This is a genomic window from Odoribacter sp. N15.MGS-14 (assembly GCF_000980245.1).
Taxonomy (GTDB): Bacteria; Bacteroidota; Bacteroidia; order Bacteroidales; family Marinifilaceae; genus Odoribacter; species Odoribacter splanchnicus.
This window is the reverse complement of sequence record NZ_LARE01000017.1, coordinates 1-55887: the sequence shown is the minus strand read 5'-3', so window position 1 is coordinate 55887 and position 55887 is coordinate 1. Positions and strand designations below refer to the sequence as shown.

General features: G+C 42.7%; 62 protein-coding genes. 7 read left to right on the top strand and 55 right to left on the bottom strand.

Annotated features, from left to right (window positions below; translation table 11 throughout):
• The 6 genes from WS34_RS05875 to WS34_RS05850 form a co-directional block, all read right to left on the bottom strand.
• Positions 1 to 253: PKD-like family lipoprotein (locus WS34_RS05875; protein WP_046403719.1), on the bottom strand; the 253-nt coding region annotated here is incomplete at its 3' end.
• 13 nt (positions 254 to 266) lie between these two features.
• Positions 267 to 1070 (bottom strand): DUF4843 domain-containing protein, encoded by an 804-nt coding sequence (locus tag WS34_RS05870; protein WP_046403718.1) that lies wholly within the window; start codon positions 1068 to 1070, stop codon positions 267 to 269.
• A 16-nt stretch (positions 1071 to 1086) separates the two neighbouring features.
• On the bottom strand, positions 1087 to 2445 hold the full coding sequence (locus WS34_RS05865) for a RagB/SusD family nutrient uptake outer membrane protein (protein ID WP_046403715.1): 1359 nt from the start codon (positions 2443 to 2445) through the stop codon (positions 1087 to 1089).
• 12 nt (positions 2446 to 2457) lie between these two features.
• Complete coding sequence (locus WS34_RS05860) at positions 2458 to 5817, bottom strand: SusC/RagA family TonB-linked outer membrane protein (protein ID WP_046403713.1); 3360 nt, start codon at positions 5815 to 5817, stop codon at positions 2458 to 2460.
• 94 nt (positions 5818 to 5911) lie between these two features.
• The gene (locus tag WS34_RS05855) at positions 5912 to 7072 is read right to left on the bottom strand and encodes a FecR family protein (RefSeq protein WP_046403710.1); all 1161 of its coding nucleotides are present in this window, start codon (positions 7070 to 7072) and stop codon (positions 5912 to 5914) included.
• A 298-nt stretch (positions 7073 to 7370) separates the two neighbouring features.
• Positions 7371 to 7931, bottom strand: coding sequence for an RNA polymerase sigma-70 factor (locus WS34_RS05850; RefSeq protein WP_046403708.1), 561 nt, complete (start codon positions 7929 to 7931; stop codon positions 7371 to 7373).
• A 167-nt stretch (positions 7932 to 8098) separates the two neighbouring features.
• On the opposite strand from WS34_RS05850, the gene hydE reads away from it, so the two are divergent.
• The gene (gene hydE, locus WS34_RS05845) at positions 8099 to 9181 is read left to right on the top strand and encodes a [FeFe] hydrogenase H-cluster radical SAM maturase HydE (protein ID WP_013612476.1); all 1083 of its coding nucleotides are present in this window, start codon (positions 8099 to 8101) and stop codon (positions 9179 to 9181) included.
• A 1-nt stretch (position 9182) separates the two neighbouring features.
• Here the strand turns inward: hydE and WS34_RS05840 are convergent, their stop codons facing one another.
• The 4 genes from WS34_RS05840 to recF all read right to left on the bottom strand — a co-directional run bounded on the left by WS34_RS05840 (position 9183) and on the right by recF (position 13172).
• Positions 9183 to 9839 (bottom strand): LysE family translocator, encoded by a 657-nt coding sequence (locus WS34_RS05840; protein ID WP_013612477.1) that lies wholly within the window; start codon positions 9837 to 9839, stop codon positions 9183 to 9185.
• A 45-nt stretch (positions 9840 to 9884) separates the two neighbouring features.
• Positions 9885 to 11693: a bifunctional lysophospholipid acyltransferase family protein/GNAT family N-acetyltransferase gene (locus WS34_RS05835; protein WP_046402713.1), complete on the bottom strand. Its 1809-nt coding sequence runs from the start codon at positions 11691 to 11693 to the stop codon at positions 9885 to 9887.
• A gap of 21 nt (positions 11694 to 11714) precedes the next feature.
• Positions 11715 to 12005: a DciA family protein gene (locus tag WS34_RS05830; RefSeq protein ID WP_013612479.1), complete on the bottom strand. Its 291-nt coding sequence runs from the start codon at positions 12003 to 12005 to the stop codon at positions 11715 to 11717.
• Positions 12006 to 12077: 72 nt separating this feature from the next.
• Positions 12078 to 13172, bottom strand: a complete 1095-nt coding sequence (recF, locus tag WS34_RS05825; RefSeq protein ID WP_013612480.1) for a DNA replication/repair protein RecF — start codon at positions 13170 to 13172, stop codon at positions 12078 to 12080.
• Positions 13173 to 13394: 222 nt separating this feature from the next.
• On the opposite strand from recF, the gene WS34_RS05820 reads away from it, so the two are divergent.
• From WS34_RS05820 to WS34_RS05810, 3 genes are all read left to right on the top strand, one after another.
• Positions 13395 to 14084, top strand: a complete 690-nt coding sequence (locus WS34_RS05820) for a tetratricopeptide repeat protein (RefSeq protein ID WP_013612481.1) — start codon at positions 13395 to 13397, stop codon at positions 14082 to 14084.
• A gap of 96 nt (positions 14085 to 14180) precedes the next feature.
• On the top strand, positions 14181 to 15863 hold the full coding sequence (locus WS34_RS05815) for a hypothetical protein (RefSeq protein ID WP_286693650.1): 1683 nt from the start codon (positions 14181 to 14183) through the stop codon (positions 15861 to 15863).
• On the top strand, positions 15860 to 16504 hold the full coding sequence (locus WS34_RS05810) for a putative outer membrane beta-barrel protein (RefSeq protein WP_013612483.1): 645 nt from the start codon (positions 15860 to 15862) through the stop codon (positions 16502 to 16504). Before WS34_RS05815 ends, WS34_RS05810 begins: the two co-directional genes overlap by 4 nt.
• A gap of 131 nt (positions 16505 to 16635) precedes the next feature.
• Here WS34_RS05810 and WS34_RS15455 read toward each other — a convergent pair whose 3' ends face one another.
• From WS34_RS15455 to WS34_RS05765, 9 genes are all read right to left on the bottom strand, one after another.
• Positions 16636 to 17511 carry a TlpA family protein disulfide reductase gene (locus WS34_RS15455; protein ID WP_286693649.1) on the bottom strand — a complete coding sequence of 292 codons (876 nt, stop codon included), beginning with the start codon at positions 17509 to 17511 and terminating at the stop codon, positions 16636 to 16638.
• A gap of 43 nt (positions 17512 to 17554) precedes the next feature.
• Entirely contained in the window at positions 17555 to 19042 is a 1488-nt protein-coding gene (locus tag WS34_RS05800) for a PKD-like family lipoprotein (RefSeq protein ID WP_046403703.1), read from the bottom strand.
• A gap of 27 nt (positions 19043 to 19069) precedes the next feature.
• Positions 19070 to 19786 carry a DUF4843 domain-containing protein gene (locus WS34_RS05795; RefSeq protein ID WP_046403700.1) on the bottom strand — a complete coding sequence of 239 codons (717 nt, stop codon included), beginning with the start codon at positions 19784 to 19786 and terminating at the stop codon, positions 19070 to 19072.
• A gap of 6 nt (positions 19787 to 19792) precedes the next feature.
• Positions 19793 to 21295: a RagB/SusD family nutrient uptake outer membrane protein gene (locus WS34_RS05790; RefSeq protein ID WP_046403698.1), complete on the bottom strand. Its 1503-nt coding sequence runs from the start codon at positions 21293 to 21295 to the stop codon at positions 19793 to 19795.
• A gap of 28 nt (positions 21296 to 21323) precedes the next feature.
• Positions 21324 to 24572, bottom strand: coding sequence for a SusC/RagA family TonB-linked outer membrane protein (locus tag WS34_RS05785; RefSeq protein ID WP_286693648.1), 3249 nt, complete (start codon positions 24570 to 24572; stop codon positions 21324 to 21326).
• Positions 24573 to 24708: 136 nt separating this feature from the next.
• Positions 24709 to 25878 (bottom strand): FecR family protein, encoded by a 1170-nt coding sequence (locus WS34_RS05780; RefSeq protein WP_087382298.1) that lies wholly within the window; start codon positions 25876 to 25878, stop codon positions 24709 to 24711.
• A gap of 207 nt (positions 25879 to 26085) precedes the next feature.
• Positions 26086 to 26733: an RNA polymerase sigma factor gene (locus tag WS34_RS05775; protein WP_272054952.1), complete on the bottom strand. Its 648-nt coding sequence runs from the start codon at positions 26731 to 26733 to the stop codon at positions 26086 to 26088.
• 29 nt (positions 26734 to 26762) lie between these two features.
• Entirely contained in the window at positions 26763 to 27779 is a 1017-nt protein-coding gene (locus WS34_RS05770; RefSeq protein WP_022161093.1) for a 2-oxoacid:ferredoxin oxidoreductase subunit beta, read from the bottom strand.
• Positions 27780 to 27842: 63 nt separating this feature from the next.
• Positions 27843 to 29681, bottom strand: a complete 1839-nt coding sequence (locus WS34_RS05765) for a 2-oxoacid:acceptor oxidoreductase subunit alpha (protein WP_046403693.1) — start codon at positions 29679 to 29681, stop codon at positions 27843 to 27845.
• A 450-nt stretch (positions 29682 to 30131) separates the two neighbouring features.
• Here WS34_RS05765 and WS34_RS15450 point away from each other — a divergent pair, with 450 nt between their 5' ends.
• Positions 30132 to 31628, top strand: coding sequence for a mechanosensitive ion channel family protein (locus WS34_RS15450; protein WP_022161091.1), 1497 nt, complete (start codon positions 30132 to 30134; stop codon positions 31626 to 31628).
• An 83-nt stretch (positions 31629 to 31711) separates the two neighbouring features.
• Positions 31712 to 32773 carry a magnesium/cobalt transporter CorA gene (gene corA, locus WS34_RS05755; RefSeq protein WP_022161090.1) on the top strand — a complete coding sequence of 354 codons (1062 nt, stop codon included), beginning with the start codon at positions 31712 to 31714 and terminating at the stop codon, positions 32771 to 32773.
• Between the two features lie 123 nt (positions 32774 to 32896).
• On the opposite strand, the gene eno is transcribed toward corA, so the two are convergent.
• A complete protein-coding gene (gene eno / locus WS34_RS05750; protein ID WP_013612491.1) occupies positions 32897 to 34189 on the bottom strand; it encodes a phosphopyruvate hydratase in 1293 nt (430 codons plus the stop codon).
• A gap of 233 nt (positions 34190 to 34422) precedes the next feature.
• Here eno and WS34_RS05745 point away from each other — a divergent pair, with 233 nt between their 5' ends.
• A complete protein-coding gene (locus tag WS34_RS05745; protein WP_013612492.1) occupies positions 34423 to 35031 on the top strand; it encodes a DUF4923 family protein in 609 nt (202 codons plus the stop codon).
• A 14-nt stretch (positions 35032 to 35045) separates the two neighbouring features.
• Here WS34_RS05745 and WS34_RS05740 read toward each other — a convergent pair whose 3' ends face one another.
• The 35 genes from WS34_RS05740 to WS34_RS05570 all read right to left on the bottom strand — a co-directional run.
• Positions 35046 to 36083, bottom strand: coding sequence for a TolB-like 6-bladed beta-propeller domain-containing protein (locus WS34_RS05740; protein ID WP_286693647.1), 1038 nt, complete (start codon positions 36081 to 36083; stop codon positions 35046 to 35048).
• A gap of 137 nt (positions 36084 to 36220) precedes the next feature.
• On the bottom strand, positions 36221 to 36733 hold the full coding sequence (rplQ, locus tag WS34_RS05735) for a 50S ribosomal protein L17 (RefSeq protein ID WP_013612495.1): 513 nt from the start codon (positions 36731 to 36733) through the stop codon (positions 36221 to 36223).
• Positions 36734 to 36737: 4 nt separating this feature from the next.
• Positions 36738 to 37730 carry a DNA-directed RNA polymerase subunit alpha gene (locus WS34_RS05730; RefSeq protein ID WP_013612496.1) on the bottom strand — a complete coding sequence of 331 codons (993 nt, stop codon included), beginning with the start codon at positions 37728 to 37730 and terminating at the stop codon, positions 36738 to 36740.
• Between the two features lie 18 nt (positions 37731 to 37748).
• Positions 37749 to 38357, bottom strand: a complete 609-nt coding sequence (gene rpsD / locus WS34_RS05725) for a 30S ribosomal protein S4 (protein WP_013612497.1) — start codon at positions 38355 to 38357, stop codon at positions 37749 to 37751.
• A gap of 115 nt (positions 38358 to 38472) precedes the next feature.
• Positions 38473 to 38865, bottom strand: a complete 393-nt coding sequence (rpsK, locus tag WS34_RS05720; protein WP_013612498.1) for a 30S ribosomal protein S11 — start codon at positions 38863 to 38865, stop codon at positions 38473 to 38475.
• Positions 38866 to 38877: 12 nt separating this feature from the next.
• On the bottom strand, positions 38878 to 39255 hold the full coding sequence (gene rpsM, locus WS34_RS05715) for a 30S ribosomal protein S13 (protein WP_013612499.1): 378 nt from the start codon (positions 39253 to 39255) through the stop codon (positions 38878 to 38880).
• Between the two features lie 30 nt (positions 39256 to 39285).
• Positions 39286 to 39402 carry a 50S ribosomal protein L36 gene (rpmJ, locus tag WS34_RS05710; RefSeq protein ID WP_013612500.1) on the bottom strand — a complete coding sequence of 39 codons (117 nt, stop codon included), beginning with the start codon at positions 39400 to 39402 and terminating at the stop codon, positions 39286 to 39288.
• Between the two features lie 108 nt (positions 39403 to 39510).
• Positions 39511 to 39732 carry a translation initiation factor IF-1 gene (infA, locus tag WS34_RS05705; RefSeq protein WP_013612501.1) on the bottom strand — a complete coding sequence of 74 codons (222 nt, stop codon included), beginning with the start codon at positions 39730 to 39732 and terminating at the stop codon, positions 39511 to 39513.
• A gap of 25 nt (positions 39733 to 39757) precedes the next feature.
• Positions 39758 to 40537, bottom strand: coding sequence for a type I methionyl aminopeptidase (gene map / locus WS34_RS05700; protein ID WP_022161088.1), 780 nt, complete (start codon positions 40535 to 40537; stop codon positions 39758 to 39760).
• Between the two features lie 97 nt (positions 40538 to 40634).
• Entirely contained in the window at positions 40635 to 41975 is a 1341-nt protein-coding gene (gene secY / locus WS34_RS05695; protein ID WP_013612503.1) for a preprotein translocase subunit SecY, read from the bottom strand.
• A gap of 108 nt (positions 41976 to 42083) precedes the next feature.
• Complete coding sequence (rplO, locus tag WS34_RS05690; RefSeq protein ID WP_013612504.1) at positions 42084 to 42530, bottom strand: 50S ribosomal protein L15; 447 nt, start codon at positions 42528 to 42530, stop codon at positions 42084 to 42086.
• 27 nt (positions 42531 to 42557) lie between these two features.
• Complete coding sequence (rpmD, locus tag WS34_RS05685; RefSeq protein ID WP_013612505.1) at positions 42558 to 42740, bottom strand: 50S ribosomal protein L30; 183 nt, start codon at positions 42738 to 42740, stop codon at positions 42558 to 42560.
• Positions 42741 to 42752: 12 nt separating this feature from the next.
• Positions 42753 to 43259: a 30S ribosomal protein S5 gene (rpsE, locus tag WS34_RS05680; RefSeq protein ID WP_013612506.1), complete on the bottom strand. Its 507-nt coding sequence runs from the start codon at positions 43257 to 43259 to the stop codon at positions 42753 to 42755.
• 12 nt (positions 43260 to 43271) lie between these two features.
• Entirely contained in the window at positions 43272 to 43628 is a 357-nt protein-coding gene (gene rplR / locus WS34_RS05675) for a 50S ribosomal protein L18 (RefSeq protein WP_013612507.1), read from the bottom strand.
• A 22-nt stretch (positions 43629 to 43650) separates the two neighbouring features.
• Positions 43651 to 44205, bottom strand: a complete 555-nt coding sequence (rplF, locus tag WS34_RS05670; protein ID WP_013612508.1) for a 50S ribosomal protein L6 — start codon at positions 44203 to 44205, stop codon at positions 43651 to 43653.
• A gap of 18 nt (positions 44206 to 44223) precedes the next feature.
• A complete protein-coding gene (gene rpsH / locus WS34_RS05665) occupies positions 44224 to 44619 on the bottom strand; it encodes a 30S ribosomal protein S8 (RefSeq protein WP_046403686.1) in 396 nt (131 codons plus the stop codon).
• Positions 44620 to 44640: 21 nt separating this feature from the next.
• The gene (rpsN, locus tag WS34_RS05660; RefSeq protein WP_013612510.1) at positions 44641 to 44910 is read right to left on the bottom strand and encodes a 30S ribosomal protein S14; all 270 of its coding nucleotides are present in this window, start codon (positions 44908 to 44910) and stop codon (positions 44641 to 44643) included.
• 11 nt (positions 44911 to 44921) lie between these two features.
• Positions 44922 to 45470 (bottom strand): 50S ribosomal protein L5, encoded by a 549-nt coding sequence (gene rplE / locus WS34_RS05655; RefSeq protein WP_013612511.1) that lies wholly within the window; start codon positions 45468 to 45470, stop codon positions 44922 to 44924.
• Positions 45471 to 45674: 204 nt separating this feature from the next.
• Positions 45675 to 45998, bottom strand: coding sequence for a 50S ribosomal protein L24 (gene rplX / locus WS34_RS05650; RefSeq protein ID WP_013612512.1), 324 nt, complete (start codon positions 45996 to 45998; stop codon positions 45675 to 45677).
• Positions 45999 to 46092: 94 nt separating this feature from the next.
• Positions 46093 to 46458 carry a 50S ribosomal protein L14 gene (rplN, locus tag WS34_RS05645; protein WP_013612513.1) on the bottom strand — a complete coding sequence of 122 codons (366 nt, stop codon included), beginning with the start codon at positions 46456 to 46458 and terminating at the stop codon, positions 46093 to 46095.
• A gap of 2 nt (positions 46459 to 46460) precedes the next feature.
• The gene (gene rpsQ / locus WS34_RS05640; protein WP_013612514.1) at positions 46461 to 46718 is read right to left on the bottom strand and encodes a 30S ribosomal protein S17; all 258 of its coding nucleotides are present in this window, start codon (positions 46716 to 46718) and stop codon (positions 46461 to 46463) included.
• Between the two features lie 4 nt (positions 46719 to 46722).
• Complete coding sequence (rpmC, locus tag WS34_RS05635) at positions 46723 to 46923, bottom strand: 50S ribosomal protein L29 (RefSeq protein WP_013612515.1); 201 nt, start codon at positions 46921 to 46923, stop codon at positions 46723 to 46725.
• A gap of 40 nt (positions 46924 to 46963) precedes the next feature.
• Entirely contained in the window at positions 46964 to 47386 is a 423-nt protein-coding gene (gene rplP, locus WS34_RS05630) for a 50S ribosomal protein L16 (protein WP_013612516.1), read from the bottom strand.
• Positions 47387 to 47416: 30 nt separating this feature from the next.
• Complete coding sequence (rpsC, locus tag WS34_RS05625; protein ID WP_013612517.1) at positions 47417 to 48151, bottom strand: 30S ribosomal protein S3; 735 nt, start codon at positions 48149 to 48151, stop codon at positions 47417 to 47419.
• 3 nt (positions 48152 to 48154) lie between these two features.
• Positions 48155 to 48577 (bottom strand): 50S ribosomal protein L22, encoded by a 423-nt coding sequence (gene rplV, locus WS34_RS05620; protein ID WP_013612518.1) that lies wholly within the window; start codon positions 48575 to 48577, stop codon positions 48155 to 48157.
• Positions 48578 to 48614: 37 nt separating this feature from the next.
• The gene (rpsS, locus tag WS34_RS05615) at positions 48615 to 48884 is read right to left on the bottom strand and encodes a 30S ribosomal protein S19 (protein WP_013612519.1); all 270 of its coding nucleotides are present in this window, start codon (positions 48882 to 48884) and stop codon (positions 48615 to 48617) included.
• Between the two features lie 19 nt (positions 48885 to 48903).
• Positions 48904 to 49728 carry a 50S ribosomal protein L2 gene (rplB, locus tag WS34_RS05610; RefSeq protein WP_013612520.1) on the bottom strand — a complete coding sequence of 275 codons (825 nt, stop codon included), beginning with the start codon at positions 49726 to 49728 and terminating at the stop codon, positions 48904 to 48906.
• A 5-nt stretch (positions 49729 to 49733) separates the two neighbouring features.
• Positions 49734 to 50024, bottom strand: coding sequence for a 50S ribosomal protein L23 (rplW, locus tag WS34_RS05605; RefSeq protein WP_013612521.1), 291 nt, complete (start codon positions 50022 to 50024; stop codon positions 49734 to 49736).
• 11 nt (positions 50025 to 50035) lie between these two features.
• Complete coding sequence (rplD, locus tag WS34_RS05600; protein WP_013612522.1) at positions 50036 to 50671, bottom strand: 50S ribosomal protein L4; 636 nt, start codon at positions 50669 to 50671, stop codon at positions 50036 to 50038.
• On the bottom strand, positions 50671 to 51294 hold the full coding sequence (gene rplC, locus WS34_RS05595) for a 50S ribosomal protein L3 (RefSeq protein ID WP_013612523.1): 624 nt from the start codon (positions 51292 to 51294) through the stop codon (positions 50671 to 50673). The genes rplD and rplC overlap by 1 nt, the downstream gene beginning before the upstream one ends.
• Positions 51295 to 51348: 54 nt before the next feature.
• Entirely contained in the window at positions 51349 to 51654 is a 306-nt protein-coding gene (gene rpsJ / locus WS34_RS05590; protein ID WP_013612524.1) for a 30S ribosomal protein S10, read from the bottom strand.
• Between the two features lie 60 nt (positions 51655 to 51714).
• The gene (gene fusA / locus WS34_RS05585) at positions 51715 to 53817 is read right to left on the bottom strand and encodes an elongation factor G (RefSeq protein ID WP_046403683.1); all 2103 of its coding nucleotides are present in this window, start codon (positions 53815 to 53817) and stop codon (positions 51715 to 51717) included.
• A gap of 18 nt (positions 53818 to 53835) precedes the next feature.
• Positions 53836 to 54315 (bottom strand): 30S ribosomal protein S7, encoded by a 480-nt coding sequence (gene rpsG / locus WS34_RS05580; RefSeq protein ID WP_013612526.1) that lies wholly within the window; start codon positions 54313 to 54315, stop codon positions 53836 to 53838.
• Between the two features lie 123 nt (positions 54316 to 54438).
• A complete protein-coding gene (gene rpsL, locus WS34_RS05575; protein WP_013612527.1) occupies positions 54439 to 54852 on the bottom strand; it encodes a 30S ribosomal protein S12 in 414 nt (137 codons plus the stop codon).
• 354 nt (positions 54853 to 55206) lie between these two features.
• Positions 55207 to 55887: S41 family peptidase (locus WS34_RS05570; RefSeq protein ID WP_046403680.1), on the bottom strand; the 681-nt coding region annotated here is incomplete at its 5' end.

Sequence of the window (55887 nt, the reverse complement as noted above, 5' to 3'; positions counted from 1 at the left end):
AAAGGGTATCGATTTTCCTATCCCCGGTTGTCTGATAAGCCATCCATACATAATCATAAGTCCTGCCCTTATCTTCCGACTGGATCACAGTAGGAATAAATAAACGGCTCAACAAATCACACCGGTAAACGGGTTCTATTCCGGTTACTTCGGTCCGATTCAGTTCGTGATAATCATAATTGCCTTTATCGTCATAGCATGACCAGCACAGTACAGGCAAGAATGCCAATAAAAATAAATATATCGTTCTCATAGTTCATTCATTATTAAGGGAAAACAACTTCTTTACCATTCTCGTCTTTTAAAGGTGGATTGTTTTTCGGATCTGCATTATATTCGGCTAATGCCTTTTTTATTTTAGCCAGGTAATAATTTCTCAAAGAGTAGGTGTCATAGTTATTTATGATATAAATCAAAAATTCATTATCCCACTTTTGTCCGGTGACATCGATCATAAAACGATGTTTTACCTCCGACCAATCCCCCAAATAAAGTTTATAGTAATAACTATTGTCTTTCCAACAGGTAGGACGTTCCAATTTATCCGAAATCGTGATACTTTTCACCAGTTTATTCACCTCCCCGGTCTGGAAGTCATCAGACGGTAATAACCGCAATACCAATTTCCGGGCATTTTTCCGCAAACCGGCATCTTCCCGTTTTACGATCACATTCAACTTCAATACATTCTGATTCGCCGGCAGTATCAACTCGTTTTTTTCGCCTAAAGATTCATAATGCACACCTGCTACTGCCGGAAATTCCATATCTACATAAGTGGAATCGACCACCTTTTCGGGTTCTTCCTCATCGTACGTATATTTCCATTCTTTGGTAACTTGTTCGAACCTGACGGTACGGGGATAATCCGTTACTTCCCCGACCGAGATCAGCTCGATTTGCACGGTATCTTTTTGTTTGCTTTCGGGATAATAAGCAAAAGTGTATACCTCTTCAGCCTTTGTCTTAAATTGTATCCGATCTGTTCCTTCGAAGGACATATATTCTTCCGAACAACTACAAATCATCGAGCAAGCCATCCCTATTCCCAATAAATATTTTAATTTCATACGTTCAAGCTTTTAATTATTCAAACTTAATTTCACTTTTCGGCAAAGGCAGTATATAAACCGCTTTGCTTCCTTCTGTATCGGTCCAAAGGATTGTTTTATCGCCCCTACGTTTGGCTTGGAAAAATTGCTGTCCTTCTCCGTAAAATTCTTTCTGGTACTCCTTGGCCACAAAAGCATTTTTCAGGTCGACAGTTGCGACATTTACAACGGAGATATTCCGGGCTGCGACCAACTCATCAACTAAAGGTTTATACTCTGTTTCCCGATCGGTACATTCGATCGCAATCAAATACATCTCGTACAAACGGATCAATGGCACTTCTTGTAAACCGGCATCAGGCATGCCATCCTGTTTATATTTCTCCAGAATATAACGGGTTCCCGACTTTTCAGTAATCTCATTCCATAAATAAGTCACCCGGTAATCGGTAACATCCGATTCGAAAATATCGGTTTTCACCTTGTCTTGATCCTGTTCTACTCCACCGGCGTTTAAAAAATAATCAGAAACAATATCGTTCAGATTATAGACATGTAAAGAAAAAAGATGCTCCGGGGAAGCAATATTGTCTTTTGCAGCAAAATCTGTCCCCTGATTCAATCTGAAATCTTTATTGGCGATAACCCGGCCTGCATACTCCGCTGCTTGGGATTTATCCTGAATCCACAAATAGAACCGGGCTTTCAATGCCAACACCGCCCAATAATTCAAGCGGTTTTGCCGATAACTGAAAAATTCATCGTTCATCCCTTTTTCTTCCACTTCTTTCAACAGAACTTCGGCGTCATTCAAATCTTTTTCCAGATAGCCCACATACTCTTCCCAGGTATTTACTTCATGATAATTTTTAGATACCGTACGTACATAAGACAATATCCTGTCTTTTGTCTGTTCACCCGGTATCGGGCCGAACAGCCGCAAAATATCCAGATGGCAGAAAGCCCTCATCGCCAATGCCTCTCCCTTGATCAGATCATGCATATCCGAAGTCAAAATCCCATTATCCACATAACCGAGCAGATTATTGATATTGACGATCGTATTGTAAAATTTCCCGTAGATATCTTCGATCAATCTTTCGACTTCGGCATTTTTATAATCATAAGCGGCGGTATACCCATCGGTCGCCTGCGGATCTGTCTTCCAATGCTGAGCCAGATTCTCACAAAACTCCATGGTCAACGTTTTCCCATACAGTTTACTGTCTTTCAACATAATATAATTACCGATCAAAGCATTCTTAAAGCCATTTTCATCCGAAAACATCTCTTTTTGCTCGACTTTATCTTTCGGATTGACGCTCAACCAATCGCTACATCCGGTCCCTAACAGGAGGCAGCCTATCATTATATAATAAATCGTCTTTTTCATGTTGCTGAAATTTTAAAAGGTTGCTGAAAGAGAGAAAGTAAATCTCCGGGAAAAAGGGTAGGCGATACCTCTTTCCTGCTTGATGCTCGATACGCGGAATAAATTATCCGTATTAAAAGAGAGAGATAAATATTGGGTTCCCAAGTGTTTTTTCACCCAAGGCTGTAAGAAATCGTATTTTACCTGTATGCTCTGACATTCGAGGGTATTCTCTTTTTGCACGAAACGGGATGACATCTGAGTTTCCTGCGTATTCTTGATATCTTTAAAGAAAGTATGATCCCCCGGATTTACCCAACGGTCTTTATACACCCTTCGGTCTACATTGTATCTGGTATCCGCATTCTCTACCCGATTCACCAAAGTTGAATTATATTGAGATCCCCCCAAGCGATAACCGAAAGACAGGTTCACACTCAAGTCGCGGAAAGTAAACATAGTATTGATATTTCCTCTGAATTTAGGATCGGTTACTCCACAGGCCACTTTATCACGGGCATCCCAATTGAATGTGACATTACCGAAGCGGTCGATAAACAATTCCTGTCCGGTACTGGGATCGATCCCCAGAGAAGGGACGACATAGATGGTCCGCAAAGCCTCTCCTTCCCGATACATGAAATTCGGGTTAGATCCTCCTTGTAATTCCAATTCCTCGTTGGCCACTTTCAATGCCTCGGAGATTTTGACAATCTCGTTCTTTTCATGAATGAAGCTGGCAGATACCGACCAAATGATATTCTTTTCCGTATTCCGGATGGGATATCCTGACAAAGCCACTTCAACTCCCTTATTCTTCACTTTACCGACATTATCTGTATAACTGGGGAAACCATTCGTCAAAGGAAGATACATTTCAGACAATAAATTATTAGTCTGGTTTGTATATATATCGGTTGTCACTTTCAAGCGGTTATGAAATGCTCCGATTTCCAATCCGAAGTTCCATTTGTCGGTTTTCTGCCATTCCAGGTCATCATTGGCCAGACCTTTCAGGTGGCTTCCGAACCAATACCGGTACCGATCGTCGGTATAATATTCATAAGTAGCAAGGGCCTGATAAGCATCGAAATTCACCGATCCGGTCACCGCATAAGAACCCCGCAATTTCAGACGATCCAGCCACAATACATTTTCCATAAACTTTTCTTTATGAATATTCCAACCGATCCCGAAAGAATAAAAGGGCGCGAAGCGTTTCGAACTACCGAACTGGGAGGCCCCGTCCATACGATAAGCAACGTCGGCGAAATAACGATTGTCGTAGATGTAATTCACATTCCCCGTTACACCGATGCGCCGGTTGAGCGATTCGGATCCGGTAGGTTTTCCATCTTTCTGGTATTGAAGAGCCATCGATAGAAATTTAATATTGGATTGGGGAAAACCTTCTACCTGAAATGTATAAGAATGCGATTTATCCTGGGCGAGATTATAATCCAAACCGACATAAAGCTCATGTTTTTCTTTGAAATTCCGGGAATAACTCAAAGTCAGACTCCAATCATAACTGAAGCTTTTCCCCGAAGAATAGATATATTCTCCTTTACGGAAAATCTGTTCATCCGAATAATCCTTAAATTTGGTATGGTCGGCAGGTTTAAAATTATCATAATCATTCACCTGTTTCGACAAACCGATGCGGGAACGCAAGGTCAGGCCTTCCCAGGGTTTCCATTCTACATCGAAATTATTGGTAATAGTCGTATAAGTCTTTTTATCGACCAAATCGAGCGTAGCATTGTAAAGCGGATTTTCAGGGGCTGTATTCCAAAAATCTCCTTTTTGTTCGAGTTCTTTCAACACTTTACCATCTTCTCCGCGTTCCCGCCAGTAAGGATTGAGTTTCACATACTGATCGAAGGATCCGTAAGGTGATTCATTCGATTCGCTCAGTCCGACTTCGAGGTTATTGCGGAACAATAATTTTTCTTGCTGATACATCAGGTTAATATTCCCGTTGAAAGTTTTCCGGTCGGACCCTTTCATCACCCCCAGGATATCGTTATATTGAACAGAAGCAGAATAACGGAAGCCGTCATTCCCTCCTCCTTCCAACCGCAGGTTGTGCTTGTGTCCTACACCCGTACGCAAAGGCTTCGACAACCAATAAGTATCGACTCCCCGTTCTACTTCTTGTTTGATCCTGGCCTGCCTTTTCCTCAACGCCATTTCCATATCGGCCCATTCGTTTTTATATAAACCGGCACTCTCTTCCAACTGAAGTTTTTCAGCAGCATTCAATACATCGTAATCGCTCAGATCAGGCACCTCGATATTCACACTTCCCCGATAAGACAACCTCAATTTTCCAGCCTCGGGTTGTTTAGTCTCGATGACAATCACTCCATTAGCTCCCCGGGATCCATAAATCGCGGTAGCCGAACCGTCTTTCAACAAAGTCACTGAACTAATATCCTCGTCGTTTAAATCCAGCATCCGGGTGAGACTGATCTCAAAACCATCCAGGATTATCAAGGGAGTATTCAAATCTACTTTCGTTTCATTTTTCAGGTCCTCTACCGTCGGTAAACTGGAAGTTCCCCGGATCTGTACTTCCGGTAAATGGTTCGGATCTGCCCCATAGACATTGTTTTCGATAATATTGAAGGTCGGATCGATATTTTTCAACGTAGATAATAAATTACGTCCCCGAAAAGATTTCAGTTCTTTCTCCGTAATTGTCGATACCGAACCGGTAAAACTCTCCTGAGATTTCTTAAAAATACCGGTTACCACAACTTCATCCATTTCGGCCACTTCCTCCTCTAATTTTATTTTCAATTCACTTTGGCCATTATACCGAACTTCCAAGGGTTTCATCCCGACAAAAGAAAAAGCCAACACAACCTCTTTGGTATCGGGTAATTCGAAACGGAATTTACCGTTCACATCGGTAGAGACTCCGAGCTGAGTTCCTTTGATCCGTACGGTTACCCCAGGCAAGGGTGTACCCCGGACATCCGTTACCTGTCCCTGAATAACCTGTACCTGTTTCGTCTGGGTAACCTCATCGAGTTTACGGATAATAATGGTCTTATCCGTAATATCGTACACCAGCTTCGTCCCTTGTAAACAGTTTTTCAATACCTCCTCGATCGTTGCATCCTTCATTTGTACATTCCGTTGAGTGATCCCTACCAAATCGGCATCACTATACACAAAACTAAAATCAGAATGAAGGCGGATTTCCTGAATCACTTCTTTGAGGGTTGCATTTTGTAAATTCAGGTCCAAACGCAACTGTTGTGCATAGACATTTGCTTTTATCTGCAAGGTCAATAGCAGTAAAAAAATAAAACTCGCTTTCATCACTAAAAAATGAATGATTTTTCTACACCCCGGACTAGGGTATAAAGACTTTTTTTTCATAATTTTGTATTTAAAGTTCAACAAACGCTCATTATCTGTTAGCAGCAGAAATGAACATGAATTTCAGGGCAGTGTTAGCAGCACTGCCTTTGTATTATCTGACAATCACTGTATTTTTATTTATTTCGAATTGTATTTTTCCTGTACTCTGCATTAGTTCCAACACCTGAGCAAATTTCTCATGCTTACGGATATTCAAAGAGAAAGGTATTTCTTTTGCTGCGGAAGTGGCATAAAACACCTCGAATGAATACCAACGCCCCAAGTCTTTCAAAATCCGCTCTAATGAACAATTATCGAACACCAATCGTCCGTCTTTCCAACCCACAAACAACTCAGTATCCACAGCAGCCACTTTCACGGCCTCTGTTTGTTTATCGAATACAGCTTGCTCCGAAGGTTTCAACTCATACACCTGTTTCCCGGCCGACACATTTACCCGGCCCGAGACCAGGGTCGTACGAATTTCTCTTTCATCGGCATAAGCCCTGATACCGAAAGTAGTGCCCAACACGTTGACCTGCATACCGCCGATATCGACGACAAACGGTTTCTCCGGATTTCGTTTTACCTCGAAATAAGCTTCTCCTTCCAATTTCACTTTGCGCAGATCGCCCGAAAACAGTACGGGATATTTCAAGCTGGATTCGGCATTCAAAAACACCTTCGAGCCATCGGCTAAAACCAAGGTATACTCTCCTCCCCGGGGCACTTTTAAAGTATGATATTCTTCCCCTCCCTTTACTCCCTCTTCGCAATACTTCAAAGAATCGGACCTCACCTCCCAATGTCCCCCCTGCATTTGTCCCCGGACAGCTGTTTCCCCCAAATCGATACTCGTTCCGTCGGCCAACTCGAGCACGGCATGGGATTTCCCAGGAATAAAAGGTACTGAAACAAGCGTTTTTTCTTGAGGAGTATGACTCAATTTTATAAAATAACCACTGGCAATCAATAAAGGGAGAAAGATGGCTGCGGCATAACGATACCAGCGGATCGTTCTCTTGCCCCTGTCCCGACCGACCGTTCTTTGCCGGATGATCTCCCATTCGGATTGGGTATCGGATTCATTTTTCACAAAACGACCTATACTCCGTTGCCAATGGGCAGAGGATAACAAACGCCGAAAAAGAAGTTCATGTGCTTCAGATGCAGCACGCCATCGCTCAAGCCCCCGGCTTTCTTCTTCATTCAATTGATCCCGGAGATAACGGAATATCAATCGGCTCAGGTGTCGTTGTGTTTTAATATTCATCACTTCAATCGCAGGTTGTTTCTATTATAACACGCAATCCCTGCTTTGGTGTAATATAAAAAGTCATTTTTTTTAATTTTAACTAAAAAATAGAAGTTGCAAGGGTTGCAGAAATTTAAGCCGACGAGTAGTTTTTGCGAAAAAACTTTCAGTTTGCCGAGACTCACTTCATTCTCGTCGAGAGCCCCAGGGCCTGTGTAGAATAATCTTTAATTCAATGATTCCCGACAGAAATCGAAGGATTGGTCATGCAATATCGACCCGGAAATATAGCCCAATGCCCCGTCCCTGTGGTTTATTAAGGAAATTGACAAAGAACCAGTAAGGAAAGAATATGTTTCAGGCGCTCACGCATATAATGGTTGGCATTATTCTTATGTTTTTTGACGGTATTTACCGTAATCTGAAGGATTTCAGCTATTTCTTCATGTTTTTTCCCTTCAAGGCTCAGGCGGTATACCTCCCGGCAAGCCGGAGGAAGTTCATTGAAAACTCCTAATAATAATTCGAATAATTCGGTTTCCAGGATATGATCCCAAAAAGATTCCAGTTCTTCTTCGTGGAGAGCCACTTCGGCATAACGATCTTTCACTCCCTGATGCCGGATCGTATTCAGACAACTATTTTTTACAGCCTTATACAAAAAAGCTTTGATCGTTTCTTCTGTTTTAAAATCAACTCTTTTCTCCCATAGACAAACAAACACATCCTGTACGACATCGTCGATCACCTCCCCCTCCTCGACATATTTCGCAGCAAAATAACGTAAGGCAGGAGCATATTTTTCATATAATATACGAAAAGCCTTTTCCTGTCCTACCGAAAAATCCCGGATAATATGTTCGTTTATATTTCCCAAGTCTGCCGTTTAAGAGAGTTATTCACCGATTCCATTTTTACAAAAGTGATTAAAAAATCTACCGACACCGAAATTTTCGAGTCAAAACAACGGCTAAAAATATAAATTAAATTCTAAATATACCGATTCTCTTTTGTTTTTGTATTTTTACCGTCAAAGAGACTACTATGGAGGTAAAAACGATATTGGGAAAACAGGAACTTAGCAAAACAGATTTAGTGGCGTTGTTGGATTGCCGGGATACAACGGAAGCAGAATTATTCCGGCATAGCCGACAGCTTCGGGATGCGACCATAGGGAACGGCGTTCACATGCGAGGCCTGATCGAGATTTCGAATGTATGCATCAAAGATTGCCTTTATTGTGGGATCCGGAAATCGAACAGCCAGGCCCAGCGCTACGAGCTGAACGATGAAGAAATCGTCGAAGCAGCTATCTTTGCTTACCGGAATCACTATGGTTCGGTGGTGTTACAAGGTGGCGAACGCCATGATCCGGCTTTTATCCTACGCATCGAACGGCTCGTCAGGGAGATCAAACACCTGAGTAACCAGCGTTTGGGGATCACTCTCTCGCTGGGAGAACAAACCGAAGACACCTACCGGAGATGGTTCGATGCAGGAGCTCACCGCTATCTGCTCCGGATCGAAACTTCGAACGAATCACTCTACCGAAAAATTCATCCTGCCGGCCAGCTTCATGATTTTCACACCCGGCTGGAATGTATCCGCAGCCTTCAGCGTTGCGGTTACCAGACCGGTACAGGTGTGATGATCGGACTTCCTTTTCAAACGACCGGAGATCTGGCCGACGATTTGCTCTTTTTGAAATCGATGGATATAGACATGGTGGGCATGGGACCTTATCTGGAACACCGGGATACTCCCCTATGGCGATACCGGGAAGCCCTTCCTTCCCAACAGGAACGTTTAAGGTTAGGACTGCATATGGTCAGTTGTCTCCGGCTGTTGATGCCTGATATCAATATCGCTGCGACGACAGCTTTACAGGCAATCGACCCGGAGGGACGGGAAAAAGCGCTGGAAATCGGTGCCAACGTAATCATGCCTAATATCACTCCTCTCGGCAACCGGGGCAACTACCGCCTCTATGAGAATAAGCCGGGCATGGATGAAGGAGCCGAGGAATCGACACGCCGGTTGATGGAAAGCGTCAAGCGAAGCGGATGCGAAATACAACTGGATACGTGGGGAGATTCCCTACACTTTCAGAACAGAGTGAAAAAATAGGTCAGGCTGCGGGCAACAAAGAACGGAAAGGCTCGAAAGCAGCTAAAATCACCAAGCCTCCCAACACGGTGATCAATACCCCGGACACCCGGTTGATGGTGATCAATACCCGAAGCCGGAATTTCTTCCGGAAAATGTTCACCAGCGTCGAAAGCGTATACCACCACAAACCACCGCCGATCACCACACCGGACAAAACGAACAATTCGATCCGATACGAAGGATCATCTCCGAAAACCGAAGCACCGGCAAAGACAGCCATAAAAACGACAATAGCCACCGGATTAGAAACAGTCAGAAAAAAAAGGGTCAGAAAATCACCCAGCAACCCTTTTTTAGTGACCCGCTTTTTCATCCGGATTTGCTTCAAGGGATTATCGAAATAGATTTTCAATCCTACGATAATCAGAAAAATTCCCCCGATGATCTGTAGGATCAACTCGTGAGTCTGTATGACATTGATCACGAATCCTAATCCGAAAGCCGCCACCGTAGCATAAAAAAGATCTGCACAGGCCGCTCCCATTCCGGCGACAAAACCGGCTAAAGCTCCTTTCTGTAATGTCTTTTGTATAATCAGTACACCCATCGGACCGAGTGGCACCGACACCATCAGTCCGATCAGTATTCCTCTGAAAATATAAACAACATCATACATGCTCTTCAAAGTTAAAATACACCTTATAAACGCTATAATCCGGACTTATACTTCCAGATTATCCGAAGAGAAACGATTCAAAATCGTATCATCATTGATCTCTTTCGACAAAGATTCAATAGTACTCATAGGTACATCGAACAAATCCAGAATCAACAAACCATCCAGGCACATATTAAATTTAGGGTCTATATTGAAACCGACAATACGCCCGTTCAATGAAATATATTTCTTCAATAAAATAGGAAGTTTATCGCTCGAAGGCTCTATATCACCGATCAACTTATCCAGCGTAGCGATATTATCCCCCGAAGCTTCCACCATTACATCCACATCGGGATCATGAGTCTCTACCCGATATTTACAGCGGGGAGAGATACACCGGGCCAACTCGGCATCCCAATGATTTCTGATGATAAACTTCATAATCAGTTCTTTCGAAACCTCCGAATATTTCCCGCTTATCGTCACCGGCCCGATCAGATAGCGGTATTCCGGATTCTTGATCAGGAAGTAAAGAATTCCTTTCCACAGCATAAATAAGGGCAACGGTTTACGCTGATAGTCTTCGATAATAAAAGAACGTCCTAATTCGATCGACTCATACAATACAGGCATGATCTGCTTGCGGATTTTGAACAGAGTATTGATATAAAATCCTTTTATCCCATAACGGTCGATGATATCCTTCCCTTTTCCCACCCGATAGGCCCCGACAATCCGGTCGGTATCGTTGTCCCAAATAAACAGATGATAATAGTATAAATCGAATTCATCCAGATCGATACTCCGGTTGGTGCCCTCGCCGACAGCCCGGAACGTCAGTTCACGCAAACGCCCGATCTCGTTCAGGATGTTCGGAATTTTCATGGTGGGAGCACAATAAACCGTATAATTTTTCATGGAAAACAACAGATAGTCTTCCATGATATCTTTAATTTCCTTTTGTAAAATTTCCACGGGAGTCTCCTTTGCTACCGGTTCGACCTGTTTTTCCGCCTTCTGGGATTTCAGGAAAAATTTTTTCACTTCGAGCGAAGATCCCAATAGATAAGTCTTTGCCCTCAAAAATTTACCGTATTGTATCAGATCGGCGAAAGAATTTTGAGTTTCTACAGAAATCGGATTTCCTACCCGTAATTTAATTACCCGGTTTTTCTTATTCAAGAGTTCCGAAGGTAATTTCACCGTTCGCAGCATCGGATGAATCATACCGAGTATCTGAAACAACATACTATTGGAACCTTTAAAATAAATCGGGATCACCGGCACATCGGCTTTCCGGATCAACTTCAACACAGAACGGCTCCACGCTTTATCTTCAATCGAATTCGAGTCGGCCTGGTAAGCAGATACCTCTCCTGCAGGAAACAGCCCCAACGCCCCTCCTTCCGATAAGTGCCTTAAAGCTTCTTTCAATCCCCCGGCACTCGAAATATCTTTCAGTCCCTCGAAAGGATTCACGCCTAAAAAATAATCTTTGATGGGTACGATCTTCTTCAGCAGAAAGTTAGCCATCACCTTATAATCGGGACGGATTTTACTCAACAACTTGATCAGGATAATCCCGTCAAGCCCACCGAAAGGATGATTGGAAATGGTGATAAAAGCTCCCTCTTTCGGTATTTTCTGAAGATCTTCTTCATTCACTTCGATCGTCACTCCCAGGGCTTCGATCAATCGGTCCAGAAAAGCTTCGGGATTATCGCTATATACATCGGAATACAGCTTGTTGATTTTATTCAGCCGCATGATATACATCACCAGCTTCGCCACCAGGCTTCCGCCCAGATTCCCCCCAAACCGATCCAACTTTGAGGCTTTCAATATATCGTTCGAGTCTATCAGATTCATATTATTTCCTACGTAAATCCATTAGTTTATGATCATTTCTTTGACCACTTCTTTTCCGACTTTTTCGTTCAGAGCTCTGATCAGTCCTTCTTTGACCATCATAATTTCATTTCTCACGACGGCAGAAGTGAAAGAGACGAAGAGCTTGCCATCCATCACCCGGACACTTTTCGTCCGGGAGGCAATCATTTGCCCCACAACTTCCGGCCAGATCATACAAACCTCATGCTCCTTAAATTTCTGTTCAAGGCCCATATTACGAAGCACCTGGTCGACCAGCTCATCGATTTGTTTTGTTTTCCCCTCTTTCATAAACAAGGCACCGAATTCCCTTTTTCAAATTACTTGCAAATATAATATTAAATCTCAAATGCGACCGGAAAATCAGGAAATCTCCCCTCCGGTAACTGTAAACAACTTATAATCCACCGCCTGGGCTCTCAGTATATCATCGATATGCCCGCGATTGGTGTCTGTGATAAAGACCTGTCCGAACATCTCTCCTCCTACGATTTTCACGATTTGTTCTACCCGGTCGGCATCCAGTTTATCGAAAATATCATCGAGGAGCAAGAGCGGTTTCACCTCACTCATCTGGTGTAACCAATGGTATTGTGCTAATTTCAAGGCAATCAGGAAAGTCTTTTTCTGTCCCTGCGAACCGATTTTACGAACCGCATAGTCACCGATATTCAGAACCAGATCATCCCGGTGAATACCGACAGTCGTGTAAGTCAACAATCGGTCGCGGTCGGCAGCCTGTTTCAAAGCCGTCAGGAAATTACCCTCTTTTACCGAAGGTTTGTATTCCAGACATACTTCTTCCCGCCCCAGAGACAACCGTTCGTAATAAGTCTGAAATACCGACCGGAATTCCTTCAGAAACGCGATCCTTTTTTGGCGGATCGCTTCTCCATGTTCGGCCAATTGCTCGTTCCATACTTCCAGCATTTCAGGATCGAGAAATTTACCGGCAGCCGATTTCAACAGCATATTCCGCTGAGTAAGTGCTTTATTATAACGAATCAGCCGATGCAGGTAAACCCGGTCGCACTGGCTGATAATACCGTCCACCAACTTGCGTCTCTCCTCACTTCCTCCGTCGATCAGGATAAAATCTTCGGGTGAGATCATTACTAAAGGGATCAGTCCGATATGTTCGGACAACTTATCATAAGCTTTCTGATTTTTCTTAAACACTTTTTTTTGACCCCGTTTCACTCCACAATAAACCGTCAGTTCTTCTCCCCCGCGTTCGTATTTTCCCTGCACAACGAAAAAAGGTTCTTCGTGCCGGATATTCTGCAGATCGGGCAGGTTAAAATAACTTTTACACATGGAAAGGTGATAAATAGCATCCAGGACATTGGTCTTTCCAACCCCATTATTTCCGACGAAACAATTGAAACCGGAAGTAAAAGTCAGGGTCGCCTCTGCGATATTTTTAAAGTTGATGATATTTAACTCCTTCAGTGTCATTTAACAAGCTATTCCTTATCCGGCATTCATAATTCAGGACAAAATTAGTCTTTTTCACCTAAAACACGCCCAAATCAATGGCTTATTTAAAGTCGATCGAAAAAAACTGCCGGATATTTCGATTTTCAATTAAAAAAGCTAATTTTGCAGGCTATTAAGAATAATGTAAAACCGGGCATAGCCGGTAGGTGTTAACACGGTAACCTTTATAACATTACAGATATGTCAAAAGAACAGAAAAAACGCGAGGATGGTTTCGAGCACTTGGAAGAGGCCCTGACCAGTGGTGAACAATTTATTGAAAAAAATCAAAAAATGATTGTGAATGTCGTCCTTGTTCTGGTAGTGATTATTGCCGGATATTTCGGATACAACAGATTCATTGCTGAACCACATGCCCAAGAAGCTGCCAACCAGATTTTCGGAGCGCAAAACTATTTCGAAAAAGATTCTTTCAATCTGGCCCTGAACGGAGACGGTAATGTGCTGGGGTTTATCGAAATAGCAGACAAATACAGCTCGACTCCCAGCGGTAATCTGGCAAAATATTATGCCGGATTGTCTTATTTATATATGGGCGAATATCAGAATGCCATCCAATATCTGGAAAAATTCTCTTCGGACGATTTATTATTGTCCAACTTAGCTAAAGCCAATATCGGAGATGCTTATATGCAATTAGGAGAATACCGGAAAGCTGCTGAAAATTACAAAAAGGCTGCAGCTTCTAAAACGAACGATTTTTCAACTCCTACTTTCCTGATGAAAAACGGCTTAGCCTTAGAGAAATCCAACGACTACAGCGGAGCTTTAAAAGTCTACGAGCAAATCGAACAGGAATATCCGGCATCGCCTGAAGGCCGGGATATTGAAAAATATATCGAAAGAGCTCAGTTGAAACTGAAAAAATAACAGAAAGCCCCGGCAACGGGGCTTTTTTCTTTCTTTTTTATTATTTTTGCAGGAGTATGTGTAGCATTCCCCACTGTGGAATAATTCGATCCCGACATGAAAAACTTGCTTATACTCCTTAGCATTCTATTGTCTTCTCCGTTTGTCGTAGCCCAGCATTTAGCTATCAACGGCAACGTCGCTATTGCAGATAACAGCCCGGAAGGAACACGGGTTGTCGTAACCAAAAACGGGAACAAGCTCGACGAACAGGTGCTGAATAAAAAAGGACATTTCGATTTGAAACTCGCTTTCGATGCCGACTACAAAATTTCTTTCGAAAAAACAGGTTACATCACCAAAATTGTCAGTATCAACACCGAAGTACCGGAAGAAAGCATTGAAAACAACCCCGATTTTCCTCCCGTCAAGTTGATCATCAATCTGTTGCCAAGTGTCGAAAAGATCGATCTATCCATATTCGATCAGCCTATTGCCATACTGACCTATCAGGCCGAACTGGACGATTTTACGTTCGACAAATCGTATTCAGATAAAATCAAAGACCGGATCGCCCAAACCGAACAAGCTGTAAAAAAACAATTAGCTGCCCGGGATGCCGCCGCCATCGAACAGGAACGGAAATTTGCCGAACTATTCAATAAAGGACTGGAATCGTTCGGCCGGAAAGCCTGGCAGGCAGCCATCGACAGCTGGACCCTGGCTCAAAATATGAAGCCCGGCAACAAAGAGGTGAAACAAAAAATTGCGGAAGCTCAGGAACAAGCAAAACTGGAAAAAGCCCGAAAGAGTGTCGAACTTCAAAACGAACAAACTTACCGACTACTGCTCGCTGCGGCCGACAGTTTATTCAGCCGGGAAGAGTACCCGGCGGCTAAAGAAAAGTATGCCTCGGCCAAACAAATCAAGACAAAAGAGCCTTATCCCCAGGAACAAATCCGTAATATCGACCGGTTATTGGCAGAGATCGCCCAAAAGGAAACTATAACACAACAGCAATTAGCCGAAGCCGAAGTTACCTATCAAAAAACAATCGCCCAAGCCGACCGTTCCTATCAAGCCCAGGAATACCGCCAGGCCATTACTACTTATCGGCAGGCACTGGCCTTAAAATCGGAAGAAGCCTATCCCCGGAATATGATCGGCAAAGCCGAGCAAGCCCTGGCAGCCCTGGAAAAGCAACAGGCTGACGAAGCAGAGAAACAACGCCAGGAAGAAGAAAGAATCAACACTTTAAAACTCAAATACACCGGGATCATAGCCGAAGCCGACCAGGCATTCAAAAACGAAAACTACAGTGCGGCCAAACTACGCTATTCCGAAGCCGATCAACTTAACCTGGGCGAAGATTATCCCCGTAAACGCCTCGGAGAGATCGAGCAAATCATCCATTCTTCGAAATACAAAGCCCGGCTGGCCGAATACAATAAAAACAAAACACTGGCCGAAAAGAATCTGGAACAGAAAAACTATGCTTCTGCCAAGGTATATTTCCAAAAAGCGTTGACCTTATCACCGGCCGACAAAGAGAGCATCAGGGAACGGATCGCCGAAACAGACCGATTGATTGAAGCCGAACAACTGGCTGCCTTAGATAAAGCCTATCAGACCAATATAGATAAAGCCGACAAAGCTTACGCTGAAAAAGCCTACGCCATTGCCAAATTCTATTATCAAAAAGCGTTGGAAATAAAAATCGGCGACAAACATGCTACCGAACGGCTGCAGGAAATAGAAAAATACATCGGAGAACGACAGACTAAAGAAGCCGAATTATGAAAAAAATCATCTATCTGTTTTGTCTGATCTGCACAATCACACTGGCCAAAGGCCAATACTACCGTCCCGACCGCGGATTTTTACCGGGCATCAATGCCGGATATTTTTACCCGACAGGCGATATGGGGAAAATCCTGAAAAACGGTATCGGGGGAAACGTATCGGCCAAATACCTAATTAACAAGATGATCGGTATAGGTTTCGAGGCAGGATATTACGGTTTCAAAACCAAAGTCAATCTAAACAAAGACGATGTCTCCCAAAAATATAAATACCACCTGATCCCGGTCCTGCTCGAAGCGACCTTTTATGTCCCGACATGGAACAGAACCACTTTGCCTTATCTGGGTATTCAGTTCGGGGGGTATTTCTCCCAGCTCGATGTAGGACGCCAATATACCGGTTATTCTGCCTCCCTTTCTTTTTCAAAACACCTGTTTCTGTTTTCACCGGGAGTGGGGCTTCATGGCGGTCTCTTGTTTCAACTCTCGGACAAGGTATGGATGGACCTGAAAGTGAGGGCCGATTATGTCCCCCGAATCGACGATGCATATGAGTACAACGAATATACCCAAGGTAACATCGGTTTCAACAAAATGCTGAATATCGGAGGAAATATCGGCCTGCTTTATCGGTTTTAAGGGTATATCCCTTGCAGTAATCTGTATTCCTTTCAGACACCGGCCGGCTAAAAAACGATTTTTTATCCAAACCGTAATTCCGCCCATCGATATGCTGAAAGAAATCACCGATCAAGACTTGTAAAGCAGTCTCAAATTCCTTTGAGCCTGCTTAAAGTTTCCACCGTTATTTCCTGTGAAGGGCGGCTCATATTCGGATTTACGACTTTCCCTTCAGGATCGAGCAAAATAAAATGGGGGATTCCCTGAATACCGAAAAATTTCATAAATGCAGGATCGCCTCCACAATTCAATTGAATCCCTCCCATCCGGTCGGTTCTGAGTTTCTTCTTCCAGGCCTGTAAATCCTTATCACAGGAAAGACTGACAAAACAGATTTTCTTACCGTGAAATTTCTTTTCCAATTCGCCCATATAAGGAATCTCCTCACAACAAGGCCGGCACCAGGTGGCCCACATATCCACGTACACATAATTTCCCCGGAAAGAAGAAAACTTCACTTCTTTGCCAGTTGAATCGCGATAACAAAAATCAGGTATTTCGCGTCCGATCAAAGCGATTTGCTGCTGAGCCTGCGGATTGACCGGATAAACGGTTTTCGAAGCCAATGCATCAGCACCTACCTGCAACAATTCCGCTTCCTTTTTGCTGCCTACAATCCGGTAAACTTCACCACCTTCGCCATTGACAAACAAAAGGGTCGGGAAGGCATTGATTTTATAAGTATTCAAAATCACCGGTCCCTCTCCTTTTTCCATATCCATCTTCACATTTATAAAATGCTCATTGTAAAACTCCCCCACTTTTTTCGACGGAAAAACCTGCTGTTCCATTTGCTTACAAGGCTGGCACCATTCCGTATAACAATCCACAAAGATCAATTTTCCTTCCTTTTTCGCTATTTCCAACAGTTCTTTCCAACTTCCTTCTGCAAAGCGTATTCCCTGTGCCTGCCCACCCAAGGCCAATCCACACAGCATTGCTATGATAAAATAAACTTGCTTCATTTCTTAAAATTTTACCGTTTTTTCATTTTTTACCTCCTACCCCTCACTCCTCAACATCATATTCGACAGATTTCTTTTCGACCATATCCACCGGTGTCCCGCCGAAACGCTGATAATGTTCGAGAATTGTCCCGTCTTTTGCATTTATCTTATACACATCTCCTTTGTATTTCTCCGGTCTGTCTGTCTCCACTCCGACAAACAAGGCCAAATTATCGACAGATACTTTCAGCATCGTTATCCGGCAATTATCCGGTAAAGCACATTCGAAAGGGATAGAAGGAAACTTAAAATCAGGATCCGATAAATTCAACACATAAAGCTGACGGCCTCCATCCGAATAATACAACCAATTGATACCGGAATTAACGGCCATAACCGAACCTTCGGCTAAATGATGACCGGACAGAAAAACCAGCGAATCCTGTCCTTTCAATTTTCCTGTAGCGGTATGGGCCCGGGCCAGTGCAGCCTGATCAGTAACCGGATCATAAAATAAAGAACTGAACTGATATGTTCCGCCAGACATATTTTTTCCCCATCCCAGCCAGGGAAGTCCGATATAAGTCTCCGATATCCGAACTTCATCATACTGATTTTCATCATAAGAAGGGATATCGTAACTATTCATAAAATACATAAACCGCCCCGACAGATTATCATACCCCAAAGTAGAATTCCGGGTATTCAAAAGCATCGGAGACAACCGATAGTCCACCAATCTTTCTTCATCTCCTTCGACGTGGATCGGTTTTAAAGAAGAAGCCATATAACGGCTTTGACGGGCCTGTTTAGGATAAATAATCCCATCTTTACCGATAGCCCCTCCGAATTCGGTAATCGCATCTTCAAACCGGCAATACACCATATCATATTCCTGGGCAGGCCCGGTAAATGAATTTTCGTCGAACAAGGCAATCTCTTTAAATAGTACAAGATCCAACTCATGAGAGGAAGCTGAAGTATGTACAAAAACAGTTCCACCATAAGAGTATTCATCGGACTGCTCTATTGCTAAGGCCTTCCCCTTCAACTCTCTCTTATTCTCCAAACTATACACATCCCGCATGATTTTATTAGTCGGATTATTCAATGTACTCATAAAAGAAACTTCCGGATAATCCTCATAATCACTCAATAACAATAGTCCTTTTGAATAGGGTGAGAAAACCTGAACCTCAAAATCAGCAAAAAAACGGACACTATCATCTTCCGGCAAAGTAACTTCCATACGAGCCTGATATTTTTTAGCCTTATCCGACACAACATAACAAAGGTCCTCGGTTTCCGCAATCTTTTTCTGATCCAGATACCAGGCATAAATCAATTTAGCTTTCTCATTCAGGCTATTTTCTAAAGTAACCGGAATTTTCAAGGTATCCCAGCGCAATATTTCGTAAGGGTCTTCTTTAATCCCCGATATTTTTACTTCATTGATCGGATGATAGTCATAATTTCCTTTATCCTCATAACAGGAAACTGTAAGAAGCACAATCATCCAGAAAAAGGCATATATTCTTATATTATTCATAAGTTCATCATTTTTTTAATTAGCATACTATATTTCCAGGCGTTTACCGGTAAAAGGATCGATCACGATATTATTTTCAAAATATTCGCGGACAACATTAGCTACATAAGCACAATAAGGATTATTCCCATAAGGGTCGATTTCCTCACTTCCATACACTTCGATCACTTTCTCATATTTCAACGGATGGTATTCCCCCAGGATAAATTCAAAAGCCCACCACCAATCGGGTTCCAGCACATAAGCACTGAAATTCACTTTCAGGGTTGAAAATTCAACATAAGCAATCCCTAAATCTTCTGTCGGTTCGAGTTTTAACAAAACATTCCGGTTAAAAACTTTCTCAAAGGCCTGTTTATTCAGCACCAAAGGGAACGAATCCACGCCGACATTACGGTGAAAGATATATTCATCCGCTAACTTATCGAAATCCACACCTTCCTTACCGGTACTGCTATCGGCAACAACGACCACTTTATAATTTCTGTCGAAATCTTTACGGGCTCCCATAATCTGTAATTGAATCCACAAAGTATCTTTCCCATCCGGAAGGTCTTTCCCATATACAGTATGAACAATACTATCCACCAACAGATCTGTTTCTATTCCTAAATCGTTTATTTTTTTCGGATATTTGAAATATATCTTACCGTCATCTTTAAAATCGAAAGCAGGATCTGTTTCGCACGACTGTCCTAACCAAGCAACGACAGCCACTAAAGCGATGATTATTTTATTTTTCATAATTATTCATTTTTCAGTTTTCCAAATTCCGGATTCCCGGTCCCCATATTTAATTTCATCCTGTGGTAAAGGCCATACCAGAACTTTATTTTCATTCGGAATATTTATACCTAAAGGATGGATAGCCGCTTCCTCTTCAATCAGGCGTTTATAAGCATAAAAGAACTGTCCATCTCCGATATATTCTTTGCGGTATTCTTTCAACACTTCGGTCAATACTTCCGTCCGGTCGGCATTCACCGGCAAAGAACTATGAATTTCACGGGAAGGCAAAATCTCCTCCAACAAATCGTATGCTTCGGCGGGATGAGCTTCGGCAGCGATGTAATACATTTCAGCCAATGTTATCATCCTCACCTTTTCTTTGGCATACTCCAAATCCGCATTATGTTTCAATAAATAAGAAGTGCCCCAGGATGTTTTAAACCAATGTGTCTGACGCAGATCACGTGTTCCCTGCCCATAAATATCACTCAATTTATTGATTAAAATCTTTTTAACTCCATAAGATTCATCGAAATTCGACTTATAAAAAGCATCTACCTGTGCTGAATATAATCCGAAAATAAATTCGTCGGTAAACAGAATATCCCTGTATTTCGCCTGTTCGCCACTCACCAGAATATGTTCTTCCTGAATGGGCCGGAATTTACCGCTTTCGATGACTTCCATCGCATAATCATAGGCTTTCTCCATATCGTCGGTTGTCCCTAAAGTCAGGTGTACCCGTGCCAGTGTCCCTAATACGGCATAATAATTCATCCGGTATTTCCTTGTTTTCAGAAAATCGGATGTATAATAACCCTCATTTTTATCAGTTACATCGTCCGATTCTTCTTTCTTTTCACTTTCTCCCAACCAGTCGGGACCATTTGTCCGGATCACATCGTTGGATAAAAGTTGTTTTGCTTCAGTCAGGTCAGCCAGAATCTCCTGATACACCTCTTTAACTTTTAACTGAGGTTCGATATCCGGTGAAAAAGTTTTCCGATAGGGGATCGACTTATATTCAGGATTTTTCTTTACATCCGGTGCAAAAATCCGGATTAATTCAAAATGCAGATAGGCCCGCAGAGCCAACGCTTCTCCTCTCAAATAATCATAATTGCTACAAATCTGTACCGCTTCAGGTTTATCCAGGTATTTCAGTAAATTATTCGTCAGACCGATACAATAATAAATACGCATCCATAAAGCATCGGATATAGCTGTACAAGAGGGATGCTCATATTCGAAGGTTTGATAGTGCCCATAAGGACATTCAGAAATATCATAATAACTATAGTACTGAGCCGTCATGTCCAGAGCAGTCTGTAACGTACCTCCATATAAATCGCTTTTTCCCATGTTTACATATATTCCGTACAACGCATCCATAAACCCTTGCTCGGTATTGAACATATCATCCTCATTCACTTCAGTTTCAGGTTTCACGTCCAGCCAGTTTTCACATCCGCTTAATGTAACCGCAGCCAGCAGAAAACTTATTATCTGTATATATTTCCTCATAATTCTCATTTTTAGTATTTATACCCTATTACAAACTAGCAGACAAAGAAAAAGTAAATTGCCGGGCAAACGGATAAGACAATCCCCGTTCTTCTTTTACCGAAGAGAAACGGGCAATATCTCCCATATTGAAATTAAAACGCAAGCCGGTAAGACCGATTTTCCGGCATAATTCCCGTCGCATTTCATAACCGAGCGATATACTACCGATCTGAAAATAATTGTAATCCTGTACAAAGCGGGTCGTCAGATTCGACACATTTTCTTCCAAAGCGATATTTTTAAAAAAGGTCCGGTCGCCCGGTTTTTTCCAACGGTCATACAATACCCGCCGGTCACAATTACTATTGGGATTCACCCCTTCCACCCGGGAAGCCAACGTCTGATTATAAGTTTGTCCACCCCATTGGAAATTGAAAGACATATTCAGGCTAATTCCCTTAAAGGTCAGAAAAGAATTCAAAGTGCCTCTGAATTTGGGATCTGTCGTTCCACAAACCACTTTATCATTGTAATCCCAAATGGTAGTCAGGCTGCCGTCTTTTTTCACAAACACTTCTTTACCGGTTTCCGGATCGATTCCCAAAGAAGGCACAGCCTTCAAGGCATCGAGTGATTCTCCTTCTTCGTATAAAGGTACCGGTTTCTTGGTTTCATTTTTATTGTTCTCATCATTCATCGCTCCCAGCTTATCCGTGATCTTTTTGATCTTATTCTTACTGTCACTGGTACCGAAAGCCAAAGACCAATACAGTTCCCGTTCAGTATCCCTCAGCATCTGAGTACGTAAATTCAGAGACCACCCATTATTTTCCATCTCTCCGAAATTTTCTTTATAATCGATAAACCCAAGAGAGGGTGGCAGACTGATATCCATCAATACATCCTTGGTATATTCACGGAAATACTCTCCGGTCAGAGAAAAACGTCCCTCCCAGAAATCCAGATCACATCCCAGATTCACCGTAAATTTGCGTTGCCATTTCAGATCCTCATTTCCCAAAGCAATGATATCGGCTCCGACTCCGTTCAGGTAAATATTATCCGATGAATATTGATAAGTAGTCTGGGCCTGATAAGGGGAAAAGGTCACATTACCGGTATATCCTACAGAACTCCTTATTTTTGCCTGAGTTAACCACTCCGGATTTCCCCAGAATTTCTCGTTATGAATATTCCATCCGATACCTGCCGACCAGAAAGGAGCAAACCGGTTTTTCTTACCGAATTTGGAAGAACCGTCTGTCCGATAAGAAAAATCGAACAAATAACGGTTGTCGTATGCATAACTGGCATTAGCAAAGAAACCGATCAACCGGTCCTGGGATACCGATCCTCTGGGTTTCGCACCCTCCCGGTATTGCATGGCAAAATCCAGATTAGTCAGCTTATCACTCAAGAAACCGGTAGCTGAAAAACTTTTATTATCTTCTTTATTATCCTGCATATTGGCCCCTAACACCAAGGTAAACATATGCTTATCGATAGATTTCCAGGCATTCACCACAATATTTCCATCCATAGAATGGGTCGAACTGCTACTATAATCGTAGGATCCTTTATCTTTATCATCCTGCTGATCTTCAAACTGACTCGATTTTGGCGATACAAAGACATCACTATGGGTCGTCCCGTAGGTATAGGCAAAACGCCCGGTCAGCCGTATTCCTTCGACAATATACCATTCAAAATCAAAATTGTCATTGAAGGAAGTGCTCTTACTTTTATTGACATTATTCAGTGTAGCATCAAATACCGGGTTAGCCTCTCCGTTAGACAAGCGTTTAATACAGCGTCCCATCTCATCATAGGCTCTTTCGTAGGGATTAACTTCCGTATATTTACTGAAACTTCCATAAGGAGATTCCTCTGTATTATTCTGATCAACAGACAACATATTCCCGATACGTAATTTTTGACTGATCGTATAATTCCAGGTAAAACTCAAACCCAACCGATCCCGTTTGGATCCTTTCATAACCCCCGGGTTATTGCCGTAATTGATGTTGATTCCATACCGGGAATTTTCATTTCCTCCTCCCAGATATAAAGAATGCGTATGTTTGAAAGCCGTGCGGAGCGGTTTGGAAAGCCAATAGGTATTTACTCCCCGGAGCACTTCTTTGTGGCGTGACTCATATAACCGATCCAATTTCCTTTGCTGTCCGATATTACCGTCTTTATCTTTATACACTCCGGCCAAACGTTCGAATTCAAGTTTTTCGGCGGCATTCAACAAGTCATAATCGGTCAGATCCGGGATTTCAACCGTAGCATTAAAATTATAACTGGCGGTGAGGCGTCCTTTTTCCGGCATTTTCGTTTCGATTACAATCACCCCGTTGGCAGCCCGTGAACCATAAATAGCGGTGGCCGAAGCATCTTTCAGGATTGTGATCTGTTTGATTCGCTCGATATCGAAGTCGAATACTTTTTGCATATCCACTTCATAACCGTCCATAATGAAAAGAGGATTATTGGATTTCCCTTCGAAACTCGATTTCCCGCGAATAAGGATTTCCGGCAATTTATTCGGGTCGGAACCGTATTCATTATTCTCGACGATCTGCAACGAGGGCTCATAAGCCTGTAAAGCCTTGAACAAATTCGTCGGACTGATCCGCTTCAATTCTTCTGCCTGTACGGTTACTGCCGAACCGGTATAAGAACTTTTGGTCTTGGTAAAATAACCGGTCACAACCACTTCGTCCATTTTCTGAGCTTCCTCCTCCAGCACAATATACAGAACCCTCTGTTCTCCAGGTTTTACGGTCTGTGTTTTATAACCGATAAAAGAAACCTGCAGCATCAGATCTTTTATTTCGCCTACTTCCAGTTTAAACTTACCATCCTGATCGGAGACAACCCCCATTTGAGTATCTTTGATACGTACCGTCGCTCCCGGCAGCGGGTTACCGTCTTTATCCTTGATCTGACCGGTAATCGTCACTGTTTTCAGTGCTTGTGGCAATGGTTTTCCCTTAGGGGAAATGACGATCACACTATCCAGAATAGAATAGCTCAGAGGCAGACCGGCAAATATTTTATCCAACATCTCATGCAGCGTCGCATTTTTAAGCGACACATTCACCTGAATGCCTTGCAGTTCGTTATCATTATATAAAAACTGCATATCGGTCTTTTGGCTGATCTCGGTCAAGACCTCTATCACGCTGGCATTTTGTTTCATCAGCGATAGCCTGGTATTCTGCGAATAACCGTTTGCCGCCACCGATAAAAATGAATCGAACAGAAAAAAGACACATAATTTCATCATTAACATCATTTTTCTCAGGCCAGGGAGTTTTCCCGACCTACCGTTTCGTTTTTTTTTCATAACTTTGTTTGATTTTAATCGTTTGTATTAGATCGACTTTTTATGCAGAAGGTGTTGCGACCACCTTCTGTATTTTTTATTGTATCATTTCGACTACGACTGTTTTATCTGTCTTTTTGAACCGGATATTCGTCGTCAGTTCCAACATTTTCAATACCTTCGATAAATCCGAATATTTAGGAATACTCCCGGAGAATCGTTTTATTTTCAGGCTTTCCCCAGCAAAAAAGAAACTGACATCATACCAGCGTTCCAGTTTCCGGGTCACCGCTTCCAATTCTTCACTGACAAACACAAAACGGTCTTGTATCCAGGAACAATAAAGGGCGGCATTCACTTCTTTCACCTCGATTCCCTTTTCGGTGTATATCGCCTGTTGTCCGGGCTTCAATAATTGTTTACCCTTTTCACCGCTAACTTCGACACTTCCCTGCAACAAGGTCGTGTATATCCCCGGTTCTCCCTCATAAGCAGTGACGTCGAAAGAAGTTCCTAATACCTCGACTCGTTGTTTTCCCGATTGTACGATAAAAGGCCGGGCTTCATTCCGGGCAACCTCAAAATAAGCCTCTCCTTCCAGGGTCACTTGCCGGTTTTTACCTGTAAAACGAACAGGATACCGCAATTCCGATGCACTATTCAACCATACCCGGCTCCCATCCTCCAATACCAATGTATATTCGCCTCCTCTCGGGATTCGCAGGATATGCCATTCTTCGGGAGTTTCCTGCTGTAACGAATCCTGGTGATAAGCCAAACGCCCCTGATCGTTGATCCATAAGCGTTCCCCTTGCCCGAGCGACAAACAAGTGTCTTTTATACCGTTCAACACCAATTCTTTTCCATTCTCCAGCACTAACACCGCCTGCTGGTGAAACTCCTTCGGGCCGACTGCAGCCAGAGTCATCTCTTTACGGGTATCCGGCACGAAATACAGGAAACCGATCCCTCCTATTATAAATAAAATCACCACTGCGGCGACATACCGCCAATAGCCCGGATGGATTTTACGGCGATTCGTTATTCTACAATAACGTTCCAGCTCTTCCCACCTCTTCGCTGTATGAAAAGAAGCATAAAGTGACAAAGCTCCTTTCAGATTCTCTCTTGTAGTAAAAGTATCGAACCACTCCTGATTTTTAGGATCCTGTTTTAACCAGCAGGCCAATTCGGCCTCATCCTCCGGTGTCAGCTCTCCCTTTATCCAGGCAGCCACCCAACGATAGATTTCCTCGTTTTTATCCATAACATTTAATCTTAGCCTGATCAGTACTCCTTCAATTCGTATATCTACACTGAAATCGGTATTTCCTCATCCTTGATTAATCAGAAAGTCCGAAGGTCTGACACCGATCAATACCCAAAGGACGCTAATCATTTCTGAGTATTTTAATCCTTTTTACTATTTAAACACACCCGATAAGGAAATAGGTGACAAGAGGTATGAAAAAAATTAAAATTCGAAAAAAAATAGAGTCATATAGACGAAAAGTTCTCCCAACCGTCCTTTCAGATAGGCCTTGGCCCGTTGTTTTTGCGTCTTGACCGTATTGACAGAAACCCGCAGGAGTTCGGCGATTTGTTTTTCTTCTTTTTCCTGAAGATAAGCCATATAAAAGATTTCCCGGCACCGTTCCGGTAATTCATCGATCGCTTCGAATAATTCGGTTACCACTTCGGATTCCATCTGCCTGAGGAGGAAACAATCCTGATCTTCTTCGGATTCCGGGACAGCTTTACGATCATTCCTTGCGCGGATTTCCAAATCGCGCAGATAGTTCAGGCAGCCGTTTCTGACACTGGTATACAAAAAAGTACGAATCGTCTTTTCATTGGGAAAGGTGGACAAATCGTATTTCCAGAAAGCGACGAATACATCTTGTACCAAATCCTCCGCCACATCCTGATCTTTGATTATCCGGGAGGCAAAAAAGCACAATGGACGATGCCAGGAATAAAAAAGCTCCTGGAAAGCTTCTTTTTCCCGTTGTTGCAAACGCCGTATGAAATCTTCCTGATTGATCACTGCCCTTATTCCTACTTTGTGCGTATAAAAGTAAATAAAAACAAATAAAGGTGCAACCGGTATTTCCGATTGCACCTCATTTTCAGCTTACACTTGTCCGCTTATTATTTTACTTCCCAGGTATCCCCGCTATTCAGCAAGTCTTCCATACAATGGATCTTAGAAATTTTCTTTACTTCTTCGATCTGATCGTCCAGAGCCTGGTCGTAAGTATGCGCTTCGACATCACGGATAACTCCCAGGGCAACCGGGAATTCCGGAGCTTTCATATTGACGAGCATCCAATGCAGGAACGGATTGGGATTATGTGCATCGTGAACCAGGATATCTTTTTCAGTGATACCGTCTTTACCGATTTCGACCACTTTCAGCTCACCTGATTTTGCCAATACCAAACCTTTATCTTTGTTTTTACCGAAGATCATCGGTTCACCGTGACGCAAAACGATCTGACGCTCTTCTTTCAACTCTTTATCCGTTACAGCAGAATGAGCACCATCGGCAAAGATGACACAATTCTGAAGCACTTCTACCACAGAAGTTCCCTGGTGTTTTACAGCTGTTTCCAGAATTTCAGCGGTCAAGTTCACGCTGGTATCGATCGAACGGGCGAAAAATTTACCCTGAGCACCGATGCAAAGCTCTCCAGGATTGAAAGGATGCTCGATCGTTCCGTAAGGAGAAGTTTTGGTTTTAGTTCCCAATTTGGTAGTCGGGGAATATTGTCCTTTAGTCAGACCATAAATTTCATTGTTAAACAACAAAATGGTAATATCCACATTCCGGCGGATAGCATGAATAAAATGGTTACCCCCGATAGCCAATGCATCACCATCACCGGAGATCTGCAATATATTCAGTTTCCGGTTGGCATTCTTCGCTCCGGAAGCAATAGCGGCAGCACGTCCATGAATTGTATGGAACCCATAGGTATTCATATAATAAGGGAAACGGGAAGAACATCCGATACCGGAAATCACAGCCCAGGATTCTTTGGGATAGCCCAGTTCAGCCATCGCTTTTTGCACGGAATTAATAATACCGTGATCACCGCAACCCGGACACCATCTGATTTCCTGGTCGCTTTTAAAATCTTTAGGAGTATATTTTAATTCGCTCATTTCAATTTCTAATTTTCGATTTCTGATTCTAAATATCTTTCATCCTTGTTTAAGTCGAAGAGCTTAAATTATTTTATTGATTTTTTCTTTCAATTCTACGACAGTAAAAGGTAATCCAGCCACCTTATTTACTTGCAGGTAATTGAATTCGGGAAATTTACTTTTCAGATATTTAGCAAACTGTCCGAGATTCAATTCACATACGACGATTTTCTTATAACGAGCCAACACATCCCGTGTATTTTTCGGCAGCGGATTGATAAAGTTGAAATGGGCCAAACTGACATCTTTTCCTTCAGCCCGCATTTCAGACACTGTGGTATAAAGGTGACCATAAGTACCTCCCCATCCGACAACCAAAATATCGCCTCCTTCAGGATTACCGTATACTTCCTGTTCGGGCAGATCATTTGCAATCCGGGCTACTTTTTCTTCACGCAGATCGGTCATGACCTGATGATTCTCGGGCACATAACTGATCGTTCCGGTAATATTCATCTTTTCCAGTCCGCCGATCCGGTGTTCCAAGCCTTTGGTACCGGGTAAAGCCCAGGTTCTGGCCAGAGTTTCGGGATCACGGGCATAGGGTTTATAATCATCACCTTCTTTAGCCAGACGCAATTTTATCTCAGGTAATTTAGCCATGGAAGGAATCAACCAAGGCTGAGCTCCGTTGGCCAGGAAGCCGTCGGTCAGCAGGACTACCGGAGTCATATGCTCGAGCGCAATCTTTCCGGCCATAAAAGCATAGTCGAAACAGTTTCCTGAAGTACTGGCAGCGATTACCGGCATCGGACATTCACCATTACGGCCGTAAAGTGCCTGTAATAAGTCGGACTGTTCGGTCTTCGTAGGCAGACCCGTAGAAGGCCCTCCCCGTTGTACATCCACGATCACCAAAGGCAATTCAGCCATAACTGCCAATCCGCAAGCTTCCGATTTCAGCGCCAATCCGGGACCTGAAGTCGTCGTACAGGCAAAATTACCGGCATAGCTGGCACCGATAGCGGTACAGATACCACCGATTTCATCCTCAGCCTGATAAGTCTTAGCACCCAAATCACGACGAAGTGCCAATTCATGCAAAATATCGGTAGCGGGAGTGATCGGATAAGAACCACAGAATAAAGGCAGTCCTGCTTTTTCTGCAGCTGCCAACAATCCCCAGGCTGTGGCTTTATTACCGGTAATCGTACGGTATTTACCTTTTTCGATGGTAGCCGGAGCTACTTTAAAATGAGTGGCTAACGCATGTACATTAGCAGCATAATTATAACCGGCTCTCAACACCATTTTGTTGGCAGAAGCAATAGCCGGTTTTTTGCCGAATTTAATATCGAAGAAAGCTTCGGTATGCTCTACAGATTGCTCGAACATCCAATAGATCATTCCCAAAGCAAACATATTTTTACATCTCAATATCGATTTCTGATCCAAACCGGTCTCTTTCAGCGCTTCGATAGTCAGCTCGGTTACTTTCACCGGAACAACATTATAGTCCGACAAAGAACCGTCTTCCAACGGATTTGCAGTATAACCGGCCCTTTCGATATGTTTGTCGGTAAAGGCATCGATATCTACAATAATAGTACCTGCTTTTTTAGCCCAACGTAAGTTCGCTTTTAAAGCAGCCGGATTCATAGCCACGAGGACATCGGCATAATCACCCGGAGTAGTAATGTGCTCTTCTCCAATGTGTACCTGGAAACCGGACACGCCACCAACAGTACCTTGCGGGGCACGAATTTCTGCCGGATAATCCGGAAATGTTGCTACGTCATTTCCAAATAAAGCAGCTGTATCCGAAAACTGCTGCCCGGTTAATTGCATTCCGTCTCCCGAATCTCCGGAAAAACGAATGACAACATCATGTTTTTCGATAACTTTTGTCTCTTGACTCATGGTTGAATAAGTAGTTTTAATTGTTGCTGACGTCAATCAGCTTACTTCATTGTAAATGTAAAAGGGAAAATTACCACTTTAACTATTCATTTTAACAATCTTATAACATTCTCCGAATGCTATTTTTATGTTTTAAAACATGGTAAAGGTAGCGAAACCTCCCTTTTAAACAAGTTTAATCCGAACATTTTTTCCTGATTTGCAATAACTCTGATAATCAACGATTCTGCAAACGATTTTCAAGTTTTCGAAACGCTTTAAAATGAAATCGTTCTAAACAATCTTCCCAAAAACGACATTTTTTTTGTATAGAGCGCTCACGTTTGCGGAATTATCGCTTAAAATGTCTTTTTTATTACAAATTATTACTTTATCGTATTTTTTGTTTTTTTTAATAGAATCCTTCTTCTTTTTTTTTCCCTTTACGTATGACTCTAAAAATGGATACGCATGAATAGAATACTACTCTTTTTCTGTTTACTTTTCGGGTTATACTCCTGTCACACCCCAAGTACGACAAAAACACCACCGGCTAACATTGTCTCCGAATTCAGGATAACGTCTACTCAGGTCGGAGCCATCCGAAAGGGTATGACGATAAAAGAATTGTATGCAGCTCTACCGGAAGACCGGATCAAAAAACTGAAAACCCGTACCGAGTTATCCAACGAGACTGCCGACTATTACTATATCTATGGCGATAGTTCCCGTTTACTCCTCATTGTCAATACCGAACGGCAAAACGACGAACGTTCGCGTATTTCCCGAATCATCGTAAAAGATAAACGTTTCCAGACAGCCTCGGGAATCGGACTGGCTTCCACCGTAGGAACAATCAGAACGGCTTATCCTCATAGTCAGTTTCTACCTTCGGTAGATGAAATCATCCTATATGTCCCGGAAATAGATGCCAATTTCGAAATAAACAAACGACTCCTCCCTCCTTCACTAGCCATCGACTCGACCGGAGAGATCGCCCCCGACAGTATACCCGCCCAAACCAAAGTAACCGACCTGTCTATCTTTTGGGATTACAGTATTAAAAATCTGGCCGACAAAACCTTCTGGAAAGACCTGACTCACCGGTTTACCAATTGGGTAATCACCCAAGTACCTTCTATAATCATCCTCACTCTCATTTTTATCGGCTTATTACGACTACTCAATTATATCGTCAAAAAATTAAATAAAGCGGCCAAACGACGGGTACACCTCAATGAAAATATCGACGACGCAGAAGGCAACAAAAGAATAGAGACCTTATCCGGTATTATCTTAGGGGTTGGAAAAATATTCTTATGGACCATATTCGTGCTGATCATGCTGAGTAAGTTCAACATCAATATCGGTCCGATCCTCGCCAGTGCCGGAATCGTCGGATTGGCAGTAGGTTTCGGTGCCCAGGAATTAGTCCGGGACTTTATCTCGGGATTCTTTATCCTATTGGAGGATCAAATCCGGACAGGAGACGTGGCGATCATCAACGGTACGACAGGAACCGTAGAGAAAATAGAGATGCGAACGACGACCTTACGGGACGCTTCGGGGGTCGTTCACATTTTTCAAAACGGTAAAATCAACTCCTTATCGAATATGACCAAAGGCTGGTCGGCAATAGTAGTCGATATCGGCGTAGCTTACAAAGAAGACACGGACCATGTCAACGAAATAATGAAACAAGTGGGTGACGAACTCATGAAAGACGCTGCCTGGCAATCGATCCTTATGGGGGTAGATTTATGGGGAGTAGATAGTTTCGGCGACAGTTCCGTGATTCTGAAAGTAAAACTGACGACTAAATCAGGACAGCAGTGGGCAGCCAGCCGGGAATTCCGCCGCCGGATCAAAAAAGCTTTCGACGCCCAGCACATCGAAATCCCATTTCCACAAGTCAGCCTGAACACCGGCTCCGGAACAGGGGCTATGCCGGTGAAAATAGAAAGTTAAAAAGCGATAAGCTATAAGCTAAAAGCTTATTTTTGTTTTACCATACAGCTTAGCTTATAACTTTTAACCTATTTAGTTGATTTATGGCTCGTTTTTTAAAAGATAAACAAAAATCCAAGGGAGCTGCTCCTGGTTCACTGATCTTTATCGGCCGGCAAAAGATGGATTACAGCTGCATTCGGGTGACCCAGTACAATGCCGAATATGTCAAAGAAGGGGAAGTGAAAGCTTTGGATAAGATTTCCGAATACCTTTCCGACGACCATGTGGTCTGGATTTCCGTGCGCGGCTTACAGGATACCAACCTGATCGGCAAACTCGGAAAGAAATTCGACATCAGTGCCCTGATCCTGGAAGACATCCTGAATACGGACGAACGTCCCAAATTTATCGAAGACGACAAGCATTTGTTCGTTATCCTGAAATCCCTGAATTTCAACCGAGAACTCCGTAAGGTTCAGATCGATCAGATCTCGTTGATTGTCGGGAAAAATTACCTGATTTCCATTCAGGAAACGGATAACGAGTATTTCGAAGATGTCTCGAAAAGAATATATGCCGGACAAGGAAAAATCAGAAGTTTATCCTCCGATTATCTCTGCTATGCGATGATCGATACCTTGGTCGATAATTATATATTGAATATCGAAAAATTAGGTAATGTGATCGAGGAACAGGAAAAATTATTGCTCACATCAGGGAAGGAGCTTGTCGAGAATATTTACCACTATAAGACCGAATTATCTTATGTCCGGAATAATGTCCGTCCTGTAAAAGAGCTCATGACCCGTTTCGTCACCTGCGATTCCGACTTGATCAACGATCATACTTACAGCTATCTGCGCGATCTGGAAGGTTTGGTTACCCAAGCCCTGGAAGCTATCGAAATCTACTACACCATGCTTTCCGACCAACAAAACAGCTACAATGCTACAATCAGTAATAACGTCAACGACGTCATGAAAGTGCTGACGATCTTTTCAGCTATTTTCATCCCCCTCACCTTTATCGTAGGAGTTTACGGAATGAATTTCGACTATATCCCTTTCCTCAGATACCGCTATGCCTATTTTATCCTGTGGGGGATCATGATCGCTATCGTCATCCTGATGCTATTTTTCTTCAAACGGAAAAGATGGTTTTGACAGCCATTTCTTTTCAATATACAATTAACAAGAGGTTACAAGGCTTAGGGATAAACTTCTGAACCCCTTTTCACCTTTGTAACCTCTGTAACTAAAAAAACCGGATACGTTGTTTCGTTCGTATTATTTCTTAAGATTGAACTTCTTTCCGGCAAACACAGCATCTTCACCCAATTCTTCTTCAATACGCAGAAGCTGATTGTATTTCGCCATACGGTCGGAACGGCTCATCGAACCGGTTTTAATCTGACCGGAATTTGTTGCGACGGCAATATCTGCAATGGTAGCATCTTCTGTTTCACCCGAACGATGGGACGTCACGGTCGTATACCCTGCACGCTGAGCCATTTCTATAGCATCCAGTGTTTCGGTTAGCGTTCCGATCTGGTTCACTTTAATTAAGATCGAATTGGCACATCCTAATTCGATCCCTTTCTTGAGGTATTCGACATTAGTCACAAACAGATCGTCTCCAACCAACTGGCAACGATCACCGATTTTTGCAGTCAGCATTTCCCAGCCATCCCAATCATTTTCAGCCATACCGTCTTCAATTGAATCGATCGGGTATTTATCGATCAACTCTTCCAGATAAAGTACCTGCTCGGTAGAAGTACGTTTCGCTCCATTCGGCCCTTCAAAAATGGAATAATCGTAAATGTCGTTTTTATAGAACTCCGAAGAAGCACAGTCAAGTCCGATCATCACCTCTTCGCCTGGTTTGTAACCCGCTTTTTTAATAGCTTCGATAATAGATTCCAACGCATCTTCCGTACCTTTCAAGGTAGGTGCGAAACCACCTTCATCTCCTACAGCCGTACTCAATCCCCGATCATGCAATACTTTTTTGAGGGTATGGAAAATCTCTGCTCCCATCCGAACAGCTTCCCGGAAGGTTTTCGCTCCCACCGGGCGAATCATAAATTCCTGAAAAGCAATAGGAGAATCGGAATGGGAACCTCCGTTGATAATATTCATCATCGGCACAGGCAATACTTTTGCATTGCATCCGCCGATATAGCGGTATAAAGGAATTTCCAAAGCGCCGGCTGCAGCTTTTGCACAAGCCAAAGATACGCCCAACATGGCATTGGCTCCTAAATTGGATTTTGTCTTCGTGCCGTCCAGATCGATCAACAACCGGTCGATTGCTGCCTGGTCGGTAACATCGAATCCCAGCAAAGCATCGGCAATCACTGTATTGACATTATTGACAGCATTCAATACACCCTTCCCCTGATAACGGGATTTATCCCCATCGCGCAATTCCAAAGCTTCATGTTCGCCTGTCGACGCTCCCGAAGGAACAGCTGCACGCCCCATCACTCCGTTTTCCAGAGTTACATCTACTTCTACTGTCGGATTCCCGCGGGAATCTAATATTTCGCGACCTGTAATATCTACAATATGTGTCATCGTTTTGTCGTAATTTTAAATTATACATTCTATTTTGCTGACACAAGTTACGACAAAAGAATGAAGAATGAAGAATAAAAAATGAAGAATTAACTTTCATTTATAAAATTTACATAAAACATAAACTGTATCTATTACGTGATTATTTCAGTCTATAAAATCCGGTAAATTGTCGATTATTTTATCAAATAAAGAAGGAAGCTTATATCTTTGCAAAAAATAATCTAAAAGATATGAAAAAGATCCCGGTTACCTTATTTATAGTCTCGGCTTTACTTTTCATCCTCCCGGAAAAAACAGAAGCACAGAGCCTGAAAGACATCCTAAAATCAGAAACAGCACAAAAAGTCATCGATGCCGTAAAGGAAGCGACAGCACTCAAATTCGAAGACTTGCAGGGGACCTGGCAATACAAAGGAGCAGCCTGCCAATTTAAAAGTGAGGAATTACTCCAAAAGGCAGGAGGTATAGCCCTGGGTGAAACAATGGAAGGCAAACTCGAAAAAGCTTATGAAAAAGCAGGAATCAGAACCGGCAATTTCTCATACACTTTCAACCATGATTCCACCTTTACCTGCCAAATAGGGAAAAAGGAATTGAAAGGTACCTATGCTTATGATAGCTCTAATCAAATTTTGACGTTAAGTTATTTCGGTTTATTAAACACCGAAGTACAACTATCGGGAAAGAAAGACGGCACGACTTTCCTCTTCAATGCCGACCGATTACTAAAACTGGTCACTTTACTGTCGGGTTATTCAAAGAGCAGTACTTTATCGGCTGTCAACAAAGTAGCCCAACAATACGACGGCATGATGCTCGGATTCGACCTGCAAAAATAACCGGGCATCGGCCACTATAGAAAATCCCTGACATCATACTTCCGGATGCAGTCTTCTTCATCCGTAGCGTATAAAAAACCTTTCTCTGCATCCAAAAAAGGATATTTAAGGGGATGGGAAAGTTTGAGTTGAAATTTAAAAGTCCCTTCCCAATCGAATACCTCCACCGAAAAGCCAAGTTTGCCCGGACGCCGCGGATCCTCGGGAAAAGCTCTGTAGGCAAAAACCGTTTTATCGGTACAATCGACTCCAGAATAATTTTCCCCGAATGACTCGGAAGAATTCAATAACGGCAATTCGTTACCCGTTGTCAGCCAACGGAAGTTTTGCATTTTTGAATCGTATAGTATTATCTGATTCATATTACGAAAGGCCACCGCTATTCTCCGGCGATCGGGCGACATCGCTTCATCCCCGAGAAAAAGCTGATCAAAATCCCGGATGTCGTCATAATCGGTATACCATACGCTATCTAAAACGGTAGCGGAAGCATAATTATAGCTCAACCAATACAAATTCTTACCTCCTACATGCGTCGTTCCCTGCATAGACAGAATCCGTATACTACCATCAGCATTTTTTCTAATATTCTGATTCGGTATAATATCATAAGGCCTTTCGGCACGGGAAATCCAAAACACCGAATCGTTCAAGACAAAAACCGGGCGGTATAAGAAATCGGCCATACCCCGATCCATAAATTTATATTGCTTTTCCCAACAAGGTTTACCTGCTGTTAAAGAACTTTCCAAATCGACGACTCCTATGAAATTTTGGGGAGCTTTCAACCACAGCCTCATTTTTCCCTTCCAGGGAGCTGCCCATATTTCCTGGCAGCTGATCACTTCATCATCTCCTCGTCCTTTTTCCAAAAAGGCTCCTAAAAACCGATAGGTATCCGCCTGATACACCCTCACTATTTTCTCCTCCTCCATATTCAGTATCACCAAAAAAGTATCGAGACGGCAGATACTCATCGGTATCAATTCCTGTATAGGTAATATTTCACCTTCCAAATCCAGCGTTTGTTCCGGACTTGCAGCTAAAACCACTTCGCTGTCGTTTTGCTGCTGCGTACAAGCGAAAAAAAATAAAAGCAAGAAAAAGAGAAAAGATTTTCATGGCTTTGTATTTAAAAAGAAAGGCGGATCTTCAGGATCCGCCTTCTATCTGAATTCCTGTAAAAGAATTATTCAGCCTTAGGAGCTTCCTCTGCAGGAGTTTCTGCTTTCGGAGCTTCTTCAACTACTGCAGCCCCGGTAGCTTCAGCTTTCTTAGCGCCTGAAGAACGACGGCGGCGGGTAGTTGTTTTCTTCACTTCCTGTTTAACTTCAGTATAAGTGGCATTGAAGTCTACCAATTCGATAATACAAGTCTCAGCGTTATCACCGATACGATTACCGGTACGCAGAATACGGGTATAACCTCCCGGACGATTCACGATTTTCGGTGCGACTTCGCTAAACAATTCGGTAACGGCTTCTTTCTGTCCGAGGTAACTAAATACAACACGGCGAGAATTGGTGTTATCGTTTTTACTTTTAGTGATCAGAGGCTCAACATATATTTTGAGCGCTTTAGCCTTAGGCACTGTCGTGCTGATTCTCTTGTTGAGAATCAAAGAAGCGGCCATATTGGACAACATGGCTTTCCGATGTGCACTGGTCCGGCTCAGATGATTAAATTTCTTCTTATGGTTCATGATGTTATTCCTTATCTAATTTATACTTTGTAACATCCATACCGAATTCGAGGTTGTTATTTTCCAACAGAGCTTCCAGTTCGGTCAGCGACTTCTTACCGAAGTTGCGGAATTTCAACAGGTCGTTCTTATTGAAGCGGCACAATTCCCCGAGTGTTTCTACTTCGGCAGCTTTCAGGCAGTTCAATGCACGCACTGACAAGTCCATATCGACTAATTTAGTCTTCAACAGCTGACGCATATGAAGCACTTCTTCGTCGAATTCCTCATTACCGTACTTGTCTTCAGATTCCAAAGAAATCTTTTCATCCGAGAACAACATAAAGTGATGAATCAGAATTTTCGCAGCCTCTTTCAAAGCATCGGTAGGAGCGATAGAGCCATCGGTTTCAATTTCAAACAACAACTTTTCATAGTCGGTTTTACCTTCTACACGATAGTTCTCAATTTCATATTTTACATTCCGGATCGGAGTATAAATGGCATCAATAGGGATAAATCCCGCTTCGGCCTCTGCCGGCATATTTTCTGTACTAGGAACATAACCGCGCCCTTTCTGGATCGTAATTTCCATCTGGAAATTAACAGAAGGGTCCATATGGCAGATGACGAGTTCAGTATTGAGCACCTCGAATCCTGTGAGGAATTTGTTGATATCCCCTGCCTTAAAAGCTTCCTGACCGTTGATCAGAACCGTCAGCTTCTCATCCTCTACATCTTCCACTTTTCTCTTGAACCGAACCTGCTTCAGATTCAGGATAATCTCGGTAACATCCTCGATCACCCCGGGGATGGTGGCAAACTCATGTTCTACACCATGTATTTTGATTCCGGTAATCGCGAAGCCTTCCAATGAAGACAGTAGGATTCTGCGTAACGGATTACCAATTGTGATTCCGTAACCTGGCTCTAACGGACGAAATTCGAATTTTCCGAATTTGTCTGTCGATTCGAGCATGATTACTTTGTCCGGTTTCTGGAAAGCTAATATTGCCATAAATATCTTTAATTTTTTTTACTTAGAATACAATTCTACGATTAACTGCTCTTTAATGTTTTCCGGAATATCGCTTCTTTCCGGCACGTTCAACAGTTTGCCACTCATAGAAGCTCCGTCCCATTCCAACCAGGAATATTTGCTGACACGGTTACTACGCAGGCTATCTGCTACCACTTCAAGAGCTTTGGATTTCTCACGTACTGCAACGACATCCCCAGCTTTAACAGCTGCTGAGGGAATGTTACAAACACCACCGTTCACCGTGATATGACGATGAGAAACCAATTGCCGTGCTGCAGCACGGGTAGGAGCAATACCTAAACGGTATACGACATTGTCCAGACGACATTCGAGCATCTGCAACAATACTTCACCGGTAACTCCTCCTGCACGTTCTGCTTTTTCAAACAGGATACGGAATTGTTTTTCCAGTAAACCATAGGTATATTTTGCTTTTTGTTTTTCTTTCAACTGAACACCATATTCAGAGATTTTTCTTCTGCGACGAGCCAAACCGTGCTGTCCTGACGGATAATTTCTCCGTTCCAGTGCCTTATCCGGTCCGTAAATAGGCTCACCGAACTTTCTTGCTATTTTAGACTTAGGTCCTGTATATCTAGCCATTTGTTTCTATTCTTTAAATTTACACAACATTCATAAGCTATAGGCTACAAGCTATAAGCTACAGGCTTTCGGCCTTTTCTTGCTTTTAGCATTTCGCTTTTAGCTTTTAGCTTTATTACACTCTTCTGCGTTTCGGAGGCCGGCAACCATTGTGTGGAAGCGGGGTAACATCGATGATTTCAGCTACTTCGATACCACTGGCGTGAATAGAACGAATGGCTGATTCACGGCCATTACCCGGACCGGAAACATATACTTTAGCTTTACGCATCCCCAGATCGAATGCGACCTTAGCGCAATCGGCAGCTGCCATCTGAGCTGCATACGGAGTGTTCTTTTTAGATCCTCTGAAACCCATCTTTCCGGCGGAAGACCATGAAATCACCTGACCAGTAGAATTGGTCAAAGAAATGATGATGTTGTTAAATGAGGAATGAACGTGTGCTTGTCCCACGGCTTCTACTTTAACCAGCCGCTTCTTGTTACTTGATGTAGACTTCTTTGCCATAATTCAACTCAATTATTTAGTTGCTTTTTTCTTGTTAGCAACAGTTTTCTTCTTACCCTTACGTGTACGGGCATTGTTCTTCGTGCTCTGTCCTCTTACGGGCAGTCCTAAACGGTGACGGATACCCCGGTAACAACCGATATCCATCAGTCGTTTGATGTTCATCTGAACGCTTGATCTCAACTCACCTTCGACTTTGTACTCTGTTCCAATGATTTTTCGTACAGCCCCGAGCTGGTCGTCGTTCCAGTCTTTCACCTTCAGGTCATAATCGATGCCGGCTTCACTCAGGATAGCACGTGCACTACTTCTACCTATACCATAGATATAGGTCAAGGCTATTTCTCCTCTTTTGTTTGAGGGTAAATCTACACCTACGATTCTTGCCATAAATCTTTTTTAATTTAACTAGATTAATGATTAACCCTGACGCATTTTAAACTTAGGGTTCTTTTTGTTAATGACGTACAAAACGCCTTTTCTTCTTACAATCTTGCAATCGTCATTACGTTTCTTGATTGACGCTCTTACCTTCATGGTCCTTTAATTTGAATTATTATGATTCATGATCTACGCATTACGATTTTCAATCAAAAGCCATACAGCTAAATCCGAAATCAAAAACCGTAAATCAAAAATTAAATTTTAGTTTTTGTATCTAAATGTAATTCTACCTTTTGTCAGGTCGTAAGGGGACATATCCACACGTACCCGGTCGCCAGGAAGTATCTTAATGTAATGCATACGCATCTTGCCGGAAATATGGGCTGTAATCACATGTCCATTTTCCAATTCTACCCGAAACATGGCATTCGACAATGCTTCTGTTATTACTCCATCCTGCTCTATTGACGGCTGTTTTGCCATAAACAATTAATTTATGATTTATGATTTACGATTTATGCAATACTTGCTCGACATATTCGAACGTAGACAAAATATCCGCACCATTCTTCCCTACGGCTACGGTATGCTCGAAATGAGCTGCCGGCTTTTTGTCCCTTGTCCGGATCGTCCATCCGTCGGCTTCCTGATAAATATGCCTTTTACCCAAATTGATCATCGGTTCGATAGCGATCACCATCCCTTCTTTCAGTTTTACCCCCTGCCCCTGACGGCCATAATTAGGCACCTGAGGCTCTTCGTGTAAATCGTGTCCTACTCCGTGTCCTACCATCTCCCTCACCACCGAATAACCTTCGGCCTCACAATGGGATTGCACTGCATGTCCTATATCTCCGGTCCGCATACCCGCAACAGCTTTTCCGATTCCTTTATAAAGGCTTTCTTTCGTCACCCGCAATAACTTCCGGATTTCTTCATCCACTTCCCCAACCTCGAAGGTATAGGCACTATCACCGTAAAAACCGTTCTTCAAAGTGCCACAATCGATGGAAACAATATCCCCCTCTTGTAAAACACATTTTTCAGAGGGAATACCGTGCACGACAACGTCATTTACAGAAATACAAAGCGTATTCGGAAAACCACCGTAACCCAAAAATCCGGGCTCTGCACCGTGGTCACGAATAAACTCCTCTGCAATACGATCGAGCTCTAATGTAGAAATCCCCGGACGAATATGCTTTGCCATCTCGCCCAGAGTCATCCCTACCAATCGGTTGCTTTCTCTTAACAGTTCAATCTCTTCTCCGGTTTTTACAAAAATCATGCCGCAAAATTACAAAAAATATTTCAAGTTTCTAAGTTGCTGAGTCACAAAGTTACTAAGTTTTTCTGAACTCAGTAACTTAGCAACTCATTCACTATTAATAGGCAGCCGGTCCACCGGGAGTCTTCCCTTTAATTCGTCCTGTTTTCATCAATCCGTCGTAATGACGCATCAACAAATGCGACTCGATCTGTTGTAGAGTATCCAAAACAACTCCGACCAAAATCAACAGGGAAGTACCGCCATAGAACTGAGCAAACTGTTGGTTCACTCCGGCAATGGTTGCAAAAGCCGGTAATATGGCAACTATTCCCAGGAATATAGATCCCGGTAAAGTAATCCGTGACATAATGGTATCCAGGAATTCCATTGTTTTCCGTCCGGGTTTCACACCGGGAATAAATCCACCGTTCTTCTTCATATCCTCGGACATCTGCATCGGATTAACCGTAATCGCCGTATAAAAATACGTAAATGCCACAATCAGGATAAAGAAAGTGAAGTTATACCAAAAACCGGTGAAATTAGAAAAAGCAGTTGCAAAACCGGATAACGATTCAGAAGCTGCATAATTCACAAAAGAAATCGGTAACAACATAATTGCCTGAGCAAAAATGATCGGCATAACCCCTGCAGCATTAATCTTCAGAGGGATATACTGACGTACTCCACCATATTGTTTGTTTCCGACAATACGTTTTGCATACTGTACAGGCACCTTACGGGTTCCTTGTACCAGCAGGATCGTACCGCAGAATACGAAAAACAGCAGAATAATCTCGATCAGGAATGCCACCAATCCGCCACCTTGCTGACTAACACGCGAAGTCAGTTCGGCAAAGAATGCAAACGGCAGACGGGCGATAATACCAATCATGATAATGATAGAAACACCGTTTCCAATACCTTTATCTGTAATTTTTTCACCCAACCACAAAACGAACATAGAGCCCGCAGCCAGGATAATTACGGAATAGATTGTAAAGAAAGCCCCTTTTATCAGAAAGAATTCGGGCTGAATCTGTGCATGCAAGTTGGTAAGATACGCAGAACCTTGTAATATCAGAATGATAATGGTCAGATAACGGGTAATCTGGTTGATTTTACGCCGTCCACTTTCCCCTTCACGCTGCATACGCTGAAAATAAGGAACCGCAATTCCCAGTAACTGAACTACGATAGAAGCAGAGATATAGGGCATAATTCCCAAGGCAAAGATCGAAGCATTCGAAAATGCACCTCCCGAAAACATATCCAGCAATCCCAGCACACCACTCGAAGTCTGCTGTTTTAAAGCGGCTAATCCGGCAGGGTCGATACCCGGTAGTACCACCTCTGTTCCAAGTCTGTAAACGAGAATCAACCCGAGTGTTGTCAGAATCCGGGTTTTCAATTCCTCAATTTTCCAAATGTTCTTTAATGTATCAAATAACTTCATAAGTTCTTTTATTTATAAGTTTATAAAGTTTATAAAGTTTAAAAGTTACAAAGTTAAAATTACCTTATGAACTTATGAACCTTATGAACTTTATAAACTCGTTTTGTTTTACAAAACGACTACAGAGCCACCGGCAGCCTCGATCGCAGCAATCGCTGACTTAGAGAATGCATTTGCTGTAATTTCAAGTTTAGCACTGATTGAGCCGTCACCCAAAACTTTCAACAATTCATTCTTATTGAGCAATCCGGCTGCAATCAGAATATCCCGATCGATTTTCTCCAGATTATCTCTTTCAGCTAAAGCCTGCAACATGCTTACATTGATAGCTTTATAGGCTACACGATTGATATTCTTAAAGCCGAATTTCGGTACACGTCTCTGCAGAGGCATCTGACCACCTTCAAAACCAATCTTCGTATGGTAACCCGATCTTGATTTAGCTCCTTTATGACCTCTTGTAGAAGTACCTCCTTTTCCGGAACCTTGTCCGCGACCAATTCTTTTTTCGTGATGAGTTGATCCGCAGGCCGGTTTTAAGCTACTTAAATCCATTTTATTTCGTTCTTAAAATGTTTATACTTATTTTACTTCTTCCACACGAACCAGATGGCTGATTTTTGCCACCATTCCCAGGATCTGCGGAGTAGCTTCTTTCTCAACACTGCTGTTGGTTTTCTTCAATCCCAAAGCCTGAATAGTGCCTACCTGAGTTTTATCGCTACCGATTTTACTTTTTACAAGTGTGATTTTAATCTTTGCCATGATCCTCAAATATTAACCGTTAAACACTTTATCCAGACTAATGCCTCTCTGAGCGGCAATCGTACGGGCATCACGCATTTCTTTCAATGCAGCTATCGTAGCTTTTACCAAATTGTGAGGGTTGGACGAACCTTTACTTTTAGCCAATACGTCGTGAATACCGGCACTTTCCAAAACAGCACGCATAGCACCTCCGGCTACCAGCCCGGTACCGGAAGAAGCGGGTTGCATATAAACCTCAGAACCGCTGAAACGAGCTACCTGCTCATGAGGAATAGTTCCTTTCAATACAGGTACTTTGATCAGGTTCTTTTTAGCAGCTTCGATTCCTTTAGAAATAGCTGTAGTCACCTCGTTTGCTTTTCCTAATCCCCAGCCTACGATTCCGTTTTCGTCACCTACCACAACGATAGCTGCGAAACTGAATGTACGACCTCCTTTTGTAACTTTGGTCACACGATTGATAGCTACCAATCTGTCCTTTAATTCCAAGTCAGTATTATTTACTTTTTGTTCCATTCTGCTAACTTATTAAAAATTAAGACCTCCGTTACGGGCAGCATCAGCTAATGCTTTTACTCTACCGTGATACAAATAACCGTTTCTGTCGAAAACAACAGCTTCGATACCGGCAGCTTTAGCTTTTTCTGCTACAGCAGCCCCTACGAAAGCAGCCTGTTCGGTCTTGTTGCCTTTCTTCTCAGCAATTTCCTTGCACAAAGATGAAACAGATAATAAAGTCTTACCTGCTTTATCGTCGATCAGCTGTACAGATATCTGCGCATTTGAACGATAAACGCTCATACGTGGACGTTCAGCTGTCCCGGAGACAATCTTCCGAATTCTCCGTTTTATTCTTAATCTTCTTTCTTCTTTCGTTAAAGCCATAACTTTTTACTTCCTTTAGTAATTAAACTTTAGCTGACTTACCTGCTTTCCGGCGAACCACTTCACCAACGAAGCGAATACCTTTACCCTTGTAAGGCTCAGGTTTACGGAAAGAACGGATTTTAGCAGCTACCTGACCGATCAACTGTTTGTCACAGCTTTCGAGCGTAATAATCGGGTTAGCACGTTTTTCAGTTACGGCTGTAACTTTCACCTCTGCCGGTAATTGCAAGAAGATAGAGTGAGAATATCCCAGTCCCAGTTCGAGAACCTGACCCTCAGCGTTAGCACGGAAACCAACACCTACTAATTCTTGTTTGATGGTATAACCTTCAGAAACACCTACAACCATATTATGAAGCAATGCACGGTACAGACCATGCTGTGCTTTGTGTTCTTTATCTTCTGTATGACGTGCTACATGCACTTCGTTCTCTTCAACGGTAACAGTCAGATCAGCACTTACCTGCTGAGAAAGTTGTCCTTTCGGACCTTTGACTGTGACGGTGTTATCAGGACTTACTGCTACAGTAACTCCTTGTGGTATATGAATCGGTAATTTCCCTATACGTGACATTTCTTCTTCACTTTAAAATTAATACACATAACACAATACTTCACCGCCTACATTCCGCTGGCGAGCTTCTTTGTCAGTCATCAATCCCATTGAGGTAGACAAAATGGCAATACCCAGTCCGTTCAATACACGTGGCATTTCTTCCACATTAGTGTACCGACGTAAACCCGGTTTTGACACACGTACCAGTGATTTGATAGCCGGTACTTTTGTCTCGGGATGATATTTCAATGCAATTTTGATATTGCTTCTTGCACCTTCCTGTTCGAACTTATAATTCAGGATATATCCTTTTTCTTTCAGGATTTTGGTCATTTCGAGTTTAATTTTAGAACCCGGGATTTCAACCACTTTATGACCAACACTTACCGCATTCCGAATGCGGGTAAGGAAATCTGCTATTGGATCTGTCATCTCTTTTCGTTTTTTTTAATATTACCAACTAGCCTTTTTAACTCCCGGTATCAACCCTTGTGAAGCCATTTCACGGAATTGGATACGGCTGATACCAAATTGTCTCATATAACCTCTGGGACGTCCAGTCAGTTTGCAACGGTTGTGCAAACGGATCGGATTCGAGTTTCTAGGCAGGAGACTCAGTGCAGCATAGTCACCTTCCTCTTTTAATTTTGCTCGTTTCGCAGCGTACTTTTCTACCAATTTTGCACGCTTCACCTCACGGGCTTTCATTGATTCTTTTGCCATTTCGCTTGTTTTTAGTTCTTTTTAAACGGTAATCCAAACTCTCTGAGCAGAGCAAAACCTTCTTCGTCGGTATTAGCCGAAGTCACAAATGTAATGTTCATACCCATGATTTTGTGAACGGAATCCATCACAATTTCAGGGAATATGATCTGCTCTTCAAGACCTAATGTATAGTTGCCTTTTCCGTCCAGCTTACTGTTGATCCCCTTGAAGTCGCGGATACGCGGCAGGGCACTACAGATCAATCTTTCCAGAAATTCGTACATACGTTCTTTCCGTAAAGTCACTTTCACACCGATCGGCATGCCTTTACGCAATTTGAAGTTAGATACGTCTTTTGTCGATTTACCTACAACAGCTTTCTGACCTGTTATCGCGGTAATCTCATTCAATGAAAACTCCAGGATCTTCTTATCCTGAATAGCTGAACCCACTCCCTGATTGATTACTATCTTCTCCAGCCGGGGAGCCTGCATAACTGACTTGTATCCGAATTCTTTCATTAAAGTCGGTACAATCTCTTCGTTATACTTTGTTTTAAGATTTGGTACGTATTTCATCTATTTAATTATAATTTTGATTCACGATTGACGATTTTACACACAATAGTCGACCGAAAAATCAGATTTTCAGGCGGCAAAGGTATAAAATATTTTGGATTATATCACTTCGTAAATCCCATTTTTATTCTTGCTTTACGATATTGATTTACGATCAGAGTGTTTTTTCACTATAATCGTAAATCCGGAATCGTAAATCAGGTCTTATTTCAGGATTTCTCCTGATTTTTTAGCATATCTCACCAAGTTACCTTTTTCGTCCTTTTTACGGCCGATACGGGTCGGTTTGTTGGTAGACGGATCGATCACGTTCAGGTTAGAGATGTGGATCGGAGCTTCTTGCTTGATGATACCACCCTGCGGATATTTAGCATTCGGTTTGGTATGTTTGCTGATCATGTTGATTCCCTCAACGATCGCTCTTTCCTTATCCGGAAAAACTTCCAGTACCTTTCCCTGTTTGCCTTTATCTTCCCCAGCGTTCACCTGTACTAAATCGCCTTTTTTAATATGAAATTTTCTATTCATCTCTTTACTTTTTTAATTGTCGAAAGTCCAAAAGTCAAGAGTTTAAAAATTCTCATTCCCGAACATTCGACTTTCTGACATTCGACATTTGACATTAAAGTACTTCGGGGGCTAACGAAACGATTTTCGTATAACCTTCACGAACTTCACGGGCTACAGGTCCGAAGATACGGGTTCCTCTCATTTCACCGGCATTGTTCAACAATACACAGGCATTGTCGTCAAAACGGATATAAGAACCATCGGGACGTCTGTATTCCTTGGTTACGCGTACAACCACAGCTTTGCTGACAGTACCCTTTTTAATTTCACCGCTAGGCAGGGCACTTTTTACAGCAACAACGATTTTATCGCCTACGCGTGCATATCTTTTCTTGGAACCTCCAAGAACACGGATACAAAGCACTTCTTTAGCACCGCTGTTGTCTGCTACTGTTAATCTGGTTTCCTGTTGTATCATGATTACTTCGCTCTTTCAATGATTTCAACTAATCTCCATCTCTTCATTTTACTTAAAGGACGGGTTTCCATAATTCTCACGGTATCACCGATATTACACTCATTCTTTTCATCATGAGCGGTGAACTTTTTGGTCTTTTTAATGAACTTACCGTAAATCGGGTGTTTCTCCTTAAAATGTACAGCAACGGTGATAGTTTTATCCATCTTATTGCTCAGTACCAGACCGATACGTTCTTTTCTAAGATTTCTTCCTTCCATTGCTTTACTTCTTTTCAGTTAATTCTCTCTTACGTATTTCTGTCATCATACGAGCGATGGTTTTACGGGCGGCACGAATCTGCATCGGGTTTTCCATCGGCGTAATGGTATGATTCATCGTCATCTTATTGAGGGCTGCTTTTTCAGTCTCTACCCGTTCAATAAGTTCAGCTGTGGTCATTTCAATAATTTCTGAATTTTTCATCTCTCTGACAAATTAATTTTTAAACTTAATAGCCGGAAGACTATTCTTCTGTATAATCACGTCTAACCACAAACTTTGTCGTAATAGGTAATTTCTGTGCTGCAAGACGTAAAGCCTCTTTTGCCACTGCATACGGAACACCGTCAGCCTCGAAAATAATTCTTCCCGGAGTTACAGGTGCTACGAATCCCTCTGGGTTACCTTTACCTTTACCCATACGTACCTCGGCAGGTTTTTTGGTAATCGGTTTATCGGGGAATATACGAATCCAAATCTGTCCCTGACGTTGCATGTAACGGGTTACTGCAACACGGGCAGCTTCTATCTGGCGTCCTTCGATCCATTTTTCTTCTAACGCCTTAATACCGAAAGATCCGAATGCAAGTTGATTACCTCTCTGGGCATTCCCCTTCATCCTACCTTTCTGGCTTCTTCTAAATTTAGTCCTTTTCGGCTGTAACATAGCTCTTCGTTTATTAAATTAAAAGACTACTTACTTTTTCTTCTTTCTGAAACCGCCTTTTTTCCCGTCAGCTTTACCAGCTGATGCAGGACGGCTGTTGTCACGGGTCTGGAGCAGTGAGTTCGGAACGAGTTCACGTTTTCCATAAACTTCACCTTTACAGATCCATACCTTGATACCTAACAGACCATAAGTGGTCAGGGCCTCTGCCTGTGCAAAATCGATGTCAGCACGGAAAGTGTGCAGTGGAGTCCTTCCTTCTTTGAACATCTCGGCACGTGCCATTTCAGCACCGTTCAGACGTCCTGAAATCAGGATCTTGATTCCCTCGGCACCCATTCTCATAGTTGAAGCGATTGCCATTTTGATAGCCCGGCGGTATGCTACACGGCCTTCCAACTGACGAGCTATGTTATTTCCAACGATCACAGCATCCAATTCCGGACGTTTGATCTCGAAGATATTGATCTGAACCTCTTTATCGGTAATTTTCTTCAGCTCTTCTTTCAGTTTATCCACTTCCTGACCACCTTTACCGATAATAATTCCCGGACGGGCGGTATTGATCGTGATAGTGATGAGCTTCAGCGTACGCTCGATAACGATTTTTGCGATTCCGGCTTTTGCAAGACGGGCATTCAGGTATTTACGGATTTTGTAATCTTCTACCAGTTTGTCACCGTAATTCTTGCCGCCGAACCAATTAGAATCCCATCCACGGATGATACCTAATCTATTGCTTATTGGATTACATTTTTGTCCCATGCTTTACTCTTTTACAGTGTTTTCAACAACGGCGGTTTTACTTCCCAACACGATAGTCACGTGATTGGATCTTTTACGGATTCTGTGAGCCCGTCCCTGTGGAGCCGGACGCAGTCTTTTCAGAATACCCGCACCATCCACAAAGATTTCTTTGATATACAAAGCAGCGTCGTCTACGCGCTGGCCTTCGTTTTTCACGCTCCAGTTTGCAATAGCTGAAAGTAAGAGTTTCTCCACTTTACGAGCAGCTTCTTTCGGACAAAATTTCAGTGTATCCAAAGCCCTCTGTACGTCCATACCCCGTACAAGGTCTGCCACCAATCTCATTTTCTGAGGTGATGAAGGACAATCATGCAGCACAGCGAAAGCCTTTGTTTTTCTGGCTTCCTTCATCTGATTTGCTTTTATTCTTTTTCTTGCACCCATTTTATACAATCTTCATTTGTTCAACATCATCACGCTATTATTTTTTCTTCTTGTCAGCGTGACCTCTAAATGTACGTGTCGGTGCAAATTCACCCAATTTATGACCAACCATATTTTCGGTCACATATACCGGGATAAATTTATTACCGTTGTGTACAGCTACTGTATGCCCTACGAAATCCGGAGAAATCATGGAGTAACGAGCCCAGGTCTTAACAACCGATTTCTTGTTGGTCTCATTCATTGCCAGGATTCTCTTTTCCAGCTTTACATCAATAAAAGGGCCTTTTTTTAACGAACGACTCATAACATCAAGTTTTAATCAGTTATTTTTTCCTTCTTTCAATAATATACTTCGAAGAAGCCTTCTTCGGTGCTCTGGTCTTCAAGCCCTTAGCCAACAAACCTTTTCTTGAACGGGGCAGACCTCCGGAAGCACGGCCTTCACCACCACCCATCGGGTGATCAACCGGGTTCATTACAACACCACGGACACGAGGACGACGGCCTAACCAGCGGGTACGCCCTGCTTTACCGGAACGTTCCAGAGAATGGTCAGGATTAGATACAGTACCTACGGTTGCTTTACAGGTAACCAGCACCATACGGATCTCACCTGAAGGCAATTTGATAGAAGCATATTTTCCTTCTCTTGCAACTAACTGAGCATAAGAACCGGCACTACGGGCCATTACAGCTCCTTGTCCCGGACGTAACTCAATGTTATGTATGATTGTACCCAATGGGATTTCAGACAAATACAGCGTATTCCCGATTTCAGGAGCGACTCCTTTACCGCTCTCGATGGTCTGACCGACAGTCAAACCGATCGGGGCAACGATATAACGTTTTTCACCATCTGCATACACTAACAGGGCAATACGGGCCGTGCGGTTCGGATCGTATTCGATACTTGCTACTTTAGCAGGTATATTTTCCTTCTCGCGTTTGAAGTCGATTACTCTGTATTTGCGTTTATGACCACCACCTATATATCTCATTGTCATCTTACCGGTGTTATTACGACCTCCGGTTTTGCTGTAGGGTCTCAACAATGATTTCTCAGGTCTATCTGTAGTCACCTGTTCGAAAGTATTCACTACCTTTCCTCTTTGTCCAGGCGTTACAGGATTTAATTTTCTTACAGCCATCTTATTTAAATATTGCTAAAAAAATCAATACTATCACCTTCTGCTAAAGTCACAATTGCTTTCTTGAACGAGTTGGTACGTCCGCTGATTACACCGGCCTTGGTATAACGGGATTTAGCCGTTCCCTGATAACGCTGGGTATTTACAGCCAATACGTTCACTCCATACATGGCTTCAACTGCTTTCTTTATCTCAATCTTATTTGCCTCTTTTGCTACGATAAAAGCTACTTTACGCTGTTTATCGGTGAGAGCTGTCATCTTTTCCGTTAAAACGGGCTTAATAATAATTTCCATCTCTTCTTGGTTTAGTTAAGATTGAACATTTCGTTAAGGCCCTCTACAGAACTTTCAACTAAAACAAGGTTTTTAGCCTTCATTACGTTGTAAGTTGCGATGTCGCTAACTCTCATCACTTCCACATTCTGCAAGTTACGGGCAGACAGAAGTACATTTTCGTTCACACCGTTACCCAATACCAACAACAGACGACCGTTGTTTACCTGCAGGTTGTTCATCAAAGCAACCATTTGTTTGGTCTTCGGAGCTTCGAAGGTGAAGTCTTCAACGACTTTTACAGCATTTGCACTTGCTTTTACAGCCAAAGCTGATTTACGAGCCAATTTTTTCAATTTCTTGTTCAGTTTGAAGCTGTAATCTCTCGGTACGGGACCAAAAATACGACCTCCTCCTCTGAACTCAGGGTTCTTAATACTACCTGCACGAGCACCTCCGGTACCTTTTTGCTTTTTCAGCTTTTTGGTACTTCCGGAAATTTCATTCCGCTGTTTTGACTTGTGAGTACCCTGACGGTTGTTGGCCAGGAACTGTTTTACGTCAAGGTAGATAGCGTGCTCATTAGGCTGAATTCCAAAAATAGCGTCATCCAACACTATCTTTCTGCCGGTTTCCTGTCCGGCAATGTTTAGTACACTTAACTCCATTACTTCTGAATAATTACGTATGAACCTTTAGATCCGGGAACAGATCCCTTCACCAACAACAAATTATTTTCAGGAATTACCTTCAAAACTTCCAAGTTCTCTACAGTAACCCGGTCTCCGCCCATACGGCCACCCATACGCATTCCTTTGAAAACACGTGCCGGAGTAGAACATGCTCCGATAGATCCCGGTTTTCTCAGACGGTTATGCTGACCGTGGGTAGCTTGTCCTACTCCACCGAAACCGTGACGTTTCACAACGCCCTGGTAACCTTTACCTTTAGAGGTACCGACGATATCGACATAGGCAGTACCTTCCAGTATGGTCACGTCGATTACATCTCCCAACTTGTGTTCTTCGGCAAATCCTGCAAACTCAACGAGTTTACGTTTCGGAGTTGTGCCAGCCTTCTTAAAATGTCCACTTAGCTGCTTCGTTGTGTGTTTTTCTTTTTTCTCATCAAAACCCAACTGAAGTGCTTCGTAACCGTCTTTTTCTATGGTTTTCACCTGAGTTACGACACATGGACCGCATTCAATAACAGTGCATGGGATACTTTTCCCCTCAACACTGAAAACGGAAGTCATTCCGACTTTTTTTCCAATTAAACCTGGTAATTTCATTTCTTTTTTAATAGGTTAATTCTTCATTTTAACGACATAGGGTTTCGCCGTTAACTACACTTTAATCTCAACTTCAACACCACTGGGTAATTCAAGTTTCATCAGCGCATCGATGGTACCTGTAGTAGAACTATAGATATCAATCAGACGTTTGAAAGTACATAATAAAAATTGTTCACGGCTCTTCTTATTTACGAAAGTAGAGCGGTTAACAGTAAATACTCCTTTGTGGGTAGGAAGTGGAATCGGACCACTAACCACTGCACCTGTAGCCTTCACTGTCTTAACAATCTTTTCAGCCGACTTGTCTACCAAGTTGTGATCGTAAGATTTCAACTTAATTCTGATTTTTTGGCTCATGTTTTTTGTTTATTATATTTAAGCGGTCGGAAAGGCCAGAGACCTCTCCGACATTAATTTTTAGATTAAATCCACACGTCCGTTCGCTTTTTCAACCACCTCTCTCGCAATATTCTTCGGAACTTCGGCATAGTGATCGAATTCCATAGAAGAACTTGCACGTCCGGATGACAGGGTACGTAATACAGTCACATAACCGAATTGTTCTGCCAAAGGAACTTTTGCCGTAATCACACGGGCACCGACACGGGAATCCATCGATTCTACCTGTCCCCGGCGACGGTTCAAGTCAGCGATGATGTCACCCATAAAGTCTTCGGGAGTAACTACTTCCAGCTTCATAATCGGTTCCAGCAATACCGGTTTTGCTTTCTGAGCAGCTTCTTTATAACCGATTTTAGCAGCCATTTCGAACGACAACGCATCAGAATCAACAGGGTGGAAAGAACCATCGATCAAAGTGATCTTCAAAGCTTCCAAAGCATAACCTGCCAGAACACCGTTCTGCATCGCTTCTTTGAACCCTTTTTCTACAGACGGGATAAATTCCTTCGGAATATTACCACCTTTCACTTCGTTCACAAAAGTCAAGCCCTCTTTACCTTCCTCTGCAGGTTCCATACGGAAAATAATATCTGCAAACTTACCACGACCACCGGACTGTTTTTTGAACACATGACGATGATCCACAGGTACAGTAATCGCTTCTTTGTAAGATACCTGAGGAGCTCCCTGGTTACATTCTACTTTAAATTCACGACGCAGACGGTCGAGGATAATATCCAGGTGAAGCTCACCCATACCGCTGATTACGGTCTGGCCTGAATCTTCATCAGTCTTCACGCGGAAGGTCGGGTCTTCTTCAGCCAATTTAGCCAAAGCCATACCTAATTTATCCGTATCTTTCTGAGTCAGCGGTTCGATAGCGATACCGATCACAGGTTCCGGGAAAGTCATACTCTCCAGTACGATCGGTTTATCTTCAGAACACAAGGTATCTCCGGTACGGATATCTTTGAAACCTACGCAAGCGCAGATATCTCCGGCTTCCAGTACTTCTTTCGGCTGTTGCTTGTTAGAGTGCATCTGGAACAGACGGGAAATACGTTCTTTTTTATCGGTACGCGGGTTATAAACATACGAACCGGCTTCGATCTTACCAGAATAAATACGGGTATAGCACAAACGGCCGACAAACGGGTCGGTAGCGATCTTAAATGCCAGTGCCGACAGCGGAGCCTCCGGATCTACAGGGAAATGTACATCTTCTCCTGTCCGGGGATCAGTACCTTTACTGTTCGGAATATCCAACGGGTTCGGCAAATAAGCGATCACAGCATCCAACAGGTTCTGCACGCCTTTATTTTTGAAAGAAGAACCGCACATCACCGGACAGAAGTCCATGGCGATCACAGCCTTCCGAATCACTGCTTTCAGGTCTTCGACTGTGATAGAGTCCGGATCTTCAAAGAAACGTTCCATCAAAGCTTCGTCCTGCACAGCAGCAGCTTCTACCAATTTCTCTCTCCATTCCTGAGCTTCAGCCATCATATTTTCGGGAATTTCTTTCACGGTAGCTTCCATAGCACCGTTTTCCCAAACATAAGCTTTCATTTCTACCAGGTCGATAATACCCTGATAGTTATCTTCCGCTCCGATCGGAAGTACCAAAGGAACCGGATTAGCACCTAATTTCTCTTTGATTTCACGAACTGCTTTGAAGAAATCGGCCCCGGAACGGTCCATTTTATTCACGAAAGCAATTCTCGGAACACCATATTTGTTTGCCTGACGCCATACGGTTTCAGACTGTGCTTCAACCCCACCTACTGCACAGAACAATGCAACCGCACCATCCAATACACGAAGAGAACGCTCTACTTCAACCGTGAAGTCAACGTGTCCCGGAGTGTCGATGATATTAATTTTATATTCGTTTCCCTGATATTTCCAGAAACAAGTGGTAGCAGCAGAAGTGATGGTAATACCTCTCTCCTGTTCCTGCACCATCCAGTCCATCGTTGCAGTACCATCATGCGTTTCCCCGATCTTATGGTTCACACCGGTGAAATACAGGATACGTTCGGTCGTTGTAGTCTTACCGGCATCGATGTGAGCCATGATACCGATATTTCTTGTGTAATGTAAATCTCTCTTAGCCATCTATTTTTCGCCTCTAAATTAAAATCTGAAATGTGCAAATGCCCGGTTAGCTTCAGCCATACGATGGGTATCTTCTTTCTTTTTGAAAGCAGCACCTTCTTCTTTGTAGGCAGCCATAATTTCAGCAGAAAGTTTTTCAGCCATGCTGTGTCCGCTTCTCTTGCGGGAGTAAAGGATCATATTTTTTACAGAGATCGCTCTTTTACGGGCCGGATTAATTTCAGTAGGCACCTGGAAAGTAGCACCACCGACACGGCGGCTCTTTACTTCTACCTGAGGAGTAATATTTTCCAATGCCTGCTTCCAGATCTCCAGAGCAGATTTCTCTTCTTTTTTTGCCATTTTTTCCTCAACGATATCCAGTGCGTCATAAAAGATTTTGAACGCAACAGTCTTTTTACCGTCCACCATCAGGTCATTAACAAACCTCGTCACCAGTACATCGTTGAATTTTGGATCCGGTAACAGGATTCTCTTCTTTGGTTTAGTCTTTCTCATTTCTTTTCGTTTACGAATTTGTTCGTCAAGCTGCCCTTTTTGGTCTTCAACGGTTTCCCAACCATTTACTCAACTGTTTTTCGGGAACGCTTCATAAACATAATTCCTGTTAATCACTAATTTTTATTTCTTGCCCTTTCCTTTAGCTGGAGCAGCAGCCTGACCCGGTTTCGGTCTTTTCGCACCATACTTAGAACGTCCCTGGCAACGTCCGGCAACACCGGCAGCATCCAAAGTACCACGAACCAAGTGGTAACGCACACCCGGAAGGTCTTTTACACGACCACCACGGATCAATACGATGGAGTGTTCCTGCAAATTGTGACCTTCTCCCGGAATATAAGCATTCACTTCTTTTCCGTTGGTCAATCTAACACGGGCAACCTTTCTCATGGCTGAGTTCGGTTTTTTCGGAGTGGTAGTGTAAACACGTACACAAACTCCTCTTCTCTGTGGGCAAGAATCCAAAGCAGGAGCTTTACTCTTGTCCTCGATCTTTACTCTTCCTTTTCTTACTAACTGTTGAATAGTAGGCATTTTACAAGTACTCTTTTAAAATTATTATACTTTTCTCCAAAATGGAGTGCAAATGTACTTACAATTCTAGTAACTACCAAATGTTCCTTCCAATTTTTTTTGTAAAAAAGATAAGATTGTCAGAAAGTTACCCAATCTGCTAAAGTTTATCGGGTCTCATTTTAAGAAGTTCAGGTGTCTTTATAAAGCCAAGCAGCCCAAACTTTGACATCCGGAAATTGTAACGAAGATACAGTGGCGTATAACAAGCAGCAAATAGATGAAACTTTACCTCAAAAGTCATCTATTTGCTGTAAGTTTTTCTGTAGTATTATATTTGTAAGTATTTATAAGCCCGGGATTAGGGTTTTTACCCTACCTACGGCGAGCATCAATTTGCCTGAGCAACTCCTTAACAGCAACCTCTAATTGCTGGTCACGACCGTCAATTACCTGATCGTAATCGTTACGTACTTTAAGGTCAGGCTCTAACTGTGTATTTTCAAGATACTTGCCATCCTTGGTACGATAGCCTACAACAGGAATACCGAAATACATAGAAGCATCCTGCAAGGTTTCCCAATTGACGGAAGTCATTGTACCAGGTACCGGCATGCCCACAATAGAACCGATACCTCGCTCGCGATAGACCCAAGGAGTACCATGGGCGTTGGAGTAGTTAGCTTCGCAGACAATCATGATGGAAGGCTTGTTGTAACGACGCGAGGGCATTTCGCAAGCTACGACACCGCGTACCACCTGATCTAAATACTTATTACCGCTAAATAGGATTTCGATATCTTCATGCAGACGGCCGCCACCATTATTGCGAGTGTCAATAACGATACCCTCTTTGAGATTGTATTTACCCAAAATGTCAGCATAAACGTCACGGTAACTATTGTCATCCATGCTTTCGATATGAACGTAGCCTAAGCGACCATTGGACAAACGATCTACTTCAGCAGCCCGGCTCTTGATCCAGCGTTTATATAGCAAAGTATTTTGTGCACTGGCGGAAATCGGTTTGATGACCTCTTCCCAACGCTCTTTAGT

Coding starts and splice junctions, on each gene's coding strand:
- WS34_RS05870 (WP_046403718.1), bottom strand. CDS start 1,070: ATGAAATTAAAATATTTATTGGGAATAGGGATGGCTTGCTCGATGATT.
- WS34_RS05865 (WP_046403715.1), bottom strand. CDS start 2,445: ATGAAAAAGACGATTTATTATATAATGATAGGCTGCCTCCTGTTAGGG.
- WS34_RS05860 (WP_046403713.1), bottom strand. CDS start 5,817: ATGAAAAAAAAGTCTTTATACCCTAGTCCGGGGTGTAGAAAAATCATT.
- WS34_RS05855 (WP_046403710.1), bottom strand. CDS start 7,072: ATGAATATTAAAACACAACGACACCTGAGCCGATTGATATTCCGTTAT.
- hydE (WP_013612476.1), top strand. CDS start 8,099: ATGGAGGTAAAAACGATATTGGGAAAACAGGAACTTAGCAAAACAGAT.
- WS34_RS05840 (WP_013612477.1), bottom strand. CDS start 9,839: ATGTATGATGTTGTTTATATTTTCAGAGGAATACTGATCGGACTGATG.
- WS34_RS05835 (WP_046402713.1), bottom strand. CDS start 11,693: ATGAATCTGATAGACTCGAACGATATATTGAAAGCCTCAAAGTTGGAT.
- WS34_RS05830 (WP_013612479.1), bottom strand. CDS start 12,005: ATGAAAGAGGGGAAAACAAAACAAATCGATGAGCTGGTCGACCAGGTG.
- recF (WP_013612480.1), bottom strand. CDS start 13,172: ATGACACTGAAGGAGTTAAATATCATCAACTTTAAAAATATCGCAGAG.
- WS34_RS05820 (WP_013612481.1), top strand. CDS start 13,395: ATGTCAAAAGAACAGAAAAAACGCGAGGATGGTTTCGAGCACTTGGAA.
- WS34_RS05815 (WP_286693650.1), top strand. CDS start 14,181: ATGAAAAACTTGCTTATACTCCTTAGCATTCTATTGTCTTCTCCGTTT.
- WS34_RS05810 (WP_013612483.1), top strand. CDS start 15,860: ATGAAAAAAATCATCTATCTGTTTTGTCTGATCTGCACAATCACACTG.
- WS34_RS15455 (WP_286693649.1), bottom strand. CDS start 17,511: ATGAAGCAAGTTTATTTTATCATAGCAATGCTGTGTGGATTGGCCTTG.
- WS34_RS05800 (WP_046403703.1), bottom strand. CDS start 19,042: ATGAATAATATAAGAATATATGCCTTTTTCTGGATGATTGTGCTTCTT.
- WS34_RS05795 (WP_046403700.1), bottom strand. CDS start 19,786: ATGAAAAATAAAATAATCATCGCTTTAGTGGCTGTCGTTGCTTGGTTA.
- WS34_RS05790 (WP_046403698.1), bottom strand. CDS start 21,295: ATGAGGAAATATATACAGATAATAAGTTTTCTGCTGGCTGCGGTTACA.
- WS34_RS05785 (WP_286693648.1), bottom strand. CDS start 24,572: ATGATGAAATTATGTGTCTTTTTTCTGTTCGATTCATTTTTATCGGTG.
- WS34_RS05780 (WP_087382298.1), bottom strand. CDS start 25,878: ATGGATAAAAACGAGGAAATCTATCGTTGGGTGGCTGCCTGGATAAAG.
- WS34_RS05770 (WP_022161093.1), bottom strand. CDS start 27,779: ATGAGCGAATTAAAATATACTCCTAAAGATTTTAAAAGCGACCAGGAA.
- WS34_RS05765 (WP_046403693.1), bottom strand. CDS start 29,681: ATGAGTCAAGAGACAAAAGTTATCGAAAAACATGATGTTGTCATTCGT.
- WS34_RS15450 (WP_022161091.1), top strand. CDS start 30,132: ATGAATAGAATACTACTCTTTTTCTGTTTACTTTTCGGGTTATACTCC.
- corA (WP_022161090.1), top strand. CDS start 31,712: ATGGCTCGTTTTTTAAAAGATAAACAAAAATCCAAGGGAGCTGCTCCT.
- eno (WP_013612491.1), bottom strand. CDS start 34,189: ATGACACATATTGTAGATATTACAGGTCGCGAAATATTAGATTCCCGC.
- WS34_RS05745 (WP_013612492.1), top strand. CDS start 34,423: ATGAAAAAGATCCCGGTTACCTTATTTATAGTCTCGGCTTTACTTTTC.
- rplQ (WP_013612495.1), bottom strand. CDS start 36,733: ATGAACCATAAGAAGAAATTTAATCATCTGAGCCGGACCAGTGCACAT.
- WS34_RS05730 (WP_013612496.1), bottom strand. CDS start 37,730: ATGGCAATATTAGCTTTCCAGAAACCGGACAAAGTAATCATGCTCGAA.
- rpsD (WP_013612497.1), bottom strand. CDS start 38,357: ATGGCTAGATATACAGGACCTAAGTCTAAAATAGCAAGAAAGTTCGGT.
- rpsK (WP_013612498.1), bottom strand. CDS start 38,865: ATGGCAAAGAAGTCTACATCAAGTAACAAGAAGCGGCTGGTTAAAGTA.
- rpsM (WP_013612499.1), bottom strand. CDS start 39,255: ATGGCAAGAATCGTAGGTGTAGATTTACCCTCAAACAAAAGAGGAGAA.
- rpmJ (WP_013612500.1), bottom strand. CDS start 39,402: ATGAAGGTAAGAGCGTCAATCAAGAAACGTAATGACGATTGCAAGATT.
- infA (WP_013612501.1), bottom strand. CDS start 39,732: ATGGCAAAACAGCCGTCAATAGAGCAGGATGGAGTAATAACAGAAGCA.
- map (WP_022161088.1), bottom strand. CDS start 40,537: ATGATTTTTGTAAAAACCGGAGAAGAGATTGAACTGTTAAGAGAAAGC.
- secY (WP_013612503.1), bottom strand. CDS start 41,975: ATGAAGTTATTTGATACATTAAAGAACATTTGGAAAATTGAGGAATTG.
- rplO (WP_013612504.1), bottom strand. CDS start 42,530: ATGGATTTAAGTAGCTTAAAACCGGCCTGCGGATCAACTCATCACGAA.
- rpmD (WP_013612505.1), bottom strand. CDS start 42,740: ATGGCAAAGATTAAAATCACACTTGTAAAAAGTAAAATCGGTAGCGAT.
- rpsE (WP_013612506.1), bottom strand. CDS start 43,259: ATGGAACAAAAAGTAAATAATACTGACTTGGAATTAAAGGACAGATTG.
- rplR (WP_013612507.1), bottom strand. CDS start 43,628: ATGGCTTTAACGAAAGAAGAAAGAAGATTAAGAATAAAACGGAGAATT.
- rplF (WP_013612508.1), bottom strand. CDS start 44,205: ATGTCACGTATAGGGAAATTACCGATTCATATACCACAAGGAGTTACT.
- rpsH (WP_046403686.1), bottom strand. CDS start 44,619: ATGACAGATCCAATAGCAGATTTCCTTACCCGCATTCGGAATGCGGTA.
- rpsN (WP_013612510.1), bottom strand. CDS start 44,910: ATGGCAAAAGAATCAATGAAAGCCCGTGAGGTGAAGCGTGCAAAATTG.
- rplE (WP_013612511.1), bottom strand. CDS start 45,470: ATGAAATACGTACCAAATCTTAAAACAAAGTATAACGAAGAGATTGTA.
- rplX (WP_013612512.1), bottom strand. CDS start 45,998: ATGAATAGAAAATTTCATATTAAAAAAGGCGATTTAGTACAGGTGAAC.
- rplN (WP_013612513.1), bottom strand. CDS start 46,458: ATGATACAACAGGAAACCAGATTAACAGTAGCAGACAACAGCGGTGCT.
- rpsQ (WP_013612514.1), bottom strand. CDS start 46,718: ATGGAAGGAAGAAATCTTAGAAAAGAACGTATCGGTCTGGTACTGAGC.
- rpmC (WP_013612515.1), bottom strand. CDS start 46,923: ATGAAAAATTCAGAAATTATTGAAATGACCACAGCTGAACTTATTGAA.
- rplP (WP_013612516.1), bottom strand. CDS start 47,386: ATGTTACAGCCGAAAAGGACTAAATTTAGAAGAAGCCAGAAAGGTAGG.
- rpsC (WP_013612517.1), bottom strand. CDS start 48,151: ATGGGACAAAAATGTAATCCAATAAGCAATAGATTAGGTATCATCCGT.
- rplV (WP_013612518.1), bottom strand. CDS start 48,577: ATGGGTGCAAGAAAAAGAATAAAAGCAAATCAGATGAAGGAAGCCAGA.
- rpsS (WP_013612519.1), bottom strand. CDS start 48,884: ATGAGTCGTTCGTTAAAAAAAGGCCCTTTTATTGATGTAAAGCTGGAA.
- rplB (WP_013612520.1), bottom strand. CDS start 49,728: ATGGCTGTAAGAAAATTAAATCCTGTAACGCCTGGACAAAGAGGAAAG.
- rplW (WP_013612521.1), bottom strand. CDS start 50,024: ATGGAAATTATTATTAAGCCCGTTTTAACGGAAAAGATGACAGCTCTC.
- rplD (WP_013612522.1), bottom strand. CDS start 50,671: ATGGAGTTAAGTGTACTAAACATTGCCGGACAGGAAACCGGCAGAAAG.
- rplC (WP_013612523.1), bottom strand. CDS start 51,294: ATGAAATTACCAGGTTTAATTGGAAAAAAAGTCGGAATGACTTCCGTT.
- rpsJ (WP_013612524.1), bottom strand. CDS start 51,654: ATGAGCCAAAAAATCAGAATTAAGTTGAAATCTTACGATCACAACTTG.
- fusA (WP_046403683.1), bottom strand. CDS start 53,817: ATGGCTAAGAGAGATTTACATTACACAAGAAATATCGGTATCATGGCT.
- rpsG (WP_013612526.1), bottom strand. CDS start 54,315: ATGAGAAAGACTAAACCAAAGAAGAGAATCCTGTTACCGGATCCAAAA.
- rpsL (WP_013612527.1), bottom strand. CDS start 54,852: ATGCCTACTATTCAACAGTTAGTAAGAAAAGGAAGAGTAAAGATCGAG.